This is a genomic window from Nitrosospira sp. Nl5, from assembly GCF_900102495.1.
Taxonomy (GTDB): domain Bacteria; phylum Pseudomonadota; class Gammaproteobacteria; order Burkholderiales; family Nitrosomonadaceae; genus Nitrosospira.
Window position 1 is genome coordinate 1 of the sequence record NZ_FMVQ01000012.1, and the last position, 57,671, is coordinate 57,671.

The following is a 57,671-nucleotide window of genomic DNA, read 5'->3' on the forward strand; positions in this document are numbered from 1 at the left end:
GCAACGAAGTCGTGCGGCTAATCTTGAGTGTTTAGAGATGCCCTAAAGAGCGAAGGCTGGGCAACTATACAGCTTAAATTTATACCTGTCCATGCTAAATCGCGCTCATATGGGCATGACGACAAAAGGGTTTTTCATCGCAATCACCCTCTCGCGCCATTCACGTACGCGGCAGTAAGGGCATGCGCGGGTGATTCAAAAATTTGGCGGCAATGGCCAAATTCAACCAGGCGGCCGACATGGCCCTTGATCCAGAAAAATGCCGCATAGTTAGCGATGCGGCGCGCCTGCGCCAGATTATGGGTAACAATGACGATGGTATAATGTCCGCGCAATCGGCTGATCAGGTCCTCGACCACGCCCGAGGCGATGGGATCAAGTGCGCTGCATGGTTCGTCCATTAGCAGAATCTGAGGGTTCAACGCCAACGCGCGAGCAATGCAAAGCCGCTGCTGCTGGCCGCCTGACAGACCCAGCGCGGAAGCATTCAACCGATCGCGCACTTCATCCCATAACCCGACATCTTGCAGCACTTGCTCGATAATGATGTCTGTGTCGGCGCGCCGCGTGATGCCATGCTCTTGCAAGGGCAGTTCGATATTGCGATGGATTGAAAGCGGGAACGGTGTGGGTTTCTGGAACACCATGCCAATCTGGCGTCGCAATGCCTGCACACTGACACCGGGACGGTGAATGTCTTTGCCGCCGATGCGAACGCTGCCAGCGGTCCGGCAACCGGGAATCAGGTCAGTAAGCCGATTGATCGACGACAGGAAACTGGTCTTTCCACAGCCGGAAGGACCAATCAGGGCGGTGATGCAGCCACGATAAATATCCAGTGTAATGTTATCCAGCGCGGTCTTGGCACCGTAGCAAAGAGAGAAGTTCTCGACCTGGATCAAAGGCTGCGGGTCACAACATGCCGGCCCCGCCTGTATTGGCCCAAGAGTATAAGTGTTGTTGTCCTGGTCCATTGATCGCACTGATTTCCCAGGCTCTGGCGTATTGGAACCGGAGCTCTTTTTTGGGTTCATTCTGATACCATCTTTCTACGTTGCCAGCCGGCGGCAAGCCGCATGGCAACCACGTTGATGAGCAGCAGCGCAATTATCAGCACCAACGCCGATGCGTGAGCCGGGACGTCGCCACCGGAAACATTCATGGACAAATCGAAGATATGTACCGCCAGTGTGCGCCCTGAATCCAGCAGCGAATCTGGCATGCGGTCGACATAACCGCTAGTAAACAACAGCGCGGCGGTTTCCGCAATGGCGCGCCCGACTCCCAGTAGCAGACCCGCCGCCAGCGCCGGCGCGGCAGCTGGCAATAGCAAATGAAGCAACGTTGCTGTACGCGATATGCCCAACGCCGCGGCGGAGAGGCGATATGCATCGGGCACAGCGCGTAAACCCGCGTCCGCGGTACTGATGAGAATAGGCAAAAGCATGCAGGCCAGGGTGAGGCCGCCAGACAGGATGGAAAATCCCATACCCAGATAAATGCTGAAAAAGGCATTGCCAAACAGGCCAAACACGATGGAAGGCACACCCGCAAGCACCTGTATGCTATAACGTACGGCGAGTCCAAAACTACTGTCAGCGGGTACGTATTCGGCAAGCAGCGCAGCCGTCGCCCATCCGAGCGGCAGCGCCACCATCAGGGCAACCGCCAGGATAAGGACAGTGGAAACCAGAACGGAGCCGATGCCGCCCGCACGGCCGGCATCCCGCGGCGAATCGACAAGAAAATCCCAGGAAAGATGCGCGATACCGCCGCGTACGAGATCACCCGCTATCCACACAAACGTGGCGCAAACCAGAAACGCGACCGAGTAAACAGTCCATTCCACCAGCCGGTCTCGCCGGAAGTGTATTAATTTCCCCGGAACCGTTTCAGACATGGCGGCTCCTCCCCAACCACCCCGCCATTCCCGAGAGGGCCATCACCAGCAGCATTAGCGTCAACCCTGATACGAACAGTGCGGCACGGTGATTATCCATGGCATAGGCCATCTCCAGCGCGATGTTGGCAGCGAGGGTGCGCACCGGGTCGAACAGGCTGCCGGCATGCTGTACGACATTGCCTGTAACCATCAACACGGCCATGGTTTCGCCGATAGCGCGGCCTGCCGCGAGCATTACGCCTGCCACGATGCCGGTTTTTGCACTGGGCAAGGCCACGCCGCGAATGATGCCCCAACGTGATATGCCCAACGCGGCCGCACCGCGCAGGTATTCACCAGGCACGCCCAGCAACGCCGCATGCGCGGTTAGCGCAATGGTGGGCAGGATCATTAGTGTCAGAATCAGGATTCCTGCCAGCAGACTGGCGCCGGGCGGGTGTAACTGATTAATTAGCGGCACCAGTGTGGTAAGTCCCCAAAAACCGAAGACTACGGAGGGAATGCCCGCCAGCAACTCAACCAGTCGCCGGTAAATGCCGGCAGTTCGGGGTGATGCGTAATAAGCGATAAACAGCGCCGAGGCGACGCCAAGCGGCGTCGCCAGCAGCAGCGCCCCGCTCGCGGCAGAGAGCGTCCCCGACAACATTGGCGCAAGGTTGTACATACCTTCAACGGGATGCCACGAAGGGTCGGTGAAAAAGCGCGCGAGCGATATATGCCGCAAGGCTGGCCATGACTCGAACGCCAGGAACAGGAGGATCAGCAGCACGACAGTCGCTGAAAGGCCTGCCGCAGTACGCAGCAGGTAGTGCATGAGCGTATCCATGGATACTGTTTCAGCGGACGCTGATGGGGACGAAATATTGCGCTTTGACCAGATCATGCACCTGCTCCGAGCGAGCAAATTTGATGAAATCCCGGACCAATCCCTTCGGCATCCCCCGCGTTACCAAATTGAGCGGCCGTGACAGCGGAAATGTGCCGTTGCGCACACTCGCTACCGAAGCTGTGATGCTATCGAGCGGCAGCAGTTTGATGGGCGTGCCGTGCCCTGTTTCGTATTCGGCAGTGCCTATCGAAACGTAGCCGATGGCATTCGTGTTGCCGGCCACCGTCTTTATGCCCTGTACGTTGTCACCAATAATCACGTGCGGCCTGATATCGCTATTCTTCAATTTTAAATAACTCAGAAACAGCTCAAGTGTGGAGCGGCCTTCCGCTTTGTTGACGACAGTAATGCGCGCGTCTTGCCCACCCACATCCTTCCAGTTAACGATTTTGCCAGTATAAATGTCGATGATCTGCTGCCGCCTTAGCGCCGCGATCGGGTTGCTCCCATGCAGAATAATTCCGACACCGTCCAGGGCGATCGCGTGCGCATGCAAACCCCGCTCTTCGGGTTTCAAAGCACGCGATACCATACCGATGTCGGCAACTCCATTGCGGACATCGTTAATGCCGCGTGCGGAACCACCAGTCTGCACATCTATCCGCGTGGCGGGATGCAACGACTCGAAGCGCCGGGCGAGCTCGCCGGCCAACGGAGCGATCGTGCTGGCGCCCGTTAAAACCAGTTTTTGTGAAGCCCCATGGCCGGATGGACTCCAGCCGGATCCCAGCAATAAGGCTGTAGCAAACATCACGTAATGCGTTGCCGATAATATTTTCACGCTCTTAGCCTCGCCGCCAGGCATGATATTTTTCCACCCAGTCAAGCAGGCGATATGGCACATGTGCGCGTCGCCATTCACCTGCAGCATATTTATTCGCTTCCGACCAAGTGGGATAGGTATGGATGGTGCCGAGTATCTTGTTCAGGCCAAGCCCATGTTTCATTGCCAGCACGAATTCCGCCAGCAGGTCGCTGGCATGCTCGCCAACGATCGTCACACCCAGAATGCGGTCTTTACCCGGTACGGTGAGCACTTTGACGAAGCCGCGTGCTGCTTCATCAGTCATGGCGCGGTCCAGATCCTCCAGTCCGTAGCGTGTCACCTCGCAGGAGATGCCCCGCTTCTTTGCTTCATCTTCCGATAATCCGACCCGGGCAACTTCGGGGCTGGTAAACGTGGCCCAGGGAATCACCGAATAGTCCACTTTGAAGCGCTTCACGACGCCAAACAGCGCGTTGACCGACGCGTACCAGCCCTGATGCCCGGCAACGTGGGTAAACTGGTATGGTCCAGTTACGTCGCCGCAGGCATAAATATTGGGATACAATGTTTGCAGCCAGTCATCCGTTTCGATAGTGCGTTTTGGCGAAATGCGGACTCCCAATTCCTCCAGGCCAAAACCTTCGATCCGGGCTGTTCTTCCCACCGCGCACAACATGGCGTCGAACGGAAGCGCTTCTTCGATTCCGTCTTCGCCGCGCACAATCAAACGTTGCTTACCGGATTCGCGTTCACAGCGTATGGCGCCGGTTTGCGTCAGCACACGCACGCCATCGGCGCGCAGCGCAGCTTCAACCAATTTCACCGCATCGGCATCCTCTCGCCCCATCAATCCTGTTCTCGCCACTTGCGTAACCTGACAGCCAAGACACGCAAATGCCTGCGCCAGCTCGCAGCCAATGGGCCCGCCACCCAGCACAACGAGCCGTTCGGGACGTTCAGTAAGCGACCAGATAGTGTCGGACGTATAGTAGCGCACCTGCTCCAGTCCCGGAATCGGCGGAATGGTGGGAGAGGCACCGGTGGCTATGACAATCGCGCGGGTGGTCATGGTCTGCCCGTTGACTTCCACCGTCCAGGGTGAGGTAATGCGGGCATTACCATGAATCACCTCCACCCCTAGCTTTGTGTAGCGTTCCTCCGAGTCGTGGGGCGCAACCGCGCTTATGATTCGATGCACACGTGCCATCACATCACTGAAATTGTAATCCACGGTTGCGCGGGTGATGCCCAATTCCGGGGCATGACGCACCTGCCGCAGGAAAGCCGCCGAACGGATCAGGGTCTTGGAGGGCACGCAACCGAAATTGAGACAATCCCCGCCCATCTTGTGGCCTTCGATCAAAGTTACCTTGGCGCGAGTGCTAGCCGCTATATAGGATGTCATCAGGCCCGCCGCGCCGGCGCCAATCACCACGAGATTGCGGTCGAACCGCCTCGGCCTGGACGAACCGGCCCAATGTCCCTGGGCTCTCCTCACCTTGATGCGCTCCAATCCCCACCGTGCCAACCACGGAAATGCAGCCAGTAGAACAAACGATCCGATCAGCGACGGCGATAGAATGCCGGACAGGCTGGTAAGTGCCGCTAACTGGGTCCCGGCATTGACATAAACCACGGTGCCGGCGAGCATGCCTGACAGGCTGACCCAAAAGAAGGTGCTGGTCCGGATGGCGGTGAGTCCCATCAGCAGATTGATGACGAAAAAAGGAAAAACCGGCACCAGGCGCAGGGTGAAGAGATAAAATGCACCGTCACGCTCAATGCCGGCATTGAGCGCCGCCATACGGTCGCCGAAGCGCTGATGTACGACATCACGAAACAAGTAGCGCGCCGTCCAGAAAGCCACGGTTGCGCCGATAGTGGCGGAGATAAGCGCCGCCGGAATACCCGCCCATAGCCCGAAGATAGCCCCGCCGGCTAACGTCATCAGTGTCGCACCCGGCAAGGAAAGCGAAGTGATGACAATATAAATCGCGGCATAGAGGCCAATGCTTCGCACTGGCCGCGTCTGATAGGCTTGTTGCAGTGCGTCTCGGCTGTTCTTGAGCATTTCGAGACTGAGGAAACGTCCAAGATCGAAGGTAAAGAACAATCCGGCCAATAGCACCAGCAATATGAGCAACCACCAATGTCTCATCTCGGATTCGTATAAAAAATCAGAATTTGCGGGCGATGCCAAAGAATCCTTGAACACGTTCCTCGGGAGAAAGCAATGCTATCCAATCATGCGCTTCATTTTGTCGGCTTTATTTCGCTGCAGGTAGCGCCATACTTGAAGCAACTGTAACAACGGTGATGCTTCATACTCACGAATGCCTGCAAGGCTTCGGTAAGCGTTTCTCCAAGGATGTAATCCGGATCATCATCCACGAGGGTACACGCGTAGACCTGCATGCGGCCGCCGCTTTTTGCCACCATTTTGCTAAATGCGCACATAAAGGAGCGGCGCGTCTCCTCGGTCTGAAAGTCGGTCATACAGCGTTTGGTAATGCGGGGCGTTGGCACCTGCACCCCGGGGAGGTGGAATTCGGGGAATTCGACACGGGGCAGGTCCTGGGGTAAGCCGGCAGCGCGGAAAACTTCGGCAAAACGCGCTTCGACCACATCCGGCATGACGTCAGCCAGGAGTTGATTCGCCACCGACACGTGGAATCCCATGTCATGCAACCTCCGCAACCCTTCCAGTGCCTGGGCAAACATGCCTTCGCCGCGCCCGGCGTCATGCCGTGCGGCATCGGGATAATCCAGGCTGACGCGAAAGCTCAGCGCCTGCGGCCGGTCACGTAATGAGTCCAACTGTCTCAGGCGCTTCATGAGCGGTTTGGTTGCATTGGTCAGCACCAGGGAAGGTCGGTGCAGTAACGCATAATCGAGGATACGCACGATGTCCTTGTTGATGAAAGGTTCGCCGCCAGTAAACGAAAATTGCTTGACGCCGAGACTGAGCGCTTCCTCCATCAGCGGCTGAGCGTCGTCAAATCGCAACATTTGCAAGCGATCATCTCCAGGTTTCGAACCTTCGAGACAGAAAGGACAGGCAAGGTTGCAGGCGGTGCCGGTGTGAAACCACAGCTCGTCCAACGCATGCGGCTGGATAAAACCGCCCGGTTCATCGTCCGGGGTATGACGCCAGTGTTGGGAGCGGTTTAGCTTTTCTACACTGATCGGAATCACCTTCATGGGGCTAGCAACATCCACCTGTACGATTGTCCGCGGTGTCGCTGGCGGTGTCGTTATATGGTAGTCCCATGCCGCAGCCGGCGAAAATCCCGTAGTGCCGCTCGAAGTTGCCGTAGAACGTAAAATGCGCCGCGAAGCGGGTATCGTGCAACATGCGCCAAGTGTTGCCACACACGGGGAAATGCTTTCCGGTTTCGATGCGGTGATGCTTGTCGAGTTCAAACAGGTGGGGATGATTGGGTATCGTGCCGCGATAAACCACGGACTGGCCGTAGTCCTCGCAGGCTGGCTCCAGATTATCCAGTTTGAACAACCGGTAGGTAGCGGAGTAGAAACGGATATTCCCGGTACGGACTGCCAGTTCCGCGTTTCCAATAGTAATTCTGCGGTCGGCGATCAGGCGCGGATCGGCAAAACCATGTTTACGAGAAAGCTGCTGGAAATCATTCCAGTAGAGCGCGCCGCTGAGGCATTCACCATATAGTACCGAGTCCCCAGTGAGCGCGACCGGCACGCGCCGGTCGGTATAGACATCGGAAAAATACAGCTCCCCGCCCGGCTTGAGGACACGCCAGGCTTCGCTTAATACAGCCGCTTTGTCCGGGACAAGGTTGAGCACGCAATTGGATACGATGACATCCACGCTGTTGTCGGCCAGGTCGAGCTCGTCCATGCGCTCAATGTAGCCATGCAAAAAAAGTACATTAGCGGCGGCATGGCCAAATGCCTTGCGATGATATTCCTCATGCCGGCGTGCGACCGCGAGTTGTTCTTCGGTCATGTCCACACCGATTACCCTTCCATACTCCCCCACCAGTTTGGATATCACGTAAACGTCGCGTCCTGCCCCGCAGCCCAGATCGAGCACGGTCAAGCCTTCCAGCAATTCGGGCAGCACCAGTCCGCAACCGTAGTAGCGAGTCAACACCTCATTGTGTATCTGCGCCAATATCGGCTTCACATATTCTGGCAAGCCCGCGTCAGTCTTGCAGGCATTGGTCTGAAGATCGAGCGAACTGCTCAGGGTTCCGCCATAGTATTGCTGGACAGTATCATGCATGGTATCGCCTCGTGATGAAAATCAGTTGGTTTTAGAGTAGTAGCGAGCCGCGAGTTTGTCAGGCGGGACACCGCGTGCAAAAGCCAGCGCGAGGTTGCGGTTTATCCAAGTACGCCGCCACCAGCCATCGCGATGCCAGCGCCGTGGATCGACGAAAAGCGGTTCGTGTAAAGCCAGAAATCGTCCTTGGCGGCGCAGTCCGCGCACCAGGGATACCTCCTCGAACAAGGACAAGGGTGAATGGCCGCCGGCCGCGACATAAGCCTGATGCGTCATGAATAACCCCTGGTCGCCATAGGGAACGCCAAACCGGCAGCGAAGTGCGATGGCTGATTCCAGCAGCAATGCTGGCCAGGCGCGCGGAGCATCAAAACAAAAACGGAAATAGCCGCCTACCGCACCTCGCTCGATAGCCAACCGCATTGCGGTTATCGGATCCGGCGGCAAGCGGGAATCGGCATGCAAAAACCATAGAGCGTCACCTTGCGCCAACGCTGCCCCGGCTAGTAGCTGCCTTCCCCGGCAAGGCTCGCCAGCCAGCCAGCGAGCACTATGCCGATGGCAGATGTCGCGGCACGCCTGGTTGTCAGCTCCATCCACCACGACGACCTCCGCCGGTCGAAGCGGCAGGTTTCGCAATTGATCGAGCAAATTCGCCAACCTCGCTTCATCGTGGTAGCAGGGGATGATGACACTAAAACTAGACATGATCCGCTTGCCGTAATTGAACGAGGTCGCAAGCCAGCGCGTGCAATGCGCGCCGCGCCGGGCGGCGGTCCGCCCTCAGGGCTGCGGACAACCGAAAGAAGTCATCCCGTTCGTCCACATCGAAACTCTGGGTCAGCATGGCGACGGACTGCCCGATCGCACGGCAACAGTCGGCAAGCGCAGCACCCAGACGGGCAGTGCTCCATGGCAACGCGCCCAGCATCGGCCACTGGCGGCAGCTGGCCATCAGCACCACGCCGCCATCCTCCGCCGGGATCAGGACGGTATCATGGCGCAGCAAGGCGTCATTCACTGCGTCATAGTCAGCTGCCGCGAGAGCAGGTGCATCACTGCCGATGTAAACCAGCCGTTTCATCCCCGCGTCGCGCAACGCCTGATCCAGCCCATTCAACCGTAGCCCCAGATTGCCCGCCGTTGCTTGCGGCAGTATTCGCACTTTCGGCTGCAACTGCGGTAAAAGAGTGCCGGCCCAGGCACAATCCGAAGGATGCGCCGGAGCGATTACCACTGGGCCGGGCCATTCGCATGCATCTTCCAGCGCACAGGCGAGCAGCGCCTCGGCGATGCGAGTTGCGATTTCCGGCCCCAGGGTAGCGGCTAACCGCTGCTTGCCGATACCCGATGACGGGCGCTTGCATACTAATACCAAGGCGGTCTCAATCATGCCGTGCCTGTTGACTTAGCATATGTAAAACCTGCTTGACGGGAAGCACAAAATCTCATAACGCTTCGTTGCAATGACCTGATCATCTTCGAAACCGTGAAACCATATCGGATCACAGTAATAAAACCCGGGGAACGCTATTTCTTTACATCATAGACAGCATTTGTTCGTGAAGCACGGAAATTTTCGTTAAAACCTGAATCGCCCACCAACTGAATGGGGGAAATACCCGGCTTTTAAGATGCAGGATGTAGACCGGATGAAAGCCGGTATTTTAGGGGGGAGCACGATTGAATTGATCTCGGCGGCCGCCGAGGTGACAGAATGGAGTTGTGTATCGTTCGACCGAGGAGCTACAACGGGTTTCAGCTTTGGCTGAATGGCAGCAAAGAGTTCTACCGCTGCCTGTACCACTGCTCCAGCATCATTAGCACCCAAACCATGGTGCCATGGTAACCCGCATGTTCCCCCAGATGATGCCCAAGTAGCTTGTCAATAAAGTCGCCACGTATGATATTTCGCGACCTGAGGTCACTCAGACTATCCGAAGCCAGGGTCTGCAACGGTTTGTGATGCTGAAGCCATACGCCAAAAGGCAAGCCGAAGCCGTGTTTTTGCTTGGCAATAATCTCTTCCGGCAGAAACCCGCGCAACGCTTCCTTAAAGAAATAACGTAATTTTGTGCCTTTAAGCTTAAGCCGGGGTTCAAGCCGCAAGGAAAAAGCCACGATCTCATCGCTGATAAGGGGAAAAGCGACGTCCATTCCTGCCAACTCACAAGCTTTTGCCACTTTGGGCAAGTCGTTATCGGCAAGCGTAAATTTACGATCAAATGCAAGCATGCGGTTTATCAGGCTGCCGGCATCGGCCTGGTGATAGACTTCATCCAGGAGGGCAGCGGGATGACCGGCATTAACAGTCATCAGGAACTCCCGAGTGAAAACCTCTCCATGGCCGTAACGCTCCAGCAGATTATAGGTTTCGGTACGCGCGGGCATCGCGATTGATGCCTGTTCGATATAACTGCGGGCCTTGCTTATCAAGGGCAAGGAAGCGCCGCCAGGAATGCCAAAAACCAGCGGCTCGATAATACCTTTACGCATTACGGAGGGCATGTGCTCATAAAGAGAGAACAGGTGTTGCTTGGCGTAGCGTACGTTGCCGCCGAATAACTCGTCTCCCCCATCTCCACCCAGCATCCTGCTCAGGCCATCCGCTTTCGCCATGCGCGCGCAATAGAAAGCAGGTATGGCGGAAGCGTTCCCAAAAGGCTGATCGAAAATTGCTGCGACCTGGGGAATCGCAGAGACTATGTCATCGGGACTAACATAGTATTCATGATGCCGGGTAGAAAAATGCCGCGCCGCAATGCGCGCGTATTCCATTTCGTCATAACCCGAGGCATCGAAACCGATGGAGTAGGTACGGGCTGGCTGCCCACTTACCTCTCCCAATAGTCCCGCTATCGTCGAGCTGTCGGTTCCGCCGCTGAGAAAAGCGCCAACCTCCTCGCCTCCGATTGCTTCCCGCACGCTTGAATGCAATACATCCAGAAAATCGTGCTTAAGTTCCGGGAAGGAACGCACCTCGTGTTCCACGAATCGCATTTCCCAATATCTGCGGGTCTCCGCACGTCCCCTCCGATAGATCAAGTATTCGCCAGGCAGAAGACGTTTCTGGCCCTGATAAATCGTATCCGGGCCGGGCACCATATGAAAATAGACATAGTTGTATAAGCTCTGCGGGGCGATCTCGGGCCTTGTCCGCGGGTGCAAAATGATGGCATCGGCCGATGAGCCAAAAACGAGACCCTCTCCCGATATCTGAAAGGAAAGCGGGTGAATGCCCATACGGTCAATTGCCAAAATGGCCTCATTGCTCCCTTCATCCAGAATGCAAAGGGAAAATGCACCGGTCAGGTTCGCGAAGATTTTCTCACCGCTCTCCCGCCAGTGGTCGGCCAGCGTTTTTGCCACGCCTTCTGCCCGCGCAAGCTGGGACAGGCGAGGCTCCCTAAAGCCGGCTCGCCCCCACAGCGCCACGAGCAACCCATCTTTTTGATAAAAATGTCTGCTATCGTCATTTGCCGAAATCGCCAAGGCACTGTTCCATCCAGCCAGCGACTGAATCTCGCCACCATCAAAACGAGCAAGCGGTCCAGCCATGCGTTGGACAAGCTGCAAATTCTCGGGGACGGAAGTGCCCACGCCTATCCATCCGCACAAACCGCTCAAAACAGCTCCTTCGTTTTACCAGACATGAATATCCTATTATTTTTGCCAAATAACTATCTGACCCAAATGCATGGCCCTGGGATGCGCATGGGCAGCACCAGTAAACGGATGTTCCGTTTACTAAACCAGCACTTCAATGGGGGGAGGATGACTGAGGAATGCGGTCGGGCTCGCCGTGAAGCCGTAGGCGCCGGACTGAAAGACAACTATCAAGTCCCCCGCCTCGGCCTTGCTCATTTCCATCTGGTCTGCCAGCAGATCCAGCGGAGTGCAGAGCGGCCCCACTACCGAAACAATTTCCCTGTCGTTGCCATGGACCTTGTTACCGACAACGACAGGATAATTTTTACGGATTACCTGGCCAAAATTTCCGGAAGCGGCGAGATGATGATGCAGGCCGCCATCCGTCACCAGGAACACCTGCCCCCTCGACTTCTTACGCTCCAGCACCCGGCACACATAGATCCCGGCCTCAGCTATCAAATACCGGCCAAGTTCGATTACCAACCGCGCCTCGGGGAGTTCCCGCTTTGCTTCAGGTAACAGGCGCTGCAAGTTTTGACCCACAGCTGCCATATCCAAAGCCTCGTCACCTGGAAAATAAGGAACTCCGAAGCCGCCGCCGATATTCAGCAAGCGAACCGCGCCAGGTGCATAGCGAGCAAGGGAGATGCCAAGTCGCAGCGTTTTTTCATGGGACTCCTGGATGGCCGCTACCTTCAGGTTCTGAGAACCGCTGAAGATGTGGAATCCCTCAAAATCGAGTCCCAGTTTACCGATCCGGTTAAGCATGGCGGGAACGCGCTCGGCATCCACCCCAAACTGCTTTGGTCCTCCGCCCATTTTCATGCCGGAGGATTTGAGCTCGAAATCAGGGTTGACTCTAACCGCCACTTTCGGACGGATGCCAAGGTGAGTACCCAGACTGGCGATACGTTCCATTTCCTGCTCGGATTCCATGTTCAGGACAATCCCGGCGGCAATTGCGCAGGAGAGTTCATCATCGCCTTTTCCCGGCCCGGCGAAGCTGACCAGTCCCGCGGGCATTGGCGTGTCGAGGGCAATCCTCATTTCGCCTCCTGACGCCACATCGATTCCATCCACCAAGCCGGACAGGTGCTGCACGACCGCAGGCATCGGATTCGCTTTCATGGCATAGTGAAGGTGGACCTCGGTTGGCAGATGCTGGCGCAGAAAGGCAACCCGCTCGGTTATCTGCTGCCGGTCGTATGCATAGAACGGTGTTCTGCCTACCCGTTGCGCCAGTCGCATGAGGGACAAACCGCCAATCTGGAGGCAGTTGTCCTGAATCGGAAATTGAATCATGGAAGCATGCTTGGGGCGTGTATTGCTCATGCGCTCCCTTCCGGGAAGGTATTTTGCAACTCCTGGGCGAGCAGTTTACGGTCAATCTTGCCATTGGGATTGCGCGGCAAATTGCCTTCCCTGAACTCGATCCGGCTGGGCAGCATGAAAGCCGGGAGATGGAGCTTGCATGCTGCCAGCAATGCATCATGATCAACCCTCGCGCATTCCCGCGGCGTTACGATCACGACGATGGCCTGACCCAATACCGGATGAGGTATTCCGATGGCGGCGGCTTCTCCCACCAGTGCCGTGGCATAAATCACTTCTTCGACTTCGGTGGGACTGACACGATAACCCGATGTCTTGATCATTTCATCGCGGCGGCCGATAAAATACAGGAAGCCTTCTTCATCCATGCGCACCGTATCCCCCGACCACACCGCCATTTCCGGTATGGTTAACCCGGGCTGGCGGGAAGGAACGGGTTTAAAACGTTCCGCCGTTTTTTCCCGGTCATTCCAGTACCCCATGGAAACCAGCGCCCCGCGATGCACCAGCTCTCCCGGCTCGCCGACTGCGCAGAGTGAGCCATCTTCCCGCAACACCAGCACTTCGGCATTGGGGATGGCCTTGCCTATGGAGTCAGGGCGGTCGTTCACTTGCTCCGGTGGTAAAAAGGTCGAGCGAAACGCTTCGGTGAGACCATACATCAGAAATATCCTGGTGTTGGAAAATGTACTGCGCAGCAAATCGAGAGTCGCCCGAGGCATTGCCCCACCGGAATTTGTAATATAACGCAATGAAATATTTCCTGGCCATTTCAACTGCGCCAGTTGAATCCACAGGGGAGGCACAGCGGCAAGACCGGTAATGCTCTCCTTCTCCACGGTATCGATGATATCCCGCGGCAGCAGATAATTCATCAGGACGCCCGTGGCCCCAACATGAAAGGCCGTGGTAAGTTGGCTGAGTCCGTAGTCAAAACTCAGCGGCAATACCGACAAAATCCGGTCATCGGGTCTGTTTTCCAAGTATTGCGCAACGCTTGTCGCTCCCGCGACCAGGTTGCGGTGGGAAAGGACCACGCCCTTTGGCTTCCCGGTGCTGCCGGATGTGTACAGGATCGCGGCCATATCGCTGTCGATACTATGGTGCGCGGTGACGCGTTCCCTCTTGGAAAGGGCGTTGTCCCAACTGATGACATTCAGGCCGGAAATGACCGGCAGAGTCTCAGCCGGGTTGACCACCATCACCGTATGCAGATCATGGCACTGCGGCAGAACCGCTATCAGTAATTTCAACCGGTCGGCTGAAGTCACCAAGATCCTAACATTGCAATCGCGCAAAATATAGGCCACTTGTTCTGACTTGAGAATAGGATTGACAGGTACGAACACGCCCCCGGCGGTTGTGGCGCCAAACAGGGCTGTAACCGCCTCCGCCCGCTTTTCCAGATAAACCGCGACGCGCTCACTCCGGTCAAGCCCTAAAGCAAGCATGGCCGTCCCTACTGACTCGATCTCCTCCGCCAAGGCAGCGTAGGAGATTCGATTTCCCTGATACACCAACGCGTCCTTGTCTGAAAAACGATCAGCGGAGGTGAAAATGAGCTTATGAATAAGATCTGACACGAAATACTACCTATTAAATAGTCATCAGGGATGAATAAGCCGGTCGCCGGAAAGCATCTTATTTTAGCCCATGCCGATTCATTAGATCATAAATTGTAGGACGGCTTACGCCCAGTAACTCAGCTGCCTTCACAACATTCCCGTCTACTCGCGCCAGCGCTTTCATCAAGGCATCACATTCCGCTTTATCCCGTATCTGCCGGAGGTTAATGGGTTCCGCCGAAGCAGTTGAAGCTTGTAGCCCGAGGTCTTCCGCGGTGATAAGGGGACCATCCGCCATGATAACGGCGCGCTTGATACAGTTCTCCATTTCTCGTACATTGCCCGGCCAGGAATGATTTTCAATCGCAGAGAGCGCCTCCTGAGTAAAATTCAGCGAGGAACGCCGTTCCTGGACGGAGAATTTGTTCTTGAAGTGATGTGCCAGGAGCGCAGCGTCGCCCGCCCGCTCTCGCAGGGGGGGAATGGTGATCACGATTTCGCTCAGGCGATAATAAAGGTCTTCACGAAAACGTCCTTCCTCGATCAGTTTTTTCAGATTCTGGTGTGTTGCACATACGATGCGCACATCCACTGGGATCTCCCTTCGGCCCCCGATTCTTTCAATTACCCTTTCCTGCAAGAAGCGAAGAAGTTTCGCCTGTAGCGGCATCGGCAAATCACCCACCTCATCAAGGAAAAAAGTTCCCTCATCGGCGAGTTCAATCTTGCCCAGAGTCTGTTTTGCCGCTCCAGTATACGCTCCCTTCTCGTAGCCAAATAACTCGCTCTCTAAAAGCGATTCGGGAATCGCTGCGCAGTTGATTGCCATAAAGCGCTTCCCTTGCCTGGCGCTCGATTGATGGAGAGTTCTTGCCAGAATTTCCTTACCTGTACCACTCTCGCCAAGCAGTATTACCGTCGCGTCTGATGGGGCGACTTTCTCTACGCTACGGCATACCTTGATCAGTCCGGGGTCACGCGTGACAATTCCGCTAACGAGCGAGGGGGCCTGGGTTTGCAATAGCCGGCGGTTCTCCTGCTGCAATGCATGCAGGTAAAATGCTCTCTCCACCACTAAGCCCAGCATCTCCGGATCAAAAGGCTTTTGATGAAAATCGTAGGCCCCCATATCGATCGCCTTTAACGCGTTCCCATGGTCCTGGTTGCCCGTAAGAACGATCAACTTGGTATCCGGTGCGAGCTCAAGTATCTGTTCCAAGGTGGCCAGACCTTCCGAAGCGCCATCTGGATCAGGTGGAAGCCCCAGATCCATAGTGATGACCGCCGGCTCATGCCGCCTGACCAGGGTCAGTGCGCTTTCACGGTCCCGTGCCACCAATACTTCATAAGCGTCAAAGCTCCAGCGCAACTGTTTCTGCAACCCGGGGTCGTCTTCGATGATTAGCAGATTTTTTTTATCCTGACTCACTTGCATTCCCTTTTCTTGGCTTACTTGGATATGGATTAATCCGGATTAACTTAGCCTGAACGATTTCAACCTCAGGTAACAGCTTCAACAGCACGGTCACTTTGATAAAGAGGCAGGATTACACGAAAAATCGTCCCGTCCGCCTCGCTACTGGTAACCTCCAGTTCCCCGCCTAGTTCACACACATATTCCCTGCTTTCAAACACGCCTATCCCCATACCTGCCGATTTGGTTGTTTCGAAAGGCTTGAATAGCCTCTCACGGATAAACTCTTCGCTCATGCCGTGCCCGGTATCCTTGATTTCCACTATTGCGAAACCTTTCTCTCCTTCCAGCCGGACGCGGACCTGCCCGTCTCGGGAGGTCGCCTCTATCGCATTCTGAATGAGGTGGCCCATGACACGCTCGAGACGCGACGAATTGGCATATACAGCGAGGCCTGGGTCCAATATTTCGAGGATTGGCCTTGGTTCGACAACGGATTTACTCTTTACCGCCTCCTGTAATAACTGGGCTATGAAAATGGGAGCTGGCTTTTCCGATGCATCACCACCGCTTAATTTCTCTAAAAGTCGTTTCATCTTTTGAACGGAGAGATACACTGTTTCAACCATGTCCCGCTGAAAATCCGGATTCTTTTTATGCTTTTCTGCGTTGGAAAGCAAGAGCGATAACTGGGATACCAGGTTTTTCAAGTCATGCACGACAAAGGTTGACATGCGGTTAAATGATTCAAACTGGCGCGCCACCAGAAGCGCGTTGGCCGCTTCATATTGCGCAAGGTAACTTGCCGCCTGGTTACCAGCCACTTTAAGCAGATCACTCACCTCCCAATTCAGCTTTACTTTGCTTCTGGGCTGCGCCAGCACCGCAAAACCAAATAACTTCCGGTGCTGAATCAGCGGTACCACCAGCCAGGCTTTGGGGATGGCTTGCAACCATTGGGGCAGCGTGACCGCTGAGTATTTTTCGGGATTTGCCGCATATTCCTGCAGATCTATTACCCATTCCTTATGCTCCAGGAACTTGCAAAAGGGGCTGTTAACGGCTTCAAACCCAGCCGCCGAAGGCATGTTCCAATGTGCTACAGGTTCGCAGTTACCCGATTCCCGGCTAATCCACAGATGCCCGCCGGGGCTCTCCACCAGTTGCGCCAAAGCCTGAATGACGCGCTCTCCCAAGCCGTGCTCCCCCTCTGAAAGTGAAAGGGTACGCGTAAAACGCAGCCATTCTTCGCGATAGTCATAGTTGTAGCTAAAGAAATGCTTACTGATAGAGACTCTGAGCCAAGAGCGCAAAGTACCAGAGAACAGCATGGCCAATAAAAGGACCACGGCACCGAACAGGAAAGTCACCTGCATGACCGTGCCCCAGCTTCCGCCAAAAAAACGGAGATAGTAGCCGGCGGCAGCCATCGTCAGTAAATACATGGCGGCACCGAACAAGGCGGCCGAATAGAAGAGAATATGGCGCGATACAGTGATACCCAACGACCATTGAGGATTACGCGCGGCTGACACGGCAATAAGCGGAATAATCAACGCATTAATTATCCCGCGTGCCGTCCAGATCTCCGGGTTTATGTGCCTGAGGAGAAGGGCGTCACTGTATAGGTAGAAATCATAAGCAAAGATTCCACCTATACCAAGGCAGGCGAATTTTATTCCCCAGCGCTGCTTGATTGGCGTGTTCCTGTAAAGCTGCTCCACCAAAACCATGCCAACGATTGCCATTGCCAGGCTTCCGACAATGCTATTCATAAAATCCGTGGTTTTACGGGCCAAAAAGTCGAGATTCCCGTGCGCATGGACGGCAACGGCAAGGCATGCAATGTACAGCATCGCGATAGCCACTACGGCCGGCCTGACTCTTAGTGCCGAAGACGAGCCGTCACGGTAAGGCCCCAGCAACATTATGAGAAAAGCGGACCAACCTGCATTTCTGAGGATTTCCAGAACATCCGTGAGGAGCGAGAGGTGAGAGGCCTGAGTAGCCTGATAAGCAAGCGTTGCTGCCCAAAGTGCGGATAACAGGCAAGCGACGGGTAGCACTACTCCGTGCAGACGGCCCCGCCAACTCGTCAACAAAAATACGGTTAAAAGACAATGCGCGACGGCGGCCATGGTGTAGCTGGCTGTCGCGATGCTTGTCAGCATGGCGTGCGGCAGCGCCCGGAGGTCATCTCCCGCCCTTGCCTAGCACAACGACTTCGACAGTATCGATCAGGATAATGACGTCAAGGAACAAACTGTGGTTCTTCACATAGTACAAATCATATTGAAGCTTTTCGATGGCATCCTCCAGCGAGGCGCCATAGCCGTAACGAACTTGCGCCCATCCGGTTATTCCCGGCTTGATGCTGTGCCTCACGTTATAATAAGGAACCTCCATGCAAAGCTGGTTGACAAAATAGGGCCTTTCCGGACGGGGACCGACAAAACTCATTTCTCCATTCAGGACATTGAATATTTGAGGAAGCTCGTCAATTCTCAACTTCCGGATAATCCTGCCTACGCGGGTTGTCCGAGGATCGTCCGCCGCCGCCCACGTGGGCTTTCCGCCTATCTCGGCATCACTTCTCATACTGCGGAACTTTAGGACCGTAAAAGTTTTTCCTCCTTTTCCTACTCTTTCCTGCTTATAAAAAATTGGGGCGCCGTCCTCGATAAGAATACAGAGCGCCGTTATAAGCATGACGGGGAACGTAGCAACCAGAAGAATTCCGCTCGCGGCCAGGTCAAAAACTCGCTTGATGCTCGATCGGAGAAGACTTTGATCGAAACCTCCGCCAAAAACCAACCAGCTGGGATAAAGGGAGTTCACCCTGATCTGGCCTCGTTCACGCTCGAAAAATGCTGCCGAATCGGTCACTTTTATCCCGTTCAGCTTGCATTCCAGCAAATCCTGAATGGGAAAACAACCGCCCCGTCGTTCCTGGATTGCGATAATGATTTCTCCCGCGCCATACCGGTTAACCAGCGACATTAGAGATTCCACCTTTGGCAGGACGGCTGAAGATGGGACATGAAGTTCCTCATCCGGCAATGGGACGAAACCGATGATCTTGAATCCTCCATGGCGAGGCGCGTTTTTTGCCTGATCAATGAATTCCTTTGCCTTGCCCCCTATCCCTAGAACGATGGCCTGGGACTCCAGAATTCCCAGGCTGGACCAGTTAAGAAAAGCTGCTCGTGTCAGAAGGATCCCCAGCAGAGCGAAAAGCATCGCTAGCCCTAAGATGCCCCGACCCGAATACAGATCAGGCAGGACATAAAAAATCAGTGTCATGATTCCGAATCCGAGCATCATGGAGGGCATCAGACGGTATAAGGTATCTTTAATATCCGGCCGGGATTCCAGCTGATACATTCCCATCGCCGCCATGCTCAGGACCATGACAAAAGTGAAGGTGGCGGCGACCGGGAACAAAGACGGGAGAGAGAAAGGAAGCGGCTCGGCAAAACGAAGACCCACTCCAAGATAAAACACGACCATCAACACAAATACTTCCACGCCAATAAGCAAGAGCTTGGTTCTGGAAATGTAATGATTAGAAATACGAAGCAATTTTGGTCCCTCAAAGTGCCTCTAAGCGATACGACTTCGCCGCCTGTTCTTCTTGTTGCCGAGCCCCAAATCAAACGTCCGCCGCCCGACCTGTGAATATCGGCGCATGCATAAGGTCTTTCTTGATAATGCCCACTGCCCTCGATTCAGAAATCTATGCATCCTGCTAATATGGCCGATGCATTGATGAATTCTCAAAAAGAATAATTGAAGGCACACTATGGGTTATACAATCTGAGCGCTTTTGTCCCTTGATGGGGATGATTTAACCGCGGTAAACGTAGCTGACGGGCCCACGGGTTAAGCTATACAGCGATACAGCGCTCTCAAATGTTACGCCGGTATCAGTTACAGCGTGCGGAACTTTGATTTCCTGATAAAGTCGCTTGTATAAAAAAGCATATAGACCGACCCTTCTAATAAGTAGGCATTTTTGCGTTAAGCGTTATATTCGCATCATATCAATTTCGCCAGCAAGAACAATTGGACCTTGGTACGCTAATCCAGCGGTCGGGAATAAGGAATTTGTTCCTCGTTTCCCAAGCGCTTGGCTCGTAAGATCACTAAGAAAGCGATCACAGCTTCCGTACTGTATAGAAAGCAAAAGCAAAATAGAAAGGAGAAGTTTACGACAAAGGCAGGGCGGGCTGTTGTGCAAAGTGAACTGCCTCAACCACTACGGGTTATCAGAGTCGGGTTACGGCCAAATAAAGTCGGGTCCAGCGCAGAGCGGGGACGTCTGGTACACGCTATAGCAAATCTGGCCTGGAATCTAAATTGCTGCTTCAAGCCGTAGAATATTTTCGATTATGGGGCCTTGCCGATCGCTGCCATCTTCTAGATTGAGACATTGCGGACGAATTGCAACTGCAGGACAGCAGACAAAAATCTCTCAGGTACTCGAGATAGCCAGAAAGGCAAAAACGGAAATTAGTGCTCTATTCTTGTCGAGTTGGGAGGGCTCACGGAGCCTTTCACGATTAATGCCAGTTTGAGCCGGTCAGCAACATCCAGCTTGCGAAAAACCTCGGTCAGATGCGCTTTTACTGTGCGCTCGGTAATATCCAGCCGTCGCGCGATTTGCTTGTTGCTTTCACCGTTTCCAACAAGGGTCGCAATTTCATATTCGCGCCGGGTAAGATTTGCAAGCAACTCGCTAACCACTTGCTTGATTTTATTCTTTTCCTGCGTAATCATAACCAGTTCGTTCAGCAAGTGCCAGCTAAGCGCTCGTCGAATCCACAATTCACCCTGCTGAACAGCCTCGACCACATTCTTGATCTGCTCGGGTTCGATATCGCCTCTGCAACACCCTCTCACACCCGTCCTGAACAATCCCCATTCGATTTCGTCAGAAATGGCGCGGCTCAAAACAATGACTTTGGTTTCGGGGTTCAATTTCATCAGGCCCGAGATTCCGTTCGGCCCATCCAGCTTCGGCAAATCGTGATCAAGCAGGAGAATACTTGGTTTTATCCGTACCAATTCACCTCTGACCGAGTCCAAGTTGGTTGAGCAAAAAATAGGAGCAAGACCGCGCACCCCCTGCTCCCAGCGGAATAGATCATCCTGAGACGAACTCGCTAGCAAGATCAAGAATGTCTCCTGTCAATATTCATGGCATTAATGCAATACCTTATCCATAATTTTAGCCAACATTCTGCGTGTCACCCAGACCTCGCCCCGATCAACCATATGCGCGGCCTTCGAAAAATAAAACGGATCCGATTCATGGCTCAGGCAGCCACGTGCGCCGTTAGCCAATGCCTCGATTATCCGGTCGTCCCCGGCAGATTTATCGGTTAGCAAAACCACCAACGTCTCGGGGCATTCACAGCGTAAAGCTTCCAGCAACGCGAAATCCTCGTCTGCAGACTGGTCCAGATTGACAAAAAGTATACGGGGGTTGAGGCGGGCGACACGGGCGATCATGTCTTCAATTGCTGTCATGTTCGTACGAGATTTATGTCGGCGGTCGACGGATGCGTCGCTTCCGTTTGACATAACGTTTGTCAGCACTTTGATGCCTTCCCCACTCCGCAAAGATTGCTCCAGTTTTGTGCGCCTCCCCGGATCCGCATCGGCTATTGCTACGGTAACCGTTTGCATAGTTTTCATCCCAACGTCCCTATTTGGCTATGAAGGCAATCAAGCCCGCTTCGTTACAATGCCGTTATGCCAGTTAACTTCCAGCTATTCCACACCCGGACTATAAAAAATTATCCAGGTCTTCAAAGTTTTCGACGATGATTCCCAGTTCGGGATGAAATACGCGAGTCGACGCCATATCCTGATTAATTCATGAAGGAGTTATTCAAACCAGGCGACTTCTCATCATTTTTAATTATTTTGCGCCGCAGCAGTTCACGGATGTAGTTACCGGGAATGGCATAGGTGATGCCGCTTGGATTGCTGAGCGCCGCTTCCTTCTTACCTTTCACAAACACCATATTGACAACACCATATACGAGCCCGGTTTCGGGATCATAGAGAGGGCTTCCGCTGCTGCCAGGATACGCGGTACCGTCGAGCTGAAATACAGCATACGCGGACTTCTGCAGTTGGCCGATCACTTTTGCATTAAGTTGCCTTGAATTGCGCGCGGGCATTACGATCGGTGTAATCGCGGAAACCATGGCCCGATGCGTGACTGGATAAAATCCCAAAATCATGCCGATTGGGAATCCTGTAAAAATCAGGGTCTGTCCTTCCCGAACCTTGCCTGCATCCCCAATCTCCATGGCAGGTAAAGCCATCCCACTGATTTTAAGGAGGGCCAGATCATGCTCCTTGTCGATAGCGACGATCGTTGCAGATCTGAGCTCCGGCTCTTTACCCTTGCCGGTAATGACGGTGTAAGATTCTTTGTTGGTAATGTCCAGCATCTCGGGAACGACATGTGCGCTGGTGATTACGTGAAGGCCGTCATCCAGCACAAAACCGGTGCCGAGAATATTAACGGGCGGCGATCGTGTCCTTTGAACTGTTCCCACCCCAACAATCGACGGCTTGATCTGTTCGATAGTTTTGACGAGTTCGCTGCTCCACACCGGGGAAACAAGCATTAGCCCTAACACGGGAAGACCTTTGACACAGCCGGGGAAGAGGGTCCGGAAGATACGCCGGGCACTCATGATACTTTGAAGCTCATTTCCTCTTCCAGCACAATTTTCCCTGGTTCTACTTTCTTGAATGCCGGACCAACATTACCTGCAGCCTTCCATCTTGTAGATAAAATATCCGTCCTTGTTAATTGCGTCGGCAACATTTGCGGGAGCGCTTTGGCTGTGGCAGAAACTACATTCCTTGCTCGTCACCGCCGCGTCGCCTTCACCGATTGAAGTCAACCACTGTTTCGCATATTCGATCGCTTTCTTATCGTCTTTTGTCGGCATAAATACATCAAAATGCATCGTGTGGCCGTCTTTCGCTTTGACATAAGTGTCATATACGTGAATTTCCATAACTGCTCCTCTTGATGGTTACGGGATAGCGTGAATTAAAGCAGCTCGCAATAATTGAACAATTTCAACGTATAGACTATCACGGCGGCGAAAAAAGTGGAATGCGAACGCATCCAGTCGGAACGGACCCTTGGAAACGTTGCCGGTCCGCCGGGGGACGAGCCAGAATTGAAGCTGTTCGAACCGTTGGAATCATACAATCAAATTCACTATGTTTGTCATAAAACGGTGACAAAACTGCAATAAAAACGACATTTCTTTGCCCTATTCTCGCATTAGTTTTTTGATAAACAGCCGAGAAGAGAGCGAATTAATGAAATTATCCAAAATCACATTAGCCATTACTGCCGTTCTGGGCGCAGGCGTACCAGCCGGAGCCTTTGCAATTGATCTTTATGTCGATACGAAAACCGAACAGATTTATGCAAAACCCGGACCTGGACGGGTGCACATGGGTTCTTTCACAAAAGAAGAAACCGCAAAGAAAGAGAAAGCAGCGAGCAAGACGGCGGATGTGCCGGCAGACAAAACGGATGTGACGGAATCCATCCCAATCCGTAGAGATCGAGCGGCGGAGATAAGAGAGAAGATGGCAGGCGCACGTCTTGTCAGCGATGTCGCATCTCTCAACGAACGGGTCAAGGAAGCGGAGAAAGTTCACATCGGCTTTCATGATGGAGCTCCACATTTTTCAACCAAGGACGGCAATTTTACGTTTGCGGTGAACGGACGCATGCAGGTCGGTTCACAGTACAATTTTATCAACGATGTGTTACCCCCTACAGGTACTAACCTGCCGAACGAATTGAATAGTGGCGTGACGCTGCGTCGCGCCCGTCTTGGTGTTGAAGGTACTTTTCTCAAGATATGGGATTACAAATTCGAGTATGACTTCAGCCGAGGCAACGGTACAGTGGAATCCGGAATAACCGACGCCTTCGTCCGCCTGAATGTCACCAACCCTTTTTCGGTTAAAGTCGGTTCGTTCAAGGAGCCTTTCAGCTTGGAAGAAGCTGCCAGCAACCGCTTCCTCACATTCATCGAACGTCACATGTCGGTCAATTCATTCGTTGACAATCCCAATACCTACAAGACCGGTATAGGCGCCAACTATGCGGTTCCGCGTTTTCAGTTCGGCGTCGCTTTTCAAACTGAACCGGTCGGATCCTGGTCTTCCGCTTCTACCACGGTGAATACCGCGGGTAACAACAGCCGCAACAATGGGGCCGGAGACACCAGCTGGGAAGGCATCGGCCGCGTCACAGGCAGACCATGGATGGTGGATGACACTAAATTCTGGCATGTCGGGATTTCCGCTGGGCATACTGTCGTCAACACCCAATACAATGCCGCCGGCATGATCGGCGGCACCCCGTCCGCACAGGGCGGCGGTGGCGGCGGAATGGCATTCTTTGCTTTTCCAGGAACGAACGTGGATCGTAGCAACATGTTAAACACCGGCAACTTGAGCACCGGGGACAGGGGGGCGCCGGGGTCGCGCCGGATAGACAGCTATGATCGCTATGGTGCGGAGACCTGGCTGGTGCACGGCCCGCTCGCGATTCAAGGGGAGTATCTGCGAACAAATATAAATGGCCTGGGTTATGACGATGAACACCTGACAGGTTACTATGGTTTCGCGAGTTACTTTTTAACCGGCGAGTCCAAAACGTATCATGTCAGGAATGGTGCGGCAAATCGAATAAAACCCAGGCAGAATTTTCAGCTGAACGGGTCAGGCTGGGGAGCGTGGGAAGTCGCCGCCGGATATGATTATATCAACTTGAACAGCGGAGTAATCAGGGGAGGAAAAGCGGATATGGTCAGGTTTGGTTTAAACTGGTACCCGTATTCGCATGTCAAAATCCAGAACAATATTACTTACGTGCTGGATGTCAATACCGCAGGGTCGACAATTCCTCGTACCGCTGGCTTCAATAATGCCGATTTAGCCTCTTTCCTGACACAAGTTCAAGTCGATTTTTGAGCATATCGAGGGGATACAGGTCAAGCTTTGCCAGGGATTTCCGGATAATTCCGGAAATCCCTGGCAAGCCAGACAGGTTGTTTACCTGAGCGAAAACTCCGCCCGGCGGGCCGATTTCCCGCTGGCGGCTTCCACTTCGACTCTCGGCTCAAGTACAAACACGCGGTCGCTCGAGATGCCGCCCTGCTCGACCAGCCAGTCCCGTGCCGCTGTAGCGCGAAGGCCGGCAAGTTGCCGCATTTCGCTGTCGCCGGCATTGATGTTAGCCAGCATCAGCTGCTCCATTTCCGGCGCTGGCAAGCTTTTCGTAAGACCTACCACGTTTTTTGGCTTCGCAAATTTTTCTTCTTTATAGGCAACAGTCAGATATTTGGGATATTCCTCAGGCGTCAGTTCGACATCGTCAAGCGAGCTGCCCCCTTCTCCTTTTTTTACGCTTTCCGACAGCTTCTGGGCCTTGATCTTGCGCTCAAGCATCTTGCGTTTCAGAGCCTCCGGATCATGCGCCTGGTCGGCCCAACCCATAATCTCAAGCTTGAGTGCCGGGCGGTCGGTCAATGCCTTGGATAACGCTTGAAGACGTTTTTCGGCTTCCGGCGTAATCCGTGCATGGCCGGCTAAAAAGCTTATCTCGGACAACTCTTCGTCGCCAAAGAGCGAGCCTAGCAGCGCGAAAGGCGCGGTCGCCGCCTTTGTCAGCAGATTAACGATGACTTTGACAATCAGTCCGCCTATGCTGAATTGCGGATCGTTGAGAGAACCGCTGATGGGCAGATGAACATCAATTTCACCGTGCCGGTTCTTTAGTAATGCCAAGGCAAGGTTGACTGGGATCGACAATGCGTCCGGGCTTTCAATTTCTTCGCCTAATGTCAATTGGTCAAGGAAAACGTTATTTTCGGCCGTTAGTTCACCTTTTTCGACGTGGTAATGAACATTGACCGATAACTTGCCCTTCTCGATAGCGTAGCCGACGTATTTGCCAGAGTATGGGCTGAAGGCCGGCATATCGATGCCCTTCGCCGTCGCCGTGACGTCGAGGTAGAGCTCTCTGCCCAACGTATCGATCTTGCCCGCAATTTTCAACGGTGCGGTTTTATCCACCGCCCCGTGAATATCGATTTCTCCTGGCTTTCGCGGGTCCAGGGGCCCTACGCGTCCGGCAAGGCCCGTCAAGTTTGCCCGATAATTGGGGGTGATGAATTGGTCGTTGAAATTGATGTTCCCACCCTGCATCACCACCCGACCGATATGAACAGGCAGGGGTTTGCGTGCGGGGGCCGGGGAAGAACTTGTGCCAATAGCCGCTGGCAAGGTGGGGGAAACGATGGCCTGACTTGTTGCGGGGGATTTAGCCGAAGCTGTTTTTGCGGATGGCTTCCCATTATCGTCTTGCCGGACGATGTCCTGAAGGTTGAATCGCCCTTCGGGGGAAATTATTACATAGGCAAAAAAATCAGCAATCGCGACCGAGGCAACATTCGCGCGCAATGGCTCGCTAACAAAGTCGATGCCGTTAATGTCAAGACTTCGCCAGCGCAGGAGATCCCTCGCATTTACCTTGTCAAGAACATTGAAGTTGGTAAATCGGCCCTCACCGTTCAATGCCACTTTCAGTGGCGCTCCATCCGCCTTGACCTTGCCCCGGAAAGAAGCTGCACCACGCGTGAGGAGTGCGTTCAGCCTGTCACCGGCCCAACCCTGCAGCGAGACAAGATCAATATCCTTGGCATCCACGGCAAGATCAATCGCCAATGGCGCCCACGCAAGGGAGCCATTCGTTTCGAGACTGCCGCGTTGATTTACGGTGGCCTGTAGCGCCAGCTTGAGCGGAGTAATGCCGCTGAAGTCGATATCATTGACGCTTAAATCGAGTGGTTCGACCACCATTGGCGCCACTTTTGTCAGTGTACGGTCTTCAAAGCGCAATGCCGCAGCCACCAGTTTCAAACTGCCAAGCCGAGCGGCCCATGGTTTATCAGTTTCCCCGTCCGCGGGGCTCGTTGCCGTTACGGGTGCCGCCTTGCCTGGAGACGGAGCAAAAAGCTTAACAAGATCGAGGCTGCCGTCAGTTTCGCGGCGCATCGACGTCTTGAACCGGTCGAGTGTTACCGCGCCTAGCGTAGCATTCTGCTTCATGGGGTCGATCGCGATTTCATCCACACTTAACTTTTGCAGGCTTAGTGCCGGTTCCGGCTCGCTCCTGCGCAGCACTGCCGCATCGGTCAGAACCAGTCCCGCATGTGATGACTTCTGACCGTTGAGATTGATTTCAGTCAATATGACGTCGAGCCGGTCGAATTTCGCCGTATATGGCGTTTCCACCGCCTCATTCTTGATCTCCAGCTTCCGTAACGTGGCGCGGCCTGTCAGAATCATGCTTGGCAATTCGCCGGCAACCTGTGTAAACGTCAGCAACAAATCACTATCAAAATATCCCGAGAGCAGGTCAATACCGACCGGAATCGGAGAATACTCGTCGATTCGTGTCAGATCGACGTCATTGAGCTTGAGCTCAAGCGTTGCCTCGCGGTTACTGGTGAAAGGGCGTAGTTTGCCGTCGAGAGCGAGTGGGGCGCCATTTACCCTGGCGCTGAAATGCGGCTCAACCCAAGCCTCCTCAGTGCTTTCAAAGTTGGCAATGAAGGGTACGCCGATGCGGATTTCGGAAATTTCCTGATGGCTGTTCTTGAGCCGGTCGACAAATTCAAAACGGCCATCTTCAATGATGATGTTACTTACGGAAAATATCGATTTACCGCCCTCGTCCGGACGTTTCATGAAATCTTCTATCAAATCCGTGATATTGAAATGTTGCTCGCTTTCACGGACTAGGCGCACCGCCGGTCCGCGCACCGATAACGCACTGATTACCGGTGCCCGCCGGGCAATGGAGGCGATGCTAAGATTGGTATACAGTTCGTCGACAGAGAGCAACGCTTTGCCGGCTTCAGCACTTGCGGCTTTTTCACCGACGCGAAAACCCCGTACCGTCAGTTCGAGGGTGTATGGCTGAATGTCAATTGATTGTATCGAGACGGGACGCTGCACAGCTTCCGACAGTAATGTTTCGAGCTTGGTCTTGGCATAACCCGGCAACCAGAAATAACCGAGCAGGCCAAAGAGAGCAATGGCGGCAGCCAGAATGCCGAGGCCGAGACTTAGGCGTTTGCGGGAAGTGAAGCGACGAAGTTGCGAAGTGGGAGACATGGACAGGTAGTTTCTTGGAATGGTAATTCCATCAATTTTAACCGAAAAGCGGCATTTGAGCGGTTTGCGTGCGCAATCCGCTACATTAGCGAGACCAATAAAAGCGGACGCACTCAAGATCACGTGGGCGGGCTGGCACCGGCTTCAAACCAGAAATCAGCGGTGCGGGTTGCGATGATGCGGTGGAAATAACCGGAAAGTAATAGCAACCAGGAGCGCGAACAGCACGTAAACTGTCGTCAACACCCATTCTGCAACATCGTAGAATAGAATGCGATGCAGCCAGCGCTGGACGAAATTACCCCCGGGTTCCACTTGGCGCAACGCGTCTTCCCACACAGTCAGCGGACATGCCATGCCAACGAGGGATTCGCCAACGACGAACAGGATGGCGGCCAAGTGCGCCAGCCGGAACCGAAGATTTCGCACAAAATCCAATCCCATCCACCCACCGATCCAGATTACCGGCAGGCTGCCGACAACAAACAGCACAAACAGGAAATGAATAATAAGTATCAGGTCGGCGAGTAGCATAACTATCTATGGCCTCAATATCAATGCATCCTGGAGTACAGCCCTCACACTACCAGCCCGTCGGACTGCCGATAGCATAATCCCTGAAAGGTACCTCTAACAGGGTTTAGACCGAATTTTCCGTGCCTTTTTTGATTCCATCCTTACTTCCGGCTTTTCTGGTAATCCCCTCAAGTAACAAACGAAAAGAATAAACATATTCTAATAGGTTATTTCGGGTTGTTTGCGCGTATGGGTATAGTGTCCCGCAACGAAAAAGGCATGGATCAAAGAGACGGACCCAAACCCGGAGTTTGATTGCTTATTTTCCCGGTTTAGAGCCGTGGCCCATAAAGAAGATTTCTTGCCTCACTTGAACGTCACCTTTTGGTGAGTTCGCTACCCCGCCGGAATCAGGATGAAAATTCGCAACCTCGATCTGACCCGCAATCCTATCAACGTGGAACACCAGGAACTGGGGCTTCCCCCCATTGAGGAACCGGTTTCTCATCCGGGAACGCACCCGCTGCTCCGGGCCGCAATGTGGTTCATCGTTCTGGTATTGATTGTATTGATTCTATTTCTGACGGGACGTTTTTTTCTTTCCAATAACTGGCTTGGCGGTTGGCAAATTATTGGCGAGACACTCAGCGGCAAGATCTTCTGGAGTGCGGTGATAGTGGGGTTCTTTGCACAAGTAGTGGACGGCGCATTGGGCATGGCTTATGGCGTTACGGCAACCACATTCCTGCTGGCAACAGGCGCCAGTCCGGGGGCAGCAAGCGCTAGCGTCCATATCGCGGAAATTTTCACTACCGGCGTTTCGGGTATTTCGCACGCCAAATTCGGTAACGTGAATAAACAGCTATTTGTGCGTCTGCTGATACCGGGTATTCTGGGCGGGATATTGGGTGCAATGCTGGTGACGCAAATCGATGGTGCCATATTCAAGCCGTACATCTCCACTTATCTGCTGCTGCTGGGAATCTATATCCTCAGCAAGGCATTTCGCCCACTGCGTTTGCGCACACAAGCCCCAAGGCATGTTGGAAAACTCGCTCTGTTTGGCGGATTCGTCGATTCGGCGGGAGGCGGCGGCTGGGGACCGGTTGTGACTTCAACTTTGGTGGGTTCGGGGAACGACCCGCGCACTACCATCGGTTCGGTCAATTTCGCTGAGTTTTTTCTGACATTAACGAGCGCCGCGGTTTTTTCATTGCTGATGGAAACCGATACCTGGCCTATCATCGTCGGCCTGGTATTTGGTGGACTCTTTGCCGCTCCGTTCGCCGCGGTGCTATGCAAGAAACTCCACGCACGAACGTTGCTGATACTGGTAGGAGCGCTGATCATCATAATCAGCTTTTACAACCTTTACCGGGCGCTTGCCACGTAACCGAAAGACGTTCCTCAATGCAGAGGGGCAATTGGAATCACTTATAAGGCCGATGACGACATACGAAAACGACGTTTTCTTCACAACAGTCCTGTCCCCTACGTGCAGCAAAATAAGCGTTATTGCCAAGACCACCTGTAGCGGCGGATCTCACATTTTTTCGCGCCAGGATCTGCGTGGTGGCTCTTATCCAATTGATACGGGAACCTGTTTATTTTTTAAATTTGCCGAAACGACAGCGCGTCCCTCACAAATTCCTCACATCTACACAATGCTTTTTTGACAACAATGAGCGTAAAATGCTGTTCTACCATGCAAATTTTTTGATATCTATTTTCACAAGACAGGAAAAATCAAATGCTAAATAAAAAGGGTATTTTTACGGCATTGACGCTATTCGGCCTGGCGCTTTCAGGGCCCGCCGCCGCTCAGTTTGCGGACGACGTGCAGGATTTCGGAACGTGGGGTGCCATTACCTCGACGGGCAATTTTGGGTTTGTCAATCCAAACAACCCAACCCTCGCGAAAGTCAAGTGGTGGATGGAAGGACAGGGACGTTTCGCTGACGATTCATCGAAATTTTCCCAGGCCATTGTGCGTCCAGGTGTAGGTTATCAAGTTACCGACACTGTCAGTGTGTGGGCGGGATACGCTTGGACGCCGACCACAACTCCCTATGTCGGGAATACGTACGACGAGCACCGCTCCTGGCAACAGCTCATATGGAGCGACAAATTCTCATGGGGGAGGCTTACCAGCCGCAGCCGTCTGGAGCAACGTTTTGTCCCTGAACACATAGGGAATGATATGGCTAACCGTTATCGGCACTTGCTAAAGGCAGCGATCCCCCTCTCATTTGCGCCGGGCTTCAGCTACATCATCCAGAGTGAAGCGTTTGTGGGCCTTAACGATACGGATTGGGTTCCCCGGCGAGGGTTCGATCAAAACCGGTTCTTTACGGGACTCGGCTACGCCTTCAACAAGAATATCTCAGCAGAAGTCGGTTATATGAATCAATATATTATTCGGCGCGGCGCTAATTATATGGGACATAATCTGGTGGTTAACCTATTTATGAATTTTTAAGCATCGTTTCACTGGAGCACTTGAAGAGAGAGAAAGCTTATTCCTTCTCTCTCTTTGTGTTTATTGAACCGCCATCGCGCTGCCCTTTCCGTTTCCTCCAGGTCGCGCAGATTTTCCACAACTCGCTTCAGTCGGCGGTATCCGATTACGCCTGCCGCCCGAAAAACAAGCGTTTACGAGTTCGGGCGTAGCAGTTCTCGTTCAGAATAGAAATGCAAATAAAAATTCCGGTAATACAAGTCCTTCTGGGTGGGGTTTCGTTGGTACTGATATCGCCCAGCCTGCCTGCCAGAAGCTTATCCGATCCCGGCAATTACGACCAGTGCGTGCTCGAGTCCATGAAGGGGATCACCAGCAATCGCGCTGCCGACCAGGCCAGGCAATTTTGCCGCGAGAAATTCTCGGAGATGAAACTCCATCAGGCCGACCTGCCGCCCGATGCTTTCGGAAAACTCATCATTCATGCCGGTTTTGGTTACGGAGTCTTCAGCGGGAACATTTACAATGGCAACAACGATTACACGGTCACGCGCATAACCGTTCTTCTCACGCCTGGGGGTAAAACGAAACCTGCCAAGGCATCTTTGGACGGCAAGGAATACGATATTGATTTGACTGTACCGCCGCTCACTAAAAGCGCCCTGTCAATGCCGATCCTGTCGGATAATACTCAGGAATATTTGTGGAAGGTCACGAAAGCGAGCGGCTATAGAACCCGATAGCTTTGCAAGTCCCGGTACTTGAATACGGCCTTCTACAGCAGAGGTTTTAACATGGATTCAAGCTTGCTCCGGCTGAGGCGACCCAAACGGGTATCCGTAATTTTTCCGCTACGGTCAATAACCACGGTAAAAGGTAGCGCCCCTTGGGGGTTTCCCGCCGCGCCGGCCAATCCCATGGCCCCCATGCCTCCCACCAGTACGGGATAATTGATACCGACCTCCTTACTGAAAGCGGCTACCTTTTCTTTCTGATCCACCGCAATGCCGACGAAAACCAGTTCTCGATCGCTGAATCGCTTCTGGAGTTCAATGAACTCGGGAATCTCCTCGCGGCACGGTTCGCACCAGGTTGCCCAGAAATTAACCACCATTACTTTACCACGCCACTGTGAAATAGGCTGGTTTATGCCCTGCAGGTCCGGCAGGCTCGCCGCGAAGATGGTGTCCGCCCCGGACTGCGGAGTAGTACGCGTTAACTGGCCGCGCAGCAATAAACCGGCAGCCACTGCAAGTATTGCGATCCCTATATATAACAGTATCTGCTGTGATTTCGTCATTGTGTTTGCCTAAAAGCGCTATTTTCAAACAGCTGTCAGCAGGGTCCCCCGGCGTCGGCCTGGCGCCGCCCATCCCGTACCGTGGGAGCTCTACAGATCCGTTTGCCTGAGATTCCTCTGAAAGCGGAGATGCGGCTCTAAGCGTTATCCTCGGGACGCTAAATCAGCACCGCATTGAGTATGGCGAGAAAACTTTCTTTGTCCTGATATCCAATAAGCCTGACACGGGGAACTTCATGTCCCTGACGGTCGAGGAACAGGATGCCGGGAGGACCAAACAGTTTGAAGCGTTTGAGCAATGCCGCATCATCGGGCGTTCCGGCAGTGACGTCAACCTGAAGCAACACCACGTCTTTCAGCCGCGATTGCACTTTTGGATCGGTAAATGTGAAGCGCTCCATTTCCTTGCATGAAATGCACCAGTCCGCGTAAAAATCCAGCATTACATATTTATTCCGCGACTGGGCGATATGCTGTTCAAGTTCGGCTATCGACTTCACCCGCTGGAACGGGAGATGCCCGGCCGCCTGACTTTCGCTTCCCGCTTCCCCCACGTTCATACTGGAAATATTTATTCTTGAGAGTGGTTGCAGAATGTCACGGCTGCCGGATAAAACACCTACCAGTAGCGCAACACCGGTTAGCAGCGCGATCATGCCCAGCCCCTTCAGAAATTTCCGGAACCCCGAGGCGCCAGGCCGCAACGGGTCAACGGCGTGTAAATAAATGGCTGAGACGATCAGCAGGGCCGACCAGAGAAGCATATGCACCACGGCCGGAATTACTGGCGATATCAACCATATCGCTACCCCGAGCAGCAATACGCCGAAAAATTGTTTGACCGACTCCATCCAGGGTCCTGCCTTGGGAAGAAGCGCGCCAGCGGAGGCGCCCAACAACAATAGCGGCACCCCCATACCCAAGGCCATGACGAATAAAGCGGAACCGCCAAGCACGACATCCCGCGTCTGGCTGATATAAAGCAGCGCCCCCGCTAGCGGGGCGGCGACACATGGCCCAACGATCAAAGCGGACAGCGCTCCCATGCCAAATACGCCAGTCAGATGCCCGCCTTTCAAGTGCCCCGCCTCCTCGGAAAGCTTGCTTTGAAGGAAGCCTGGCAATTGCAATTCATAGAAGCCGAACATGGAAAAGGCCAGCGTTATAAAGATCAGTGCAAATGCCCCAAGCACCCAGGCATTTTGCAATACCGCGGACAGCATCGCGCCGGAAAGTCCCGCCGCCACCCCTGCTGCAGCGTAAGTGATCGCCATGCCGCTGACATAGGCTAGCGATAGGGTGAATCCATGTAGCTTGGTAATGCGTTCCCCCCGATTGGCAATGATGCCCGACAGGATAGGAAACATGGGAAACACGCACGGTGTGAATGAAAGGAGCAGGCCGATGCCAAAGAAACCGGTCAAAATCATCCAGAAACTACCGCTCTCGAACATTCGATCTATTTTGCTGGATTCCGTCTCGATGGCGGGGCCAGGCGACTGGAATAGTTCGGCAGCGGCATCCGGCTTTGCTGCTGAAAAAGCAGTTGCCGCCGCCGCGTTATTGCTTACCGCATTGGCAACGGCTCCCGCGGCCGCTTTCGCTACCGGCAGCGTCAGTTCGATCACTTTATTGATCGGCGCGTAGCAAACGCCTATCGGCTCATTGCAGCCCTGATAGGTCGCAACGAGGGTCAACTTGTTCGTTGGCGATGCTGCCCGTTTCAAGGAAATCACCGCTTCAAACGGTTTATGAAAAACCTCGACCTGACCAAAAGTCAAATCGCTTTTTACCGCCCCTGCGGGTAACGAGATTTTCTCGATTAATGTTTCGGTATTTTGGGGCTTGAACGCAACCTTGTCCCGATAAAGATAATAGTCTTTCGCCGGCTCGAATTGAGCTACCAACGTATTCTCATCGCGCACTCTGACCGTCAGCTTGAAGGCCTGGTCCGGCGGCAGCAATTCCTGTTCGTTCTGATTAAAGCTTGCGCCAAGCTGCTGTAACTCAGAAAAGAAACCGGAAGATTTCCTCTCCTCCGCGAAGATATTTACGCTGGAAAAACAGAGAAATAGCAGAAAGTATCGGATCAGGTGCATGGGTAACCTGGCTTTATTCATTTTTTGTCTGAGGGCAACGTTTCATCGGCAATCCACTTCAAATAAGCCGGCCAGCCGTTGCTTATTGGGACAGCAATGATCTCCGGTAGTTCGTAGGGGTGAATCGACGTTATCAGCTGTTCCAAGCGGGAGTAATGCTTTGCCAGGGTTTTAATGAATACTGGCACCTCGCTGACGGTTTCGTTTTTTCCCTGCCAATGGTAGACAGAGACACAGTCAGCCAGCACATTAACGCAGGCCGCCAACCGCTCATCGATCAGCTTGTTGGCAAGGGCCATGGCCGTGGCTCTGTCGGGCAAGTTGGTAATAACGAGTATGGGGTCCATCGAAGTGGATCACATTATTTAGAATCCGCAGGCGAAATTTTACCCATTTTCCACAGTAATTGCTGCGCCCTTCGCCATACATTCGATCACGGTCGGGTAACGCAGATTTACGTGCAACTCACGCTTTATGCGGGAGTTGGCGAGCCGTCGCGACTCCTGCATGAACGACAACATGCCGGGCGATATACGCCCCTCGGCATCGGCGCGCGCGATACGGACCGGCCGTGGCAGGTTAAATCGGTCCGCAATCAAATCAAAATATTCACCCATTTTCAGGCTCGAGTCGTCACAGGCATGATAGATCCTGCCGGGTCGCGCGTGGCGCAAGGCGGCAAAAACAATGCCCGCAAGATCGTCAGCATGGATGTGGTTGGTATAGCTGTCCTCTTCCGGCAGCAGCGCCGGGGTACATTGGCGCAGGCGGGCAAGCGGCAAACGGTCGGACGCGTAAATTCCTGGTACACGCAGAATTGAAACGCTCACGCGATTGCGCAACCCCCACCTGCGCACCTGTTTCTCTGCATCGACGCGGCGCCATGCGCGGCCGGTTTGGGGATTGAGCACGCGGGTTTCATCCACCAAAGCACCATTACAATCTCCGTAGACTCCACTGGTACTGATGTAGATAAGCCGTTGTGGTAACATTGCTCCCTTCATCTTTGGCCGCTTTGTTAACGCGGCCAGGAGATTCATGGTGCGCGTATCGCGCTTGCCATGATCGGGTGGCGGCGCCAGATGCAGCACTGCATTGGCCACTCCTGCGAGCTTCCCGAGACTGCCAGGTACGTCGAGATCTCCGAATACGGGAGTAATGCCGCGCAAACGCAACAGAGTCCGGTTCTCCGGGCTTCGATACAAGCCCAGCAGCCGGTAGTGCGCCTGCAACAGAGGCGCCGCCCGTAAGGCTACGTCGCCGCAACCAATAATTAAAAGCGTTCGTTTCATGGTATTTATTTCATTTGCCGCCAGTTATTTCTTAATTTTGTTAATTCGTTCATAACCGGATGTCACATCAAATCACCATTAAGCCCAGCGGGCACGTCTTTTCCGCCGAACCCGGCGAAACTGTATTGCAAGCCGCGTTACGTGAAGGTTTTCCGCTTCCCTATGGTTGCCGTAATGGCGCTTGTGGTACTTGCAAGGGCAAAATCATACAGGGAACGGTCGATTTCGGCAGCCATAATGAAGAGACGCTGACGGAAATGGAAAAGAAAGCGGGCATGGCGTTGTTTTGCTGCGCTTTACCCCTATCGGAACTAGTCATTGAATGTCGTGAAATCGGGGAAATCAAGGATATTCATGTTAAAACTTTGCCATGCCGCGTCCATAAGCTGGAACGGGTCGCACCCAACGTAATGGTTATTTCCCTGAAGCTTCCCGCCAACGAACGATTGCAGTTTCTGGCTGGGCAATATATCGATGTTTTCATGAAAAATGGCAAGCGTCGAAGTTTCTCGCTGGCTAACGCGCCGCATGACGATGAATTGTTGCAACTGCATGTGCGCCACTATCTTGGCGGCACATTTGCCGAGCATGTGTTCACACGCATGAAGGAGAGGGATATTCTGCGCTTTGAGGGACCGCTCGGCACGTTTTTCCTGCGCGAAGACTCAGACAAACCGATTATATTCGTAGCCAGCGGCACTGGCTTTGCGCCGGTTAAAAGCATACTCGAGCATGCCTTTCACGTACGGGATCTGCGTGGCGGTGAACGGCAAATGGTGCTCTATTGGGGCAACCGCACTAAAACCGATCTATATCTTGCGGATCTGGTGGGAAGCTGGCAACAGAAGTACGATAATTTTACCTTTATCCCAGTGCTATCCGAGGCGTTGCCGGCGGATAATTGGAGCGGAAGGACCGGCCTGGTGCACCAAGCCGTGCTGGAAGACTTCAATGATCTCGCCGGATATCAGGTTTATGCCTGCGGCACGCCAGCGATGGTCGAAGCTGCGCATAGGGATTTCACTACATTGCGACGCCTGCCTGAAGATGAATTTTTCTCCGACGCGTTTACTGTTTCTCCCAGCGAGCCAAAATCGTAGACTCTTAACCTCCATCTCGGATGCAAGATGAGAACAGCCTGGGCCTTAAACTGGCAGAATTTGCCCTCACCACCCGCTGCCTCAATGCTTCAACCGGCTTCCAGCCGCTTTAATGCAAGTTCCAGTCCTTTGCTGTAGTGAGTCTTTGCCAGCTCGTGTCTGCCAATTTTCTCGTTTAACTGCGCCAACAAGAGATGGGAGGGATGGCCGGGTTCCAGCGACAAACTGGCTTCCAGATAGTTTTGTGCCTTGCCCCACAACTCCCCATGGATGCAGAGTTTGCCGAGGGCCAGCAGCAGGGAAGCATCGTTAGGGTGAAACTTGAGCCATGCTTCGGCACGTTCAATTTGCCTGACTGCATCATTCCCAAGACATTCCGCATACAGTTCCACCAATTCGGAATCCCATTGTCCGTCCAGGCTTTGCTCAATGATCTGATGTGCTGTTACACCGTCACCTACCGCCATGCAAGCACGGGCGGCGGCGGCAGCCAATTTGCTGTCTTTTTTGTCCGCCGAAGATATCGTTTGCCAATACCCCTTGAACGTCTGTGGAGTGGATATCTTGCTTTTGAGATTTTCCACATGAGCATTGCATCGTAATTGCCTTACCAGAGCCTTATCGAAGGCGTTACGTTGCTCCAGTTGTCCGAGCAGATCAAGTACCGCGTCCCAGTTTTCCAACTGATACTGCGCTTTCAATTCCAGCCGCAGTACGGCGGTATGCTGACGTGCTTCCGTGGCGCCAAGGGATTGCAATACCTTCAGCGCTTCTTCCGGCCGGCGTTCATCGAGCAACAGCTCGGCTTGTGTTACAAGACGTAGCGCTATTTCTTTCGGCGCGTCATTTTCCGCGATGGCAATAAACGCATCGCGTTGAGAATACTTTCTCAGTTCGTGCGCCGAGCGGGCAGCGATGACGGCATTAATCGCGCTGACCGCGGAAGACTCTCTCAATTTCAGGGCGGCAGCGGAAGCTTTCTCGGCCTTGGCGTAACGACCTTCGAAGAATGCCTTAAGTCCGTCCAGCATCATCCTTCGCGCCCTTTGGCGGCGGCGGCGCAGGCGGAATTCGCTTACTTCCGTTGGCAATCGCAGGGTGATGACCGCGAGCCGCACCACAAAGTAGGCGATAAAAAATGCCACTACCAGCAGCACCGCCAGCAAGTTAAGTGATAGCTCGACGCGATAAGGATGCGCCACCACCAGCACATAACCGTTGTTGTATCTCGCCGCAAGCGTCACCGCCACTGCAACCGCAAACAGCGCCAACAGCCAGAACGCTCCTTTCATGTTAAACCCGGCAGATGGGACGTACTCATCATGAAGATGAAACTTGATTGAGGTAGAGAATCATTGCAAGTCATCGTGCGACCCTGAAAATAAGCGTCGACCCGCCGGACGCGAGTGTCATCGATTTCCCCGGTCGTGGGCCAGACGGTAATTGCGTACCGCGTCGAGACTGGCGGAAATACGAGGCAATTCAACGCCAATTTCGCTGTCTTGCAACTGATGCAATGCTTCAAGCATATTAGCGACAGACTCTGATCCGGTGTCATAATACCGGTTGATCCAATCCATGGATGCATTGATATCAGCCTTGAAGCTGGGTCCGTCGCGGGCATGTAGCGCATGCCGGGCCGATAGCAGGCGCAACTTTAAGTTCTCACGCAGAAAATACGCCTGTGAGGGTGATAACAGGGCGACATCCGGCTTGTCCATGTTCTGGATACGTACCAACCGCTTCACATCCTCCCAAGCCTCTCGTGCGAATTTGAGCCATACATTTTCTGTCGCTGAAATTTGACTCGGAGAAGGGCGGGTTTCCGGAGGACGGAATTCCATCGCCAACGGTAACCTATCGACAGCGGCTGCGAGACTATCCAGGCGCATGCTGATTCCCACCGTATCGACATATGGCGCAGCTTTCAGGATGTCCATATCCTTTGCCAGGATTTTACGTAATGGCGACAATTGCGGGCGATCGATACGCTGTAATCGCGCATCGGCCTCTTGCATCGCTATCAGGGCAGCCTTGACATTACTTGCCAGCTGTAGCTGTTGATTGGCAATAAGCAGCAGTTGCTCCACTTCTTCCAATGTTGCTTCATCCCTGTTTCGCGTAAGCTCCTGGTAGAGCGCCTCCAACGCCAATTGCTGGCTCTGGGATTCAGCCAGCTTGGCTTCGAGCAGGCTGAGTTTTGTTTCTGTCCGGCGACCTGCCTCGGTAGCCTCGGTTGAAAGGTTGCGTGATTCTTTACCCGCTGCATCCGCCTCGGCCAGCCGTTTAGCCAATTCATGTTGCAAGCCTGCAATCTGATTACGGGTGTCGTACCACTGCCACGCTATAATGAGTGAAAAGATGAGGGTAGAAATTATGACAAAAATTAAAACAGGACTGATGCGCTGATGCAATTTCGGGCGCGGCTCGGGGCGTAATCCTCCCGGTTGATCGGTATCGACATGTTGAATGTCCGCACTCATGGTTTCCCTGAAACGCAGTCCTCGCTGGTCTCCGGCTGGAAATAACTGAACAGGCCTTGCAGCAAGCCTTCATCCCCAGCAGGGGTAAGAATCACGTGAGTAAGTCCGAGTTCCGTTGCGGTTTGCGCGATGCGCGCATGGGAGACGAACAACGGAGTTGTCTTGAGCCATGCTTGCCCCGACTTGCCAACCATATCGAATAAATTGCGCAGCCCTTCACTGCTGGTTATGGTAATTGCGCTCATCTCGTTGTTTGCCCAGGCTCTCAGTAGCGGCGCCGTATCGGTATTCGGTTTGACACGACGGTAACACTCCGCATATTCGAGCACGGCACCCCGTTTCAGCAACTCATCTCCCAGCAATTCACGCCCGCTGTCGCCACGAAAAACCACCACGCGCTTGCCCCCGACCTGCTGCAAGTCGTCCATGTCCAGCAATGCCTCGCTGTCGAATCGCAGAGCTGGCGCAATCACCTCGTCGACGCCTAAATTCCTCAGCTCCCTGGCGGTACCCTGGCCAACGGCTGCGACTTTCAGCTTCCGCGGCCATGGTCGTTTTGTACGTATCAGGCTCATGGCCTTGTTCACCGCGTTGGGACTGATAAAAATTGCCAGATCGAATTCATCGAGCCTCGCCACGATAGTCAGCAACGAGCCCTGATCCTTTGTGTCCAGGATTTCCAATACCGGAAACAAAAATGGAATTCCGCCCGCTGCACGAACTTTGCCAGCAAGGCTGCCCGCCTGGTGCGCCGGCCGCGTAATCAGTATATGGGTCCCGGCCAGAGGTTTCGTCACGGATGACTTATGGATGCGGCCGGCATTGATTCCAGCGCTGCCAGAATTGCCCCCGCGCCCTGCATTCTTAAATTTCGTGCCAACTGTGCGCCCATAACCGTTCCCGTTCCGGGCTCGCCACTCAGTTCATCACTTATCATGCGCGTTCCATCGGGGCTGGCGACAAACCCGCGCAGTCGCAGCACCTCTCCGGTAATTTCCGCGAAACCACCCAGAGGTACCTGACAGCTTCCACCCAGCGCTCGACTCATGGCGCGTTCAGCCTCCACACACTGAGCGGTTTCACGATGATGCAATGGTTGCATAAGTTTTACCAAATCTGACCGGTCGGCTCGGCATTCGATTCCCAACGCTCCCTGTCCCACCGCCGGCAAACTCAGCTCCGGACTCAGCAGTGCGGTAATACGATCCGCCAGTCCCAGCCGCTTTAATCCCGCAGCTGCCAGAATAATCGCCGCAAACTGTCCTTCATCCAGCTTGCGCAAACGGGTCTGCACGTTGCCACGCAGCGGCTGCACCTGTAAATGCGGAAAGCGGGCACGCAACTGGCTTTCGCGCCGCAAGCTGGAGGTCCCCACCACGCTGCCGGCAGGAAGCGCCTTGAGCTCGGCATATTGATTGGAAACAAAAGCGTCGCGGGGATCTTCACGTTCGACTATGGCCGCCAGTGCGAACCCCTCCGGCATATTCATCGGCACGTCCTTCATCGAATGCACCGCGATATCCGCGCTTCCATCCTCCAGCGCCTGCTCCAGCTCCTTAACAAACAGTCCCTTGCCGCCAATTTTGGAGAGCGACGTGTCGAGGATCTGATCGCCGCGCGTCGTCATACCAAATATGCTGAGTTCGGTTTGCGGGTATAATTCCGACAGCCGTTCCCGAATGAAGTTTGCCTGCCACAAGGCAAGCGCGCTTTCCCGTGTAGCAATAACAATTTTTGCGGGCATGGATGAATTAAGCATTATTATTACAATGACAATGAGAAAATTACGGAATTACCGTTGATGTTTATTTTAGCATGCCAGGCGCCCAACTGGATTGAAGTGCACGAGGCATCGGATCGCCGGTGCATTGCAAAAAAGGTTGCGTTATGAGCTCCCTCGCTTCCCGGAATGAAAGTTTCGACAAAAATAATACTGACCATAAAGACAGACCGGTGAAGGATGATCCTTTACGGGAGGACATCCGCCTGCTGGGGCGCCTGCTGGGCGATACTTTGCGCGAGCAGGAAGGGGACTCCACTTTCGAGCTGGTTGAAAACATTCGTCAAACCGCAATTCGCTTTCGGCGCGAGCAGGATCCAAAGGCGCGCCACGAACTTGATATGATCCTCAATCAATTGAGCAACAAGGCAACTGTTGCGGTGGTGCGCGCATTCAGCCATTTTTCGCAACTTTCCAACATTGCCGAGGATATGCATCACAATCGCCGTCGCCGCACCCATCTCCGGGCAGGGTCGTCACCCCAAGCGGGTAGCGTGGCGCTGGCGCTGGATCGGGTTCTGTCCAGCGGAACCGATGGCGCAGCATTAACCAGATTTTTCGCTAAAGCGGTCGTTTCACCGGTATTGACCGCTCATCCAACCGAAGTGCAGCGCAGAAGCATTCTCGATTGCCAGTTGACCATTGCACACCTGTTGAATGAGCGTGATCGCATGCAGCTGACGCCCGAGGAGTTACGCAACAACGAGGAGGGATTGCGCTGTGCCATCCAGATACTGTGGCAGACGCGCATGCTGCGTCCCGAGCGCCTGTCTGTTTATGACGAGATCAAAAACGGCCTGGCGTATTACCGTTATACTTTTCTTACCGAGGTGCCCCGCCTTTATGCGGAAATTGAAGATTTTCTTGAACGCCGCATGGGAGCGCGCGCACCGCTTATTCCCCCATTTCTACGCATTGGCAGCTGGATAGGTAGCGACCGCGACGGCAATCCCTTCGTTACCCATGAGGTAATGCTGCACGCGGCCGAGCGCCAATCGGCGCTGGCGCTGGATTATTACATGGGTGAAGTACACCAGATAGGCCGCAGGCTAAGTTTGACGGAGCGCCTGGTAGAAGTGGATGACGAATTGGCGGAATTGGCCGAGGCTTCCCCCGATCGCGCCCCCAGTCGTGCGGATGAGCCTTACCGGCGTGCACTGATTGGTATTTATGCGCGCCTTGCCGCTACCAGCCAGGGGCTCGGTCACGTGATCAGACAACGGCGTCCGGTCGGCCTTGCCGCGCCTTATGCGGAAAGCATGGAATTTGTGCATGATCTCGATATCGTCATCCGCTCGCTTAAGCATCACAAATCGGATTTACTGGCACGCGGGGAGCTACGCCACTTGCGACGCGCGGGGGAAGTATTCGGCTTTCATCTCGCCCCGCTGGATATGCGCCAGCACAGCAATGTCCATGAACGGGTCGTCACGGAATTGTTCGAGTATGGCGCACATCGAAAGGGGTATGCCGCACTGACCGAAGTGGAGCGCTTGGAGTGGCTGCTGACCGAGATTAGCAGCCCGCGTCCCCTGCGCTCGCCTTATCTGGATTATTCCGAGCTCGTCCAGAGCGAACTGTGCATTTTACAGGCAGCGGCGGAAATTCAGCGGCGCTTTGGGCGTGCTGCGCTGCCAAATTACATCATTTCCAAAACCGATGGCGTTTCCGACATGCTGGAGGTTGCACTGTTGCTGAAGGAAGTCGGGCTGTTGCAAGCGGGAGAAATGCCGCGTCTGCACGTCAACATCATCCCATTGTTCGAGACCATCGCAGACTTGCGCGGCTGCGGTCCCGTTATGGATGCGCTGTTCTCGCTGCCATATTATCGCAAGCTGCTGGATTCACGCGGCAATGTTCAGGAAGTAATGCTGGGTTATTCGGATAGCAACAAGGACGGCGGCTTTCTTGCCGCCAACTGGGAACTCTACAAGGCGGAAACCGAACTGACGAAAATATTCGCCAAGCATAAAGTCGACTTGCGCCTGTTTCATGGACGCGGCGGAACGGTTGGACGAGGTGGCGGTCCGAGCTACCAGGCGATACTGGCTCAGCCTCCCGCTAGTGTTAACGGTCAGATACGTATTACCGAGCAGGGCGAAGTCATCGGCAGTAAATACGCCGACCCGGAGATTGGGCGGCGTAATCTGGAAACGCTGGTCGCCGCCACGGTCGAGGCGACGTTGTTGAGCCGCGATCCCCTGGGTGAACGCGCCGTCGACTATTATCAAGTTATGGAAGTGCTGGCACGCGATGCGCTCGCATCCTATCGCAATCTCGTATACGAAACCCCGGGGTTTAAACGCTATTTTCAGGAGTCCACCCCGATAAGGGAAATTGCCGGACTTAATATTGGCAGCCGGCCGCCGTCGCGCCAGCAATCCGACCTGATAGAGGATTTACGCGCCATTCCCTGGGTATTCAGCTGGGGGGTTAATCGCGCCATGATTCCAGGCTGGTACGGTTTCGGCACCGCGGTAGAAGCGTTTGTCGAGCGCGAAGGCCAAGGCGAAAAGGGATTGGGATTTCTGCAGGAAATGCACCGCACTTGGCCATTCATGCAAACGCTGCTGTCCAATATGGACATGGTGCTGGCAAAAACCGATATGGGTATCGCGTCGCGCTACGCTGAACTCGTTAGCGATGTTGATTTACGTGAGAAAATTTTCGGGCGCATCCAGGCGGAATGGGATTGCAGCGTAAAATGGTTATTCGCGGTGACAGGCCGCACGGAATTGCTGCAGGACAATCCTACGCTTGCTCGCAGCATTCGTAACCGCACCCCTTATATCGATCCGCTCAATCATTTGCAAGTCGAGCTGCTGCGCCGCTATCGCTCCGGCGATGCCGCCGACGCGGTAAAGCGCGCGATACAGCTCACCATTAATGGCGTAGCGGCGGGACTGAGAAACAGCGGATGAACATTTCGTGGTTCACCGGCTTTTGGCATGGTTGACGGGAACAACAACAATAATATTCCCGGGATGATCCGGCCGCGGCACTTTCGGTACGATTGTGGTTAAAAAACTGTATATTAAAACTTTCGGCTGCCAGATGAACGAGTATGACTCGGATAAAATGGCGGATGTGCTTCATGCCGCGCACGGCATGGAGAAAACCGATAATCCCGCCGAGGCGGACGTCATTCTGTTCAACACCTGCTCCGTACGAGAGAAGGCTCAGGAAAAAGTATTTCACGATCTGGGTCGCGTCAGACACTTGAAAAAGTCCAACCCCAATCTGCTGATTGGCGTGGGCGGGTGTGTTGCCAGCCAGGAAGGCGTGGAAATTGTGAAGCGGGCACCCTACGTGGATCTGGTATTTGGTCCGCAGACGCTGCACCGGTTACCGCAGCTGATTTCAGCACGTCGGGGTACCGGTCGATCGCAGGTGGATATCTCCTTTCCTGAAATCGAGAAATTCGACCACCTGCCGCTCGCACGCACCGAAGGTGTGACTGCATTCGTTTCCATCATGGAAGGGTGCAGCAAATATTGCAGTTTTTGCGTCGTGCCCTATACACGCGGCGAGGAAATCTCGCGTCCGTTGAGCGACGTGTTGGTGGAAGTCGCAGAACTGGCGAGCCAGGGAATCAAGGAAGTGACGTTGCTGGGGCAGAACGTCAATGCTTATCGCGGCGCGATGGAGCATGGAGAAGAAGGTGAAATCGCGGATTTGGCGCTGCTGCTCGAATATATCAGTGAAATTCCCGGCATCGAGCGCATCCGCTACACGACCTCTCATCCCCGGGAGGTCACCGCACGGCTGATCGAAGCTTACATAAAATTGCCGAAGCTGGTAAGTCATTTGCATTTGCCGGTTCAGTCGGGCTCGGACCGGATATTGGTAGCCATGAAGCGGGGTTATACCTCGCTGGAATACAAATCCATTATCCGCAGGCTGCGAGCCGCTCGCCCCGATATTTCACTGACGTCCGATTTCATCATCGGTTTCCCCGGTGAAACCGAAACCGATTTCGAGGCTACTATGAAACTGATTGAGGTGGTACATTTCGATGATTCCTTCAGCTTCATTTATAGCCCACGCCCTGGTACGCCCGCCGCGGGACTGCTCGACGATACTCCCCATAAAATCAAGCTGGAGCGGTTGCAGCGCTTGCAGGAGAAAATCAATCAGCAGGCGCAGGCGATCAGTCAATGCATGATCGGGTCGATGCAGCGTATCCTGGTGGAGGGCGTATCCAAAAGAAATGCCGGCGAACTTTGCGGGCGTACCGACAACAATCGCATGGTGAATTTCGTCGGTAATCCAGCACAAATCGGCTATTTCATTGACGTTAAAATCACCGCCGCGCTGTCACATTCATTGCGCGGTGAAATCGTGGCTGACGAACGCCGGGCAATTTCCGGATCAGTTCCACGCAATATGCCTTGCTGACAAGTCCGGGGGCAAATTCCAAGGCTCCCCGTCTTCATTTCTTGCAAAGTGTCCCTGTCGCTGCGAGAATTAAGCCCTTACAGCTGCTTGCCGCGCCTTTGTGCGCGGTTTTGGATACATGGCGTGACACAATGAGGTGGAATTGTTTTCTGTCAAAGGCGTTGCGAAAAACACAGCCATGCAACGCAAACCGTGCAATCCGTCCTGCCGAGAACTTGCCATAGGTAAAGAGCAAGTATCGGAAGAACTATTTGTAAATCAGATCGTTAAAGGAAAATGAGCAATCCACTGCCGGATTTAGGTTGAAACCACAGCCTGTCGAGATTTCATTTTCTCCAGTCGATAATCAGCGTCTTGCCAATCTATGCGGGGCACTGGACGAGAACCTCAAGCAGATCGAAACCGTGCTTGATGTCACCATCGCACGGCGAGGAGAACATTTCAGCTTACGCGGTAAGTCGGCCCAAACCTTACTGGCTGCAGAAGCACTGCGAAATTTTTATAGCCAGGCACAACATCATCTGAGTATCGAGCAGATTCAACTGGGCTTGATCGAGGTGATGAACCCCTCGCATGCGAGAAAACATGCTGCTGACGGTCCTTCGGAAACGACAGCGCCAGTGCTAATTACCCGGCGCGGCGATTTACGTGGCCGCACACCTCGTCAAGCACAGTATCTGCAACAAATCCAGAAACACGACATCACGTTTTCCATCGGCCCGGCAGGAACCGGGAAAACATATCTTGCTGTGGCAAGCGCGGTAGATGCGCTTGAACGCGACATGGTAGCCCGCATCGTGCTGGTGCGACCGGCAGTGGAAGCCGGCGAGCGTCTTGGTTTTCTACCCGGTGATATCGTCCAGAAGGTGGATCCTTATTTGCGCCCATTGTACGACGCACTATATGACCTGATGGGGTTTGATAAAACCAGCAAGCAGTTTGAACGCAGCGCAATTGAAATTGCGCCGTTGGCTTTCATGCGCGGCCGAACGCTGAACCAATCTTTTATCATCCTTGACGAAGCGCAAAATACGACACCCGAACAAATGAAAATGTTCCTGACTCGAATCGGCTTCGGCTCCAAGGCGGTGGTAACAGGTGATGTGACGCAAATTGATCTGGCCAAGCACCAGAAAAGTGGCCTGGTAGAGGCTCAACAGATTCTGGGAAAAGTACGCGGCATTGCTTTCACGCATTTTGGCGCTGAAGATGTCGTGCGGCATCCGCTGGTACAAAGAATTGTCAACGCTTACCAAAAGTATGAAAAAAAGGGATAGCGTTTCCGGGTTTTCCGAAAGAGCTATCCGTAAGGAAGCGAAATTGAAATTGGCAACACAATATGCGGGTCATGCCGGGAATACCCCCACTCGGCCTCAATTTCGCAAATGGGTCGAAGCAGCGCTGATGCAGGACGCGGAGATTGGGTTGCGTATTGTGGATGAAGCCGAAGGCCGCCGCCTCAACCGTGATTTTCGCGGAAGAGATTACGCCACCAACGTGCTGACTTTCGTTTACAGCAGTGCTCGGCCTCTGTCTGGCGATATCGTGCTGTGCGCACCGGTGGTGGAAGAGGAAGCGAGACAGCAGCATAAGAATCTGGCAGCGCACTATGCACATCTCACCGTGCATGGCGCCTTGCACCTTCAGGGTTACGATCACGAAGATGACGCCGCCGCAGCGGCTATGGAACAACTGGAGACCGAAATCGTGATGAAACTGGGGCACGATGATCCTTACAAGGAATACCGGCCGGGTATCGAAGAATCCTGATTCCGGCCCGAGTGGCTCGCTATCATGGCGCCCCCGGCTAACTGACTTCTTACCTACGAACTGGCACATCAATATGGATGATCCTCCCAAACCTAGCTGGCTCGAACGCGTCGGTGCCTTGGTCCTGCGCGAGCCGGGAGACCGTGAGCAGCTGATTGCACTGCTGCATTCCGCGTTTGAGCGCAATTTGTTCGATTCCGATGCGCTGAGCATGATCGAAGGAGTAATCCAGGTATCCGAAATGCAGGCCCGCGATATCATGGTCCCCCGTTCGCAGATGGATGTGATCGACATCGGTGAACCGCCGGACAAGTTCATCCCGATGATTATCGAAACTGCACACTCGCGCTTTCCAGTCACCGAAAACGATAAAAATAACGTGATCGGCATCCTGCTGGCAAAAGATTTACTGCGCTACTACGCCGGAGAGGAGGAGTTCAACGTGCGCGAGATGCTGCGACCGGTGGTATTTATTCCCGAATCGAAGCGGCTCAACGTATTACTTAAGGATTTTCGCAGCAACCGTAATCATATCGCTATTGTGGTGGATGAATACGGCGGCGTGGCGGGACTGGTGACCATTGAAGACGTGCTGGAACAAATCGTCGGTGAAATCGAGGATGAGCACGACTTCGACGAGATAGAAGACAACATCATGCAGGATCCGAATGGCCATTACCGCGTCAAGGCGGTCACCGAGATTGAGGATTTTAATGCGAGGCTTGGAGCGGAGTTAAGTAACGAGGATTACGATACCATCGGTGGTCTGGTGCTTAACAAATTCGGACGGCTACCCAAGCGTGGCGAGTCGGTCGTCGTCGGCAACTTCAAATTCACGGTGCTGCGCGCCGACAGTCGCAGGTTGTATACGCTGCTGGTTGAAACAAGCAGGGGTGGCGTTTGAGCAGGAGTACATCCTGGACACGGTGGAAAATGCTTACCGCCATGAGCATCCTCTACATGCTGGAAGCGCATCGCGTGGTCTCCGAGAAATCAATTGGACTGGTGAGGCAGCCCCGGCTGTGAACGAGGTGTATTTCCACCAATACCGGGATCAGGAAGCGTTGTCCGATCCGCCAGTAGTAGAAGTGCTGATTGAGGTTCCGCGAGGCAGCTTTCTTAAACGCGGATCTACCGGTGAAGTCGATTTCGTCTCACCTCTGCCCTGTCCATTCAACTACGGCTCGGTACCGGACTATCTTGGCCTTGAAGGTGATCTGCTGGATGCTCTGGTACTCGGCCCGCGCTTGCCGTTCGGCACGCGGATAAGAGTCAAGGCGTGGGGAGCCGTAACGCTGACAGACCGCGGCATGAGCGATGACAAGCTTGTCTGCAGCGATCATTCCCCGAGCCCGTTGGAACGGCAAAAGGTACTGCAATTCTTCCATTTCTACGCGAAGTGCAAAGGGATGCTGAATATCTGGCGATGCCGTCCCGGACGCAACGCGTGCGAGGGCTGGTGTGAAGCAATTCAGGCGCTCGCTCGTGCACGGCGGCGAGATGCCAGCTGGCAGGGCCCCCCGCTTGGCTTCTGATAGACGTTGTCCCCTCACGGTCGACTCGGCAGGTTATCCTGCGGAATCCGGAGGGCGAATTTTTTGCCAACGCTTATCAGGCATGTCAGAATTGCGCCCCTGTTAATTATGTTGCCGTAGCATTCTCTGTCATGCCACTTCTCACGCTCGAAAAAATCTGTCTCGCCTTTGGACATCATACGCTGCTCGATAAGGTGGATTTGCAGCTTGATTCCGGCGAACGCATCGGCCTGATCGGCAGGAATGGCGGCGGCAAATCAAGCCTTCTGCGCATTCTGGCGGGCGAAATCAAACCGGACGATGGCAAGGTCTGGCGCGCGCCGGCGCTAAGACTGGCTTATGTGCCGCAGGAACCGGAACTGGATGCGGCTCTCACGGTATTTCAGGAAGTATCGAAAGGATTGGGCGCAGTCAGTCAAGTGCTGCTCGATTATCACGAGGTTTCTCACGCTTTGAGCGATAGCGCCGGAGACACCGAAGCACTCCTTTCCCGCTTGCAGGATCTGCAAGGCGAGCTGGAAGCCCAGGATGGTTGGCGCATCCAGGGAAGGGTGGAAACCGCCATTGATAAACTTAGTCTTCCCATAGATGCCTTGATCGGACAGCTTTCCGGCGGGCTAAAAAAGCGGGTTGCACTGGCCCGCGCGCTAGTGGTTTCTCCCGATGTGCTGCTGCTGGATGAACCGACCAACCATCTCGATTTTTTCTCTATCGAATGGCTGGAGGGATTACTACGAGACTTCTCTGGCAGCGTGCTATTCGTCACGCATGACCGCCGCTTCCTGAACAATATAGCAACACGCATTATCGAACTCGATCGCGGTCATTTAACGGCCTTCCCGGGCAATTTTGCTGAGTACCAGCAAAAGAAAATGGAGTTGCTGGAAGTGGAGGCAGTCCATAATCAAAAGTTCGATAAGGTGCTGGCGCAAGAGGAGGTCTGGATACGCAAAGGAATACAAGCACGCCGTACCCGCAATGAGGGCAGGGTACGACAACTGGAGGCACTACGGCTGGAGCGGGCGGAGCGCCGCGACCGCGTCGGGAAGGTTAGCCTTAACGTGGACGAGGGAGTGAGATCCGGACGCTTGGTGGCTGAGCTGGAGCATGTCGTTAAAAAATACGGCGATAAAACCGTCATCAAAGATTTTTCGTGCCGCATCATGCGCGGCGACCGGGTGGGATTGCTGGGGCCCAATGGTGCCGGGAAATCAACGTTGCTGAAACTGATATTGGGCGAATTGCAGCCCGACAGCGGCAATGTGCGGCATGGGACCAAGCTCGCCGTCGCCTATTTTGACCAGATGCGGGAACAACTGGATGAGGAAGCAACGCTGATGGAGACTATCAGCCAGGGTTCCGACTTTATCGAGATCGGCGGGGCGAGGAAACATGTCATCAGCTACCTGGAAGATTTCTTGTTTGCGCCCGAGCGGACACGCTCTCCGGTCAAGTCTCTCTCGGGCGGAGAGCGCAACCGGCTGTTGCTGGCACGTTTGCTCACCCGCCCCGCTAATGTATTGGTTCTGGATGAGCCGACCAACGATCTGGATATTGAAACCCTGGAACTGCTTGAAGTACTGCTGCAAAACTATTCCGGCACACTATTTCTGGTCAGCCACGATCGGGCGTTTCTCGATAATGTAGTCACCCAGGTTATCGCATTCGAAGGCGACGGCGTACTGCGTGAGTACGTTGGAGGTTACGAGGATTGGGTGCGGGCAAAAAGTTTCTTAAAAGCAGAGGAAAAACCGCGGGTGGCCAGGCAGCAGTCCCCGGTCCCGGCGGAGAAATTACGGGAACCGGCGGCTCGCGTCAAACTGGGTTACAATGAAGCGCGCGAACTCGACGAGCTGCCATCAAAAATCGAAATTCTGGAGCGTGAACAGGTGGACATTACCCACCGGTTATGCTCTCCGGCTATTTACCATGATTGCCCGGATGAAGCCAGATCACTGCAAGAACGTCTTGCCATCATTGAAACCGAACTCATGAACCATCTCGCCCGATGGGAGGAATTAGAAGCTAAATGCTCGGCGCGAGGACAGAAAATATAACGATAAGTTCCCATATGTCCTGCTACTTTATTCGTTGACCGGGAATGGCACATCGTTTAGAGTCGCTCTTTTTGAAAAGAGGGCTCACAATGAAACAACCAATAATTACTTTACTTTCGTGGGGTTTGCTACTGGCATTAGCCGGCACGGCCCAGGCGGCCGGCGATCCGGTTGCAGGGAAGCAGAAAAATGCCATGTGCATCGGTTGTCATGGAATAGAAGGATACCGGACATCTTATCCCTCAGTGTATAACGTGCCAAGGCTGGGCGGCCAGCACGCCGAGTACATTGTCAAGGCGCTTCAGGCATATAAGACCGATGCCCGCAACCATCCCAGCATGAAAGGTATCTCAGCCACGCTTTCCGATCAGGATATGGAAGACCTGGCTGCCTATTACGCCGGTTCCGGCGGTAAATAATTTATTCACTACGCAAGGAAGTCCCATGAAAAATTTCGTTATCGCTGCGGTGAGCGGCGCATTGCTGCTGGTTTCCGGCCAGGGAATGGCAGCCAACATTGAAGCTGGAAAGAAAAAAGCGGCCGAGGTGTGTGCCGCATGTCACGGCCCCGATGGTAATAGCCCTGCTCCGGCTTTCCCAAAGATTGCCGGGCAGCATGCAAGTTACTTGGAAAAATCCCTGAATGAATATAAATCAGGCGTCCGGAAGGATCCGATAATGGCCGGCATGGCTGCGGCCCTGAGCAAAGAAGATATCGAAAATTTGTCGGCCTATTTCGCCAGCCAGTCAGGTCTGAAAACCAAATATTGATTAGGCAACGTCCGATTCAGTCCTGCACAGGCGCGACAACAGCTTTGAGGGATGGGAGGCTCATAGGCAGGGGAACTGACAACACGAGTAGTCTACCCCCTCGCTAGGACTAGGAGCCTGGCAAAAGAGACTGCCTCCAAAGTGAAAGCTACCGTCCTCTCGCTCAGTTGAGAAATAGCGGCAAAACCGGCGCTCACCGCGTTACGCTCCCTGGCTCGCCATCTCACGTAAAAGTACCAACTACGATCTATACTATTGCGAGCTTTGGGAGATACCTGCGAGGATGCCGATTTTGCCGTAACACGCCCGGCTGAGGATCTGCCCAGAGCTTCCTTGGCGGATGGGAAAATCTTCCTTGTCTGCTTGTCCAGATTCCGGATAAACCGAATGACAGCTTATAGATCAATTTTCTTGTCGATCCAGGCATTCGAAATAAACCGTAGCGTCCAGCGCTGATTGATGGCGTTGCGCTTGCCAGATCATTTCGGCAAGACATTCCATGATTTGATGCATAACGACGTGCTCGTCGCCGGTTTTCTTCAACAGTCGTTCATACCGCTGGCGAATCCCCGCAGGCTGGTCTATCGAAAGTTGTTCTTTTATGGCGATATGCATGCCCATGTGCAGAAAAGGATTGGTATCGCCCATTTCAGGCAGATAATCCTTGTCATGGTAGCGCTCGGGATCGTCGAGAATACGCTGATACTCCGGATGCAGCAAAATGATCCCAAGCGCCATGTCTTCCATAGCGGAAAGCATTTCCCGCTGGCGGTATTTATGCCAAGTGTCAAAGAAGAATTGACGCGCCTGTTCTCGAGAGGGATTAAACATTCAAGACGTAACCGAAATCGAAGTATTTTTTTTCAAAGTTTTCCTTAAAGGTTTTTTTCCTGGTACTCGCACAAATCATTAATCATGCATATCGCGCATTTCGGTTTCCTCGCCACGCATACATAGCGTCCATGCAAAATTAGCCAGTGGTGAGCGTCGTGGCGGAATTCTTTCGGGACGCAGTTTAGAAGTTTCCGCTCCACTTCCAGCACGGTTTTCCCACGTGCAATTCCGGTACGGTTAGCAACACGAAAAATATGTGTATCCACAGCTATCGTGGGTTCGCCGAATGCGGTATTCAATATCACGTTGGCGGTCTTGCGCCCCACGCCGGGCAATTTTTCCAACTGTTCCCGGGTGTGCGGCACTTTGCTGTCGTGATGCGCAATAAGCAGAGCGCAAGTCGCCAGAATGTTCTTTGCTTTGGTCTTATATAGCCCAATGCTCTTGATGGCATCTCGCAAACCAGCCTCGCCCAGGGCGAGAATTTCTTCCGGCGTATTGGCCCTGGGAAAAAGTTTTCGAGTTGCCAGGTTCACGCCCTTGTCGGTAGCCTGGGCGGAGAGTACCACCGCCACCAGCAATTCGAATGGTGAGCTGTATTCCAGCTCGGTAGTAGGATGAGGGTTAGCCGCCTTGAAGCGGGTAAAAATCTCATGGCGTATGGTTGAATTCATGAAGTAGGAAGAGAATGTTAATGATGGACAAAGGCTCTTATTTTCCTTCGGTTATCTTGGACCGGCCAGCCTTGGCACGTTCCAGCGCAACCTGTATGGCGGCCTTCTTGAGATCACCGTTTGCGGCGGTTCCCGGGGGAATGCTTACGGATGTTCCCGCTCCGGCTTTTTGTGCGAATCTTTCCGTCTGCTCCTGTTTCTCACGCTCAAGCCTGTGCAATCTGAAGCGATAACGCGCACGTGCCCGATCCGCCGTTTTCTTTGCGCCCTGGCGCAGCAAAAAATCATTGGCCGCGACATCGGGTTTAGCGTCGGCACTGCTGATTTTTTCCCCTGGTGGAATCATGCCGATGCAATCCACGGGGCAGGGGGCGACGCACAATTCACAGCCGGTGCATTCAGCAGTGATTACAGTATGCATCTGCTTGGTTGCGCCAATGATGGCATCGACCGGACAGGCCAATACGCAAAGGGTACAGCCGATACAGGCTTGTTCGTCGATGAGCGCCACCGCCTTCGCTTTTGGAGTGCCATGCGCAGGATTTAGCGGTATCTCTTTTACGCCCAGTAACTCGGCTAGTTTTCGGATACCCTGCTCGCCTCCGGGGGGACACTGATTAATGCCGGCACGCCCTTCCGCAATTGCTGTCGCATAAGGTTCGCAGCCGGGGAAGCCACATTGACGGCACTGCGTTTGCGGCAGGATGGCGTCGATTTCTGCTATTAGTGGATTCTCTCTCATCCTGAAGCCGGGGGCGAGAAATACGAGGCATCCGCTGCGCAAATCCCCCGGGCCACCTCGCGTACCAGGCAGGGACCGCGATAAACCAGGCCGCTGTAGATCTGCACCAGGCTTGCCCCAGCGTCGATTTTCTCCTTTGCGTCCGCCGCGCACATGATCCCGCCGACGGCGATAATAGGTATTGTCCCTTGCAGCACGGCGTGCAAATGGCGGACGACTGCCGTGGCGCGCTGTGTGAGCGGAGCGCCGCTCAACCCGCCGGCCTCGCACGCGTGAGGCAGTGTTTCTACTCCGGCCCGCGAAAGGGTAGTATTCGTGGCGATAACTCCATCAATCCGGTGTTTCATCAACAGCGCTGCGATGGATTCGATCTGCGGCGGTTCAAGATCAGGAGCAATTTTTACCGCCAAAGGTACGTATTTATTATGTTCATCGGCGAGTTCCTTTTGTTTTGATTTGAGCACATCCAGTAAATGATCCAGCTCCTCGGTATTTTGCAGTTGACGCAGGTGGGGCGTGTTAGGCGAAGAAATGTTGACAACGACGTAATCGGCGTCGCGATAGACCTTGAGCAGACAAGTCAGATAATCATTGGCGGCTTGTTCCACCGGCGTATCGAAGTTTTTGCCAATGTTGATGCCGAGTATGCCGCGGTAGTTTGCATGCCTGACATTCGCCACCAACTTATCCACGCCGTGATTATTGAAGCCCAGCCGGTTGATAATGGCATTTGCCTGGGGGACACGAAACAGGCGCGGTCGGGGATTCCCCGGCTGGGGACGGGGCGTGACAGTGCCGATTTCGATAAAGCCAAAACCGAGTGCGGCAAGAGCCTGAAGATGCTCGCCATTCTTGTCCATTCCTGCGGCCATGCCGACGGGGTTGGGAAAATCAAGCCCCATGACCTTGCGGGATCGGCAAATGATCGGGTCGCCGCTAAGCAATCCCAGCCGTTGAACCTTCTCGATCGCATTGAATGTAAGGCGGTGAGCTGTTTCAGGGTCGAGTTTAAATAATAACGGACGAAGTAAAGAATAAAGCATAGAGCTAATTTTAACCCGGATAATGCGACGGGTCTGTTAAAACCATCTCCGGGATTTGATAGCGGCGACTTTGCGCGCAGTGGCGAGTAGACAACGAATCACGCGGGCTGCTTTATTTTGGTCCGGATATTTCTTGTTTAAAATGGAATTTATTAAGGTGACGATAATCCTAACCTCCGATAGCCGGATCTCGGATGGATTCGTTATCATCCAATTAATTGTTAGCAGGGGTATTTATGAAACTGGCCGGTATTTCTCTCATTTTGGTTCTCACGACGTTGGTCGGGCACACTCACGCCGCTACCGAATGGGACAAGCTCAACGAGGAAGTGGAATCACTGTATCGGCAGGGTAACTATAATCGTGCTACCGCGGTGGCAAAAAAGGCGCTGCAAACGGCCGAGCAAACATTGAACCCGGATCATCCCGATGTGGCCACAAGTTTGAACAGCCTCGCATTGTTGTATACCGCACAAGCGCAGTATGCGCAGGCGGAGCCGCCTCTTAAACGCGCGCTGGCAATTTTTGAGAAAGCGGTTGGCGCGGAAAGCCCCGAAGTGGCCGCGACGCTGAACAATCTTGCAATGCTATACAGAAACCAGGAGCAATATGCGCGGGCTGAGCCGCTTTATAAGCGTGCATTGACAATTGATGAGAAGGCTTTCGGATCGGATCATCCCAATGTGGCGATAAGCCTGAACAATTTGGCCCAGCTGTATGAAGCCCAGGAACAGTATGCGGAGGCCGAACCACTTCTCAAGCGCGCTCTGGCAATTTTAGAGAAGACCCGTGGTCCGGATCATCCCGATGTGGCGACGATTTTGAACAATCTTGCGCTGCTGCATAGCGCACAGAAACAGTATACGGAAGCTGAGCCGCTTTATAAACGCGTACTTGCAATCTCGAGGAAGGCCCTCGGTCCGGACCATCCGAACGTGGCGCTGAGCCTGAATAACCTGGCGGGATTATATAGAGATCAGGGGAAGTACCCGAATGCCGAACCGCTTTTCAGGCGCGCACTGGCTATTTCCGAAAAATCGCTTGGGCCGCAGCATCCGAATGTTGCAACGAGCCTTGAGAATTTAGCGCAGCTATATCGAGATATAGGACACGCGGATAAGGCGGCTCCCTTGGAAAAACGTGCGGCAACCATACGAAAGATGCAGCGATAGAGACCGGGTTGGCATTCGCAGAGGGTGGTGGTTCCCTACGTGCAATCTCTGCCTTGTATATTGCTCAGCGGCTTCCACCGCCCGTCAGTCAGGCCTTGCAGAGGCCCAAAGCCGGCTTTGTATGCCATTTTCCGGCTTTCCTTAATCCAATAGCCAAGATATAGATAAGGCAGCCTCAGGGCAAGACACTGCTGCACCTGCCACAGGATGTTGTAGGTACCGAAGCTTGCGCCCGGAACATCCGGGTCAAAAAAGGTATATACAGACGATATACCGTCAGGCAGCTTGTCAATAATGCTGACCATGCACAAGTGTCCATTTTCGCGGAACTCTACCAGCTTCGAGTTGACATTGCTTGGCAGCAGAAAATGACGGTATTGTTCACGGCTGTCGCGATCCATGCCACCGCCGCAGTGGCGCTGCGCCTGGTAACGCAGGTAGAGCGCGTAGTGATCGGGGTGATAATGCAAGTCATGCTGTGTCGCCACCAGATGCTGATGCCGTTTCCAGGAACGCCGTTGGGCGCGCCTCAAGGTCAATTCGTCAACAACAATCCGTACGGGCACGCAAGCGCGGCAGTTGTCGCAATAAGGGCGATAGGTGAAGGCGCCACTACGGCGGAAGCCCGCCTGCACCAATTCGCCGTAGACATCGGTATCGATCAGATGGCTGGGTGTCGCGACCTGCGACCGCGCCAATTTGTCCGGCAGATAGCTGCACGGGTAAGAAGCGGTCGTGTAGAACTGTAGCACCGATGAAGGCAGGTCATTCAATTGACTCATGATCGAAGCACCATTTTTCAACTCGCTCGGGGTAGTTTACCAATTCTTTTAATCTTTGACTAAATTCCTTACGGGGGACTTCGCGGCCACCGAGTGAAGCGAGATGGGCGGTTTTCATCTGGCAATCGATCATGCGGAAGCCCCGCCGCTCCAGTTGCTTTACCAAATGGACGAATGCGATTTTGGAAGCGTCGGAAACGCGGGAAAACATTGATTCACCAAAAAACATCCGCCCTTGGGCAACACCGTACAAGCCTCCCATTAATTCGCCGCCTATCCACACCTCGACGGAATGGGCCAAGCCCATCTCATGCAGCGCAGCGTAGGCCGAAATCATGTGTGCATGGATCCACGTACCAGGACGCTCCTTGCGTGGCTGGGCGCATGCCTGCATAACTTCGCTGAAAGCGCTATCAACGCGAATTTCATAATTGCCTTTCTTTAGCTTTCTTCTTAGGGATCGAGAAATTTTAAGCTCGGCAGGAAACAGCACCATGCGTGGATCGGGACTCCACCACAGGACAGGCTCACCCTCGTTGAACCAGGGGAAAATTCCGCAGCGATAAGCCTCGATCAGACGTTGTGGCGAGAGATCGCCGCCGACAGCAAGCAGACCGTTTGGATTGATGAGTGCGGAGTTTAACGGCGGGAAAGAAGATTCAGGAGTGAGCCAGGGAATCATGCAGGACGAGGTGAGTTGTTGTCGAGGTTCTGATCAATATCCTTATGAACTCGCAGCTGACTGCTCATTTTTAGGGCCCATAAGCGGCAATGGTTGTTATATCACTTGACCTTCATCCTTCTGATGAGTTCGCTACAGAGCGACTAGGATGATTTATAG

General features: G+C 53.8%; 51 protein-coding genes (1 of these 51 running past the window's edge). 15 read left to right on the plus strand and 36 right to left on the minus strand.

The window, feature by feature from the left end; genetic code table 11:
• Positions 1 to 143: 143 nt before the first annotated feature.
• From BLP45_RS11160 to BLP45_RS11250, 19 genes are all read right to left on the minus strand, one after another.
• Positions 144 to 902 carry a phosphate ABC transporter ATP-binding protein gene (locus BLP45_RS11160; RefSeq protein WP_218117992.1) on the minus strand — a complete coding sequence of 253 codons (759 nt, stop codon included), beginning with the start codon at positions 900 to 902 and terminating at the stop codon, positions 144 to 146.
• Between the two features lie 128 nt (positions 903 to 1,030).
• Positions 1,031 to 1,900 (minus strand): phosphate ABC transporter permease PstA, encoded by an 870-nt coding sequence (gene pstA / locus BLP45_RS11165; RefSeq protein ID WP_090372564.1) that lies wholly within the window; start codon positions 1,898 to 1,900, stop codon positions 1,031 to 1,033.
• The gene (pstC, locus tag BLP45_RS11170) at positions 1,893 to 2,786 is read right to left on the minus strand and encodes a phosphate ABC transporter permease subunit PstC (protein WP_256327794.1); all 894 of its coding nucleotides are present in this window, start codon (positions 2,784 to 2,786) and stop codon (positions 1,893 to 1,895) included. The genes pstA and pstC overlap by 8 nt, the downstream gene beginning before the upstream one ends.
• Positions 2,740 to 3,573 carry a phosphate ABC transporter substrate-binding protein gene (locus BLP45_RS11175; protein WP_256327795.1) on the minus strand — a complete coding sequence of 278 codons (834 nt, stop codon included), beginning with the start codon at positions 3,571 to 3,573 and terminating at the stop codon, positions 2,740 to 2,742. Before BLP45_RS11175 ends, pstC begins: the two co-directional genes overlap by 47 nt.
• 4 nt (positions 3,574 to 3,577) lie before the next feature.
• Positions 3,578 to 5,716, minus strand: a complete 2,139-nt coding sequence (locus BLP45_RS11180; protein WP_090372640.1) for an FAD-dependent oxidoreductase — start codon at positions 5,714 to 5,716, stop codon at positions 3,578 to 3,580.
• 95 nt (positions 5,717 to 5,811) lie between these two features.
• Positions 5,812 to 6,759 (minus strand): radical SAM protein, encoded by a 948-nt coding sequence (locus BLP45_RS11185; RefSeq protein WP_090372566.1) that lies wholly within the window; start codon positions 6,757 to 6,759, stop codon positions 5,812 to 5,814.
• Between the two features lie 4 nt (positions 6,760 to 6,763).
• The gene (locus BLP45_RS11190; RefSeq protein WP_090372567.1) at positions 6,764 to 7,819 is read right to left on the minus strand and encodes a methyltransferase domain-containing protein; all 1,056 of its coding nucleotides are present in this window, start codon (positions 7,817 to 7,819) and stop codon (positions 6,764 to 6,766) included.
• A gap of 21 nt (positions 7,820 to 7,840) precedes the next feature.
• Positions 7,841 to 8,527 carry a TIGR04283 family arsenosugar biosynthesis glycosyltransferase gene (locus BLP45_RS11195; protein WP_090372568.1) on the minus strand — a complete coding sequence of 229 codons (687 nt, stop codon included), beginning with the start codon at positions 8,525 to 8,527 and terminating at the stop codon, positions 7,841 to 7,843.
• Positions 8,520 to 9,212: a TIGR04282 family arsenosugar biosynthesis glycosyltransferase gene (locus BLP45_RS11200; RefSeq protein WP_090372569.1), complete on the minus strand. Its 693-nt coding sequence runs from the start codon at positions 9,210 to 9,212 to the stop codon at positions 8,520 to 8,522. Before BLP45_RS11200 ends, BLP45_RS11195 begins: the two co-directional genes overlap by 8 nt.
• 395 nt (positions 9,213 to 9,607) lie before the next feature.
• Positions 9,608 to 11,446, minus strand: a complete 1,839-nt coding sequence (locus BLP45_RS11205; RefSeq protein ID WP_090372570.1) for an asparagine synthetase B family protein — start codon at positions 11,444 to 11,446, stop codon at positions 9,608 to 9,610.
• A gap of 120 nt (positions 11,447 to 11,566) precedes the next feature.
• Positions 11,567 to 12,802 carry a pyridoxal-dependent decarboxylase, exosortase A system-associated gene (locus BLP45_RS11210; protein WP_090372571.1) on the minus strand — a complete coding sequence of 412 codons (1,236 nt, stop codon included), beginning with the start codon at positions 12,800 to 12,802 and terminating at the stop codon, positions 11,567 to 11,569.
• Positions 12,799 to 14,385, minus strand: coding sequence for an acyl-CoA ligase (AMP-forming), exosortase A system-associated (locus tag BLP45_RS11215; RefSeq protein ID WP_090372572.1), 1,587 nt, complete (start codon positions 14,383 to 14,385; stop codon positions 12,799 to 12,801). The genes BLP45_RS11210 and BLP45_RS11215 overlap by 4 nt, the downstream gene beginning before the upstream one ends.
• Positions 14,386 to 14,443: 58 nt before the next feature.
• On the minus strand, positions 14,444 to 15,796 hold the full coding sequence (prsR, locus tag BLP45_RS11220) for a PEP-CTERM-box response regulator transcription factor (protein WP_090372641.1): 1,353 nt from the start codon (positions 15,794 to 15,796) through the stop codon (positions 14,444 to 14,446).
• A gap of 71 nt (positions 15,797 to 15,867) precedes the next feature.
• Positions 15,868 to 17,952 carry an XrtA/PEP-CTERM system histidine kinase PrsK gene (gene prsK, locus BLP45_RS11225; RefSeq protein ID WP_090372573.1) on the minus strand — a complete coding sequence of 695 codons (2,085 nt, stop codon included), beginning with the start codon at positions 17,950 to 17,952 and terminating at the stop codon, positions 15,868 to 15,870.
• A gap of 22 nt (positions 17,953 to 17,974) precedes the next feature.
• The gene (locus tag BLP45_RS11230) at positions 17,975 to 19,363 is read right to left on the minus strand and encodes a TIGR03013 family XrtA/PEP-CTERM system glycosyltransferase (protein ID WP_090372574.1); all 1,389 of its coding nucleotides are present in this window, start codon (positions 19,361 to 19,363) and stop codon (positions 17,975 to 17,977) included.
• Positions 19,364 to 20,293: 930 nt separating this feature from the next.
• Complete coding sequence (locus tag BLP45_RS11235; RefSeq protein ID WP_090372575.1) at positions 20,294 to 20,959, minus strand: LuxR C-terminal-related transcriptional regulator; 666 nt, start codon at positions 20,957 to 20,959, stop codon at positions 20,294 to 20,296.
• Between the two features lie 27 nt (positions 20,960 to 20,986).
• The gene (locus BLP45_RS11240) at positions 20,987 to 21,481 is read right to left on the minus strand and encodes a DNA-binding response regulator (protein WP_256327796.1); all 495 of its coding nucleotides are present in this window, start codon (positions 21,479 to 21,481) and stop codon (positions 20,987 to 20,989) included.
• Positions 21,482 to 21,657: 176 nt separating this feature from the next.
• Positions 21,658 to 22,497 carry a S1 family peptidase gene (locus BLP45_RS11245; protein WP_090372577.1) on the minus strand — a complete coding sequence of 280 codons (840 nt, stop codon included), beginning with the start codon at positions 22,495 to 22,497 and terminating at the stop codon, positions 21,658 to 21,660.
• A 72-nt stretch (positions 22,498 to 22,569) separates the two neighbouring features.
• Positions 22,570 to 22,827: a DUF2024 family protein gene (locus BLP45_RS11250; protein WP_090372578.1), complete on the minus strand. Its 258-nt coding sequence runs from the start codon at positions 22,825 to 22,827 to the stop codon at positions 22,570 to 22,572.
• A 313-nt stretch (positions 22,828 to 23,140) separates the two neighbouring features.
• Between BLP45_RS11250 and BLP45_RS11255 the strand changes: the two genes are divergently transcribed.
• The gene (locus tag BLP45_RS11255) at positions 23,141 to 24,814 is read left to right on the plus strand and encodes an OprO/OprP family phosphate-selective porin (protein ID WP_090372579.1); all 1,674 of its coding nucleotides are present in this window, start codon (positions 23,141 to 23,143) and stop codon (positions 24,812 to 24,814) included.
• A gap of 81 nt (positions 24,815 to 24,895) precedes the next feature.
• Here the strand turns inward: BLP45_RS11255 and BLP45_RS11260 are convergent, their stop codons facing one another.
• Positions 24,896 to 28,024, minus strand: a complete 3,129-nt coding sequence (locus BLP45_RS11260) for a DUF748 domain-containing protein (RefSeq protein WP_090372580.1) — start codon at positions 28,022 to 28,024, stop codon at positions 24,896 to 24,898.
• A 156-nt stretch (positions 28,025 to 28,180) separates the two neighbouring features.
• On the minus strand, positions 28,181 to 28,558 hold the full coding sequence (locus BLP45_RS11265; RefSeq protein WP_090372581.1) for a DUF2784 domain-containing protein: 378 nt from the start codon (positions 28,556 to 28,558) through the stop codon (positions 28,181 to 28,183).
• Positions 28,559 to 28,955: 397 nt separating this feature from the next.
• Between BLP45_RS11265 and BLP45_RS11270 the strand changes: the two genes are divergently transcribed.
• The 3 genes from BLP45_RS11270 to BLP45_RS11280 all read left to right on the plus strand — a co-directional run bounded on the left by BLP45_RS11270 (position 28,956) and on the right by BLP45_RS11280 (position 31,741).
• Positions 28,956 to 29,933 (plus strand): sulfite exporter TauE/SafE family protein, encoded by a 978-nt coding sequence (locus BLP45_RS11270; RefSeq protein WP_090372582.1) that lies wholly within the window; start codon positions 28,956 to 28,958, stop codon positions 29,931 to 29,933.
• 357 nt (positions 29,934 to 30,290) lie between these two features.
• Positions 30,291 to 31,019, plus strand: coding sequence for a DUF2490 domain-containing protein (locus tag BLP45_RS11275; protein WP_090372583.1), 729 nt, complete (start codon positions 30,291 to 30,293; stop codon positions 31,017 to 31,019).
• Between the two features lie 212 nt (positions 31,020 to 31,231).
• Positions 31,232 to 31,741 carry a hypothetical protein gene (locus tag BLP45_RS11280; RefSeq protein ID WP_090372584.1) on the plus strand — a complete coding sequence of 170 codons (510 nt, stop codon included), beginning with the start codon at positions 31,232 to 31,234 and terminating at the stop codon, positions 31,739 to 31,741.
• A 32-nt stretch (positions 31,742 to 31,773) separates the two neighbouring features.
• Here BLP45_RS11280 and BLP45_RS11285 read toward each other — a convergent pair whose 3' ends face one another.
• From BLP45_RS11285 to BLP45_RS11300, 4 genes are all read right to left on the minus strand, one after another.
• Entirely contained in the window at positions 31,774 to 32,298 is a 525-nt protein-coding gene (locus BLP45_RS11285; protein ID WP_090372585.1) for a TlpA family protein disulfide reductase, read from the minus strand.
• A 158-nt stretch (positions 32,299 to 32,456) separates the two neighbouring features.
• Positions 32,457 to 34,418: a protein-disulfide reductase DsbD gene (dsbD, locus tag BLP45_RS11290; RefSeq protein WP_256327797.1), complete on the minus strand. Its 1,962-nt coding sequence runs from the start codon at positions 34,416 to 34,418 to the stop codon at positions 32,457 to 32,459.
• A complete protein-coding gene (gene cutA, locus BLP45_RS11295; RefSeq protein ID WP_090372586.1) occupies positions 34,415 to 34,744 on the minus strand; it encodes a divalent-cation tolerance protein CutA in 330 nt (109 codons plus the stop codon). Before cutA ends, dsbD begins: the two co-directional genes overlap by 4 nt.
• Positions 34,745 to 34,783: 39 nt before the next feature.
• Positions 34,784 to 35,689, minus strand: coding sequence for an SDR family oxidoreductase (locus BLP45_RS11300; protein ID WP_090372587.1), 906 nt, complete (start codon positions 35,687 to 35,689; stop codon positions 34,784 to 34,786).
• Positions 35,690 to 35,748: 59 nt separating this feature from the next.
• Here BLP45_RS11300 and BLP45_RS11305 point away from each other — a divergent pair, with 59 nt between their 5' ends.
• Positions 35,749 to 36,789: a CDP-6-deoxy-delta-3,4-glucoseen reductase gene (locus BLP45_RS11305; RefSeq protein ID WP_090372588.1), complete on the plus strand. Its 1,041-nt coding sequence runs from the start codon at positions 35,749 to 35,751 to the stop codon at positions 36,787 to 36,789.
• Positions 36,790 to 36,878: 89 nt separating this feature from the next.
• Here the strand turns inward: BLP45_RS11305 and BLP45_RS11310 are convergent, their stop codons facing one another.
• The 4 genes from BLP45_RS11310 to hemC form a co-directional block, all read right to left on the minus strand.
• The gene (locus tag BLP45_RS11310) at positions 36,879 to 38,081 is read right to left on the minus strand and encodes a heme biosynthesis HemY N-terminal domain-containing protein (RefSeq protein ID WP_090372589.1); all 1,203 of its coding nucleotides are present in this window, start codon (positions 38,079 to 38,081) and stop codon (positions 36,879 to 36,881) included.
• Between the two features lie 117 nt (positions 38,082 to 38,198).
• Positions 38,199 to 39,272: a uroporphyrinogen-III C-methyltransferase gene (locus BLP45_RS11315; protein WP_256327798.1), complete on the minus strand. Its 1,074-nt coding sequence runs from the start codon at positions 39,270 to 39,272 to the stop codon at positions 38,199 to 38,201.
• A complete protein-coding gene (locus BLP45_RS11320; protein ID WP_090372591.1) occupies positions 39,269 to 40,069 on the minus strand; it encodes a uroporphyrinogen-III synthase in 801 nt (266 codons plus the stop codon). The genes BLP45_RS11315 and BLP45_RS11320 overlap by 4 nt, the downstream gene beginning before the upstream one ends.
• The gene (gene hemC, locus BLP45_RS11325; RefSeq protein ID WP_090372592.1) at positions 40,066 to 41,031 is read right to left on the minus strand and encodes a hydroxymethylbilane synthase; all 966 of its coding nucleotides are present in this window, start codon (positions 41,029 to 41,031) and stop codon (positions 40,066 to 40,068) included. Before hemC ends, BLP45_RS11320 begins: the two co-directional genes overlap by 4 nt.
• Positions 41,032 to 41,159: 128 nt before the next feature.
• Between hemC and ppc the strand changes: the two genes are divergently transcribed.
• The 9 genes from ppc (at position 41,160) to BLP45_RS11370 (ending at position 51,583) form a co-directional block, all read left to right on the plus strand.
• Positions 41,160 to 43,973, plus strand: coding sequence for a phosphoenolpyruvate carboxylase (gene ppc, locus BLP45_RS11330; RefSeq protein WP_090372593.1), 2,814 nt, complete (start codon positions 41,160 to 41,162; stop codon positions 43,971 to 43,973).
• A gap of 94 nt (positions 43,974 to 44,067) precedes the next feature.
• Positions 44,068 to 45,450, plus strand: coding sequence for a tRNA (N6-isopentenyl adenosine(37)-C2)-methylthiotransferase MiaB (gene miaB, locus BLP45_RS11335; RefSeq protein ID WP_090372594.1), 1,383 nt, complete (start codon positions 44,068 to 44,070; stop codon positions 45,448 to 45,450).
• A gap of 302 nt (positions 45,451 to 45,752) precedes the next feature.
• The gene (locus BLP45_RS11340) at positions 45,753 to 46,727 is read left to right on the plus strand and encodes a PhoH family protein (protein ID WP_090372595.1); all 975 of its coding nucleotides are present in this window, start codon (positions 45,753 to 45,755) and stop codon (positions 46,725 to 46,727) included.
• Positions 46,711 to 47,220 (plus strand): rRNA maturation RNase YbeY, encoded by a 510-nt coding sequence (gene ybeY / locus BLP45_RS11345; RefSeq protein ID WP_090372596.1) that lies wholly within the window; start codon positions 46,711 to 46,713, stop codon positions 47,218 to 47,220. Before BLP45_RS11340 ends, ybeY begins: the two co-directional genes overlap by 17 nt.
• 73 nt (positions 47,221 to 47,293) lie before the next feature.
• Complete coding sequence (locus BLP45_RS11350) at positions 47,294 to 48,124, plus strand: HlyC/CorC family transporter (protein ID WP_090372597.1); 831 nt, start codon at positions 47,294 to 47,296, stop codon at positions 48,122 to 48,124.
• Positions 48,099 to 48,755, plus strand: a complete 657-nt coding sequence (locus BLP45_RS11355) for an inorganic diphosphatase (protein WP_218117991.1) — start codon at positions 48,099 to 48,101, stop codon at positions 48,753 to 48,755. The genes BLP45_RS11350 and BLP45_RS11355 overlap by 26 nt, the downstream gene beginning before the upstream one ends.
• Before the next feature lie 131 nt (positions 48,756 to 48,886).
• On the plus strand, positions 48,887 to 50,812 hold the full coding sequence (locus BLP45_RS11360; protein ID WP_090372598.1) for an ATP-binding cassette domain-containing protein: 1,926 nt from the start codon (positions 48,887 to 48,889) through the stop codon (positions 50,810 to 50,812).
• An 89-nt stretch (positions 50,813 to 50,901) separates the two neighbouring features.
• Entirely contained in the window at positions 50,902 to 51,231 is a 330-nt protein-coding gene (locus BLP45_RS11365; protein ID WP_090372599.1) for a c-type cytochrome, read from the plus strand.
• A gap of 25 nt (positions 51,232 to 51,256) precedes the next feature.
• On the plus strand, positions 51,257 to 51,583 hold the full coding sequence (locus tag BLP45_RS11370; protein ID WP_090372600.1) for a c-type cytochrome: 327 nt from the start codon (positions 51,257 to 51,259) through the stop codon (positions 51,581 to 51,583).
• A 402-nt stretch (positions 51,584 to 51,985) separates the two neighbouring features.
• Here BLP45_RS11370 and BLP45_RS11375 read toward each other — a convergent pair whose 3' ends face one another.
• From BLP45_RS11375 to BLP45_RS11390, 4 genes are read right to left on the minus strand one after another with little or no spacing between them, the layout of a single operon-like run.
• Positions 51,986 to 52,414 (minus strand): DUF1841 family protein, encoded by a 429-nt coding sequence (locus BLP45_RS11375; protein WP_090372601.1) that lies wholly within the window; start codon positions 52,412 to 52,414, stop codon positions 51,986 to 51,988.
• Positions 52,415 to 52,458: 44 nt separating this feature from the next.
• Positions 52,459 to 53,091, minus strand: a complete 633-nt coding sequence (gene nth, locus BLP45_RS11380) for an endonuclease III (protein WP_090372602.1) — start codon at positions 53,089 to 53,091, stop codon at positions 52,459 to 52,461.
• Between the two features lie 37 nt (positions 53,092 to 53,128).
• Positions 53,129 to 53,833: an electron transport complex subunit RsxB gene (rsxB, locus tag BLP45_RS11385; protein WP_090372603.1), complete on the minus strand. Its 705-nt coding sequence runs from the start codon at positions 53,831 to 53,833 to the stop codon at positions 53,129 to 53,131.
• Positions 53,830 to 54,876 (minus strand): quinone-dependent dihydroorotate dehydrogenase, encoded by a 1,047-nt coding sequence (locus BLP45_RS11390; RefSeq protein ID WP_090372604.1) that lies wholly within the window; start codon positions 54,874 to 54,876, stop codon positions 53,830 to 53,832. Before BLP45_RS11390 ends, rsxB begins: the two co-directional genes overlap by 4 nt.
• Positions 54,877 to 55,112: 236 nt before the next feature.
• On the opposite strand from BLP45_RS11390, the gene BLP45_RS11395 reads away from it, so the two are divergent.
• Positions 55,113 to 56,048, plus strand: a complete 936-nt coding sequence (locus tag BLP45_RS11395) for a tetratricopeptide repeat-containing protein (RefSeq protein ID WP_090372605.1) — start codon at positions 55,113 to 55,115, stop codon at positions 56,046 to 56,048.
• Between the two features lie 35 nt (positions 56,049 to 56,083).
• Here the strand turns inward: BLP45_RS11395 and BLP45_RS11400 are convergent, their stop codons facing one another.
• The 3 genes from BLP45_RS11400 to queC form a co-directional block, all read right to left on the minus strand.
• On the minus strand, positions 56,084 to 56,830 hold the full coding sequence (locus BLP45_RS11400) for an arginyltransferase (RefSeq protein WP_090372606.1): 747 nt from the start codon (positions 56,828 to 56,830) through the stop codon (positions 56,084 to 56,086).
• Positions 56,814 to 57,512, minus strand: coding sequence for a leucyl/phenylalanyl-tRNA--protein transferase (gene aat / locus BLP45_RS11405; protein ID WP_090372607.1), 699 nt, complete (start codon positions 57,510 to 57,512; stop codon positions 56,814 to 56,816). The genes BLP45_RS11400 and aat overlap by 17 nt, the downstream gene beginning before the upstream one ends.
• A 143-nt stretch (positions 57,513 to 57,655) precedes the next feature.
• Positions 57,656 to 57,671 carry the end of a 7-cyano-7-deazaguanine synthase QueC gene (queC, locus tag BLP45_RS11410; protein WP_090372608.1) on the minus strand. 659 nt of this gene lie beyond the right edge of the window, so the window shows 16 of its 675 coding nt (coding positions 660-675); its start codon lies beyond the right edge, outside the window; it ends in the stop codon at positions 57,656 to 57,658.

Bases quoted from the DNA above. Each gene is read 5' to 3' on its own strand.
- BLP45_RS11275 (WP_090372583.1), top strand. From the start codon at position 30,291: ATGCTAAATAAAAAGGGTATTTTTACGGCATTGACGCTATTCGGCCTG.
- rsxB (WP_090372603.1), bottom strand. From the start codon at position 53,833: ATGAGAGAGAATCCACTAATAGCAGAAATCGACGCCATCCTGCCGCAA.
- BLP45_RS11195 (WP_090372568.1), bottom strand. From the start codon at position 8,527: ATGTCTAGTTTTAGTGTCATCATCCCCTGCTACCACGATGAAGCGAGG.
- ppc (WP_090372593.1), top strand. From the start codon at position 41,160: ATGAGCTCCCTCGCTTCCCGGAATGAAAGTTTCGACAAAAATAATACT.
- BLP45_RS11370 (WP_090372600.1), top strand. From the start codon at position 51,257: ATGAAAAATTTCGTTATCGCTGCGGTGAGCGGCGCATTGCTGCTGGTT.
- BLP45_RS11180 (WP_090372640.1), bottom strand. From the start codon at position 5,716: ATGAGACATTGGTGGTTGCTCATATTGCTGGTGCTATTGGCCGGATTG.
- aat (WP_090372607.1), bottom strand. From the start codon at position 57,512: ATGATTCCCTGGCTCACTCCTGAATCTTCTTTCCCGCCGTTAAACTCC.
- pstC (WP_256327794.1), bottom strand. From the start codon at position 2,786: ATGATCTGGTCAAAGCGCAATATTTCGTCCCCATCAGCGTCCGCTGAA.
- ybeY (WP_090372596.1), top strand. From the start codon at position 46,711: ATGAAAAAAAGGGATAGCGTTTCCGGGTTTTCCGAAAGAGCTATCCGT.
- BLP45_RS11395 (WP_090372605.1), top strand. From the start codon at position 55,113: ATGAAACTGGCCGGTATTTCTCTCATTTTGGTTCTCACGACGTTGGTC.
- prsK (WP_090372573.1), bottom strand. From the start codon at position 17,952: ATGCTGACAAGCATCGCGACAGCCAGCTACACCATGGCCGCCGTCGCG.
- BLP45_RS11265 (WP_090372581.1), bottom strand. From the start codon at position 28,558: ATGCTACTCGCCGACCTGATACTTATTATTCATTTCCTGTTTGTGCTG.
- BLP45_RS11190 (WP_090372567.1), bottom strand. From the start codon at position 7,819: ATGCATGATACTGTCCAGCAATACTATGGCGGAACCCTGAGCAGTTCG.
- BLP45_RS11245 (WP_090372577.1), bottom strand. From the start codon at position 22,497: ATGAGTGCCCGGCGTATCTTCCGGACCCTCTTCCCCGGCTGTGTCAAA.
- dsbD (WP_256327797.1), bottom strand. From the start codon at position 34,418: ATGAATAAAGCCAGGTTACCCATGCACCTGATCCGATACTTTCTGCTA.
- BLP45_RS11250 (WP_090372578.1), bottom strand. From the start codon at position 22,827: ATGGAAATTCACGTATATGACACTTATGTCAAAGCGAAAGACGGCCAC.
- BLP45_RS11255 (WP_090372579.1), top strand. From the start codon at position 23,141: ATGAAATTATCCAAAATCACATTAGCCATTACTGCCGTTCTGGGCGCA.
- BLP45_RS11375 (WP_090372601.1), bottom strand. From the start codon at position 52,414: ATGTTTAATCCCTCTCGAGAACAGGCGCGTCAATTCTTCTTTGACACT.
- BLP45_RS11390 (WP_090372604.1), bottom strand. From the start codon at position 54,876: ATGCTTTATTCTTTACTTCGTCCGTTATTATTTAAACTCGACCCTGAA.
- BLP45_RS11305 (WP_090372588.1), top strand. From the start codon at position 35,749: ATGTCACATCAAATCACCATTAAGCCCAGCGGGCACGTCTTTTCCGCC.
- BLP45_RS11270 (WP_090372582.1), top strand. From the start codon at position 28,956: ATGAAAATTCGCAACCTCGATCTGACCCGCAATCCTATCAACGTGGAA.
- BLP45_RS11400 (WP_090372606.1), bottom strand. From the start codon at position 56,830: ATGAGTCAATTGAATGACCTGCCTTCATCGGTGCTACAGTTCTACACG.
- BLP45_RS11260 (WP_090372580.1), bottom strand. From the start codon at position 28,024: ATGTCTCCCACTTCGCAACTTCGTCGCTTCACTTCCCGCAAACGCCTA.
- BLP45_RS11200 (WP_090372569.1), bottom strand. From the start codon at position 9,212: ATGATTGAGACCGCCTTGGTATTAGTATGCAAGCGCCCGTCATCGGGT.
- BLP45_RS11240 (WP_256327796.1), bottom strand. From the start codon at position 21,481: ATGAAAACTATGCAAACGGTTACCGTAGCAATAGCCGATGCGGATCCG.
- BLP45_RS11280 (WP_090372584.1), top strand. From the start codon at position 31,232: ATGCAAATAAAAATTCCGGTAATACAAGTCCTTCTGGGTGGGGTTTCG.
- BLP45_RS11310 (WP_090372589.1), bottom strand. From the start codon at position 38,081: ATGAAAGGAGCGTTCTGGCTGTTGGCGCTGTTTGCGGTTGCAGTGGCG.
- nth (WP_090372602.1), bottom strand. From the start codon at position 53,091: ATGAATTCAACCATACGCCATGAGATTTTTACCCGCTTCAAGGCGGCT.
- BLP45_RS11350 (WP_090372597.1), top strand. From the start codon at position 47,294: ATGGATGATCCTCCCAAACCTAGCTGGCTCGAACGCGTCGGTGCCTTG.
- BLP45_RS11210 (WP_090372571.1), bottom strand. From the start codon at position 12,802: ATGAGCAATACACGCCCCAAGCATGCTTCCATGATTCAATTTCCGATT.
- pstA (WP_090372564.1), bottom strand. From the start codon at position 1,900: ATGTCTGAAACGGTTCCGGGGAAATTAATACACTTCCGGCGAGACCGG.
- hemC (WP_090372592.1), bottom strand. From the start codon at position 41,031: ATGCTTAATTCATCCATGCCCGCAAAAATTGTTATTGCTACACGGGAA.
- BLP45_RS11285 (WP_090372585.1), bottom strand. From the start codon at position 32,298: ATGACGAAATCACAGCAGATACTGTTATATATAGGGATCGCAATACTT.
- BLP45_RS11360 (WP_090372598.1), top strand. From the start codon at position 48,887: ATGCCACTTCTCACGCTCGAAAAAATCTGTCTCGCCTTTGGACATCAT.
- BLP45_RS11300 (WP_090372587.1), bottom strand. From the start codon at position 35,689: ATGAAACGAACGCTTTTAATTATTGGTTGCGGCGACGTAGCCTTACGG.
- BLP45_RS11365 (WP_090372599.1), top strand. From the start codon at position 50,902: ATGAAACAACCAATAATTACTTTACTTTCGTGGGGTTTGCTACTGGCA.
- cutA (WP_090372586.1), bottom strand. From the start codon at position 34,744: ATGGACCCCATACTCGTTATTACCAACTTGCCCGACAGAGCCACGGCC.
- BLP45_RS11185 (WP_090372566.1), bottom strand. From the start codon at position 6,759: ATGAAGGTGATTCCGATCAGTGTAGAAAAGCTAAACCGCTCCCAACAC.
- BLP45_RS11315 (WP_256327798.1), bottom strand. From the start codon at position 39,272: ATGAGTGCGGACATTCAACATGTCGATACCGATCAACCGGGAGGATTA.